This window comes from Bradyrhizobium sp. LB14.3, from assembly GCF_040547985.1.
GTDB lineage: Bacteria > Pseudomonadota > Alphaproteobacteria > Rhizobiales > Xanthobacteraceae > Bradyrhizobium.
On the sequence record NZ_JBEPQT010000035.1, the window covers coordinates 1 to 51,429 of the forward strand.

At 61.8% G+C, this 51,429-nt stretch carries 67 protein-coding genes and 2 pseudogenes (1 of these 69 only partly in view); 31 read left to right on the plus strand and 38 right to left on the minus strand.

Translation table 11 applies throughout. The features are described from left to right. Window positions 1-394 precede the first annotated feature (394 nt). Window positions 395-553: a hypothetical protein gene (locus tag ABIB00_RS34520; RefSeq protein WP_354107444.1), complete on the minus strand. Its 159-nt coding sequence runs from the start codon at window positions 551-553 to the stop codon at window positions 395-397. 309 nt (window positions 554-862) lie between these two features. On the opposite strand from ABIB00_RS34520, the gene ABIB00_RS34525 reads away from it, so the two are divergent. Beyond that, a complete protein-coding gene (locus tag ABIB00_RS34525) occupies window positions 863-1,057 on the plus strand; it encodes a hypothetical protein (protein WP_354107445.1) in 195 nt (64 codons plus the stop codon). Window positions 1,058-1,098: 41 nt separating this feature from the next. Here the strand turns inward: ABIB00_RS34525 and ABIB00_RS34530 are convergent, their stop codons facing one another. Continuing rightward, complete coding sequence (locus ABIB00_RS34530; RefSeq protein ID WP_354107446.1) at window positions 1,099-2,274, minus strand: OpgC domain-containing protein; 1,176 nt, start codon at window positions 2,272-2,274, stop codon at window positions 1,099-1,101. Window positions 2,275-2,534: 260 nt separating this feature from the next. On the opposite strand from ABIB00_RS34530, the gene ABIB00_RS34535 reads away from it, so the two are divergent. Further along, window positions 2,535-2,840, plus strand: coding sequence for an ETC complex I subunit (locus ABIB00_RS34535; protein ID WP_354107447.1), 306 nt, complete (start codon window positions 2,535-2,537; stop codon window positions 2,838-2,840). Window positions 2,841-3,074: 234 nt separating this feature from the next. After that, on the plus strand, window positions 3,075-3,560 hold the full coding sequence (locus ABIB00_RS34540) for an Lrp/AsnC family transcriptional regulator (protein ID WP_354107448.1): 486 nt from the start codon (window positions 3,075-3,077) through the stop codon (window positions 3,558-3,560). Window positions 3,561-3,864: 304 nt separating this feature from the next. Here the strand turns inward: ABIB00_RS34540 and ABIB00_RS34545 are convergent, their stop codons facing one another. Beyond that, window positions 3,865-4,893: an AraC family transcriptional regulator gene (locus ABIB00_RS34545; protein WP_354107449.1), complete on the minus strand. Its 1,029-nt coding sequence runs from the start codon at window positions 4,891-4,893 to the stop codon at window positions 3,865-3,867. A gap of 157 nt (window positions 4,894-5,050) precedes the next feature. Between ABIB00_RS34545 and ABIB00_RS34550 the strand changes: the two genes are divergently transcribed. Genes ABIB00_RS34550 through ABIB00_RS34565 form a run of 4 tightly spaced genes read left to right on the plus strand, consistent with a single transcriptional unit; the run spans window position 5,051 to window position 10,740 of the window. Further along, window positions 5,051-6,178 carry an isovaleryl-CoA dehydrogenase gene (locus tag ABIB00_RS34550; RefSeq protein WP_276001465.1) on the plus strand — a complete coding sequence of 376 codons (1,128 nt, stop codon included), beginning with the start codon at window positions 5,051-5,053 and terminating at the stop codon, window positions 6,176-6,178. A gap of 24 nt (window positions 6,179-6,202) precedes the next feature. Next, window positions 6,203-7,807, plus strand: a complete 1,605-nt coding sequence (locus ABIB00_RS34555; RefSeq protein ID WP_354107450.1) for a carboxyl transferase domain-containing protein — start codon at window positions 6,203-6,205, stop codon at window positions 7,805-7,807. 4 nt (window positions 7,808-7,811) lie between these two features. After that, entirely contained in the window at window positions 7,812-9,827 is a 2,016-nt protein-coding gene (locus ABIB00_RS34560; protein ID WP_354107451.1) for an acetyl/propionyl/methylcrotonyl-CoA carboxylase subunit alpha, read from the plus strand. 1 nt (window position 9,828) lies between these two features. Continuing rightward, complete coding sequence (locus tag ABIB00_RS34565) at window positions 9,829-10,740, plus strand: hydroxymethylglutaryl-CoA lyase (protein ID WP_354107452.1); 912 nt, start codon at window positions 9,829-9,831, stop codon at window positions 10,738-10,740. A gap of 98 nt (window positions 10,741-10,838) precedes the next feature. Here ABIB00_RS34565 and ABIB00_RS34570 read toward each other — a convergent pair whose 3' ends face one another. The 3 genes from ABIB00_RS34570 to ABIB00_RS34580 are packed head-to-tail and all read right to left on the minus strand — an operon-like array spanning window position 10,839 to window position 13,767. Next, on the minus strand, window positions 10,839-12,197 hold the full coding sequence (locus ABIB00_RS34570) for a TRAP transporter large permease (protein ID WP_247349081.1): 1,359 nt from the start codon (window positions 12,195-12,197) through the stop codon (window positions 10,839-10,841). Continuing rightward, entirely contained in the window at window positions 12,194-12,748 is a 555-nt protein-coding gene (locus ABIB00_RS34575) for a TRAP transporter small permease (RefSeq protein ID WP_354107453.1), read from the minus strand. Before ABIB00_RS34575 ends, ABIB00_RS34570 begins: the two co-directional genes overlap by 4 nt. Further along, window positions 12,745-13,767, minus strand: a complete 1,023-nt coding sequence (locus ABIB00_RS34580) for a TRAP transporter substrate-binding protein (protein WP_354107454.1) — start codon at window positions 13,765-13,767, stop codon at window positions 12,745-12,747. Before ABIB00_RS34580 ends, ABIB00_RS34575 begins: the two co-directional genes overlap by 4 nt. A gap of 320 nt (window positions 13,768-14,087) precedes the next feature. Between ABIB00_RS34580 and ABIB00_RS34585 the strand changes: the two genes are divergently transcribed. Then, window positions 14,088-14,324, plus strand: coding sequence for a pentapeptide MXKDX repeat protein (locus tag ABIB00_RS34585; protein ID WP_354107455.1), 237 nt, complete (start codon window positions 14,088-14,090; stop codon window positions 14,322-14,324). Window positions 14,325-14,461: 137 nt separating this feature from the next. Here the strand turns inward: ABIB00_RS34585 and ABIB00_RS34590 are convergent, their stop codons facing one another. Continuing rightward, on the minus strand, window positions 14,462-14,809 hold the full coding sequence (locus ABIB00_RS34590; RefSeq protein ID WP_247349077.1) for a DUF6481 family protein: 348 nt from the start codon (window positions 14,807-14,809) through the stop codon (window positions 14,462-14,464). A 268-nt stretch (window positions 14,810-15,077) separates the two neighbouring features. On the opposite strand from ABIB00_RS34590, the gene ABIB00_RS34595 reads away from it, so the two are divergent. From ABIB00_RS34595 to ABIB00_RS34605, 3 genes are all read left to right on the plus strand, one after another. Then, window positions 15,078-15,311 (plus strand): hypothetical protein, encoded by a 234-nt coding sequence (locus tag ABIB00_RS34595; RefSeq protein ID WP_354107456.1) that lies wholly within the window; start codon window positions 15,078-15,080, stop codon window positions 15,309-15,311. 97 nt (window positions 15,312-15,408) lie between these two features. Continuing rightward, window positions 15,409-15,657 (plus strand): hypothetical protein, encoded by a 249-nt coding sequence (locus tag ABIB00_RS34600; RefSeq protein ID WP_354107457.1) that lies wholly within the window; start codon window positions 15,409-15,411, stop codon window positions 15,655-15,657. 184 nt (window positions 15,658-15,841) lie between these two features. Further along, window positions 15,842-16,639 (plus strand): hypothetical protein, encoded by a 798-nt coding sequence (locus tag ABIB00_RS34605; protein ID WP_354107458.1) that lies wholly within the window; start codon window positions 15,842-15,844, stop codon window positions 16,637-16,639. A gap of 100 nt (window positions 16,640-16,739) precedes the next feature. On the opposite strand, the gene ABIB00_RS34610 is transcribed toward ABIB00_RS34605, so the two are convergent. Further along, window positions 16,740-16,901: a hypothetical protein gene (locus ABIB00_RS34610; RefSeq protein ID WP_354107459.1), complete on the minus strand. Its 162-nt coding sequence runs from the start codon at window positions 16,899-16,901 to the stop codon at window positions 16,740-16,742. Window positions 16,902-17,119: 218 nt separating this feature from the next. On the opposite strand from ABIB00_RS34610, the gene ABIB00_RS34615 reads away from it, so the two are divergent. Together ABIB00_RS34615 and ABIB00_RS34620 are read left to right on the plus strand one after the other, a co-directional pair. Further along, window positions 17,120-17,269: a hypothetical protein gene (locus ABIB00_RS34615; RefSeq protein WP_354107460.1), complete on the plus strand. Its 150-nt coding sequence runs from the start codon at window positions 17,120-17,122 to the stop codon at window positions 17,267-17,269. A 256-nt stretch (window positions 17,270-17,525) separates the two neighbouring features. After that, window positions 17,526-17,744, plus strand: a complete 219-nt coding sequence (locus ABIB00_RS34620) for a hypothetical protein (protein WP_247349068.1) — start codon at window positions 17,526-17,528, stop codon at window positions 17,742-17,744. 126 nt (window positions 17,745-17,870) lie between these two features. Here the strand turns inward: ABIB00_RS34620 and ABIB00_RS34625 are convergent, their stop codons facing one another. After that, window positions 17,871-18,098 carry a DUF2171 domain-containing protein gene (locus ABIB00_RS34625; RefSeq protein WP_247349066.1) on the minus strand — a complete coding sequence of 76 codons (228 nt, stop codon included), beginning with the start codon at window positions 18,096-18,098 and terminating at the stop codon, window positions 17,871-17,873. A gap of 118 nt (window positions 18,099-18,216) precedes the next feature. On the opposite strand from ABIB00_RS34625, the gene ABIB00_RS34630 reads away from it, so the two are divergent. The 3 genes from ABIB00_RS34630 (at window position 18,217) to ABIB00_RS34640 (ending at window position 21,744) form a co-directional block, all read left to right on the plus strand. After that, window positions 18,217-19,470 carry a hypothetical protein gene (locus ABIB00_RS34630; RefSeq protein WP_354107475.1) on the plus strand — a complete coding sequence of 418 codons (1,254 nt, stop codon included), beginning with the start codon at window positions 18,217-18,219 and terminating at the stop codon, window positions 19,468-19,470. 205 nt (window positions 19,471-19,675) lie between these two features. Next, window positions 19,676-19,849: a hypothetical protein gene (locus ABIB00_RS34635; RefSeq protein WP_354107461.1), complete on the plus strand. Its 174-nt coding sequence runs from the start codon at window positions 19,676-19,678 to the stop codon at window positions 19,847-19,849. Between the two features lie 473 nt (window positions 19,850-20,322). Beyond that, complete coding sequence (locus tag ABIB00_RS34640) at window positions 20,323-21,744, plus strand: DUF6056 family protein (protein WP_354107462.1); 1,422 nt, start codon at window positions 20,323-20,325, stop codon at window positions 21,742-21,744. Between the two features lie 3 nt (window positions 21,745-21,747). Here the strand turns inward: ABIB00_RS34640 and ABIB00_RS34645 are convergent, their stop codons facing one another. From ABIB00_RS34645 to ABIB00_RS34655, 3 genes are read right to left on the minus strand one after another with little or no spacing between them, the layout of a single operon-like run. Next, window positions 21,748-23,055 carry a hypothetical protein gene (locus ABIB00_RS34645; RefSeq protein WP_354107464.1) on the minus strand — a complete coding sequence of 436 codons (1,308 nt, stop codon included), beginning with the start codon at window positions 23,053-23,055 and terminating at the stop codon, window positions 21,748-21,750. Next, window positions 23,043-23,438, minus strand: a complete 396-nt coding sequence (locus ABIB00_RS34650) for a hypothetical protein (protein WP_354107465.1) — start codon at window positions 23,436-23,438, stop codon at window positions 23,043-23,045. Before ABIB00_RS34650 ends, ABIB00_RS34645 begins: the two co-directional genes overlap by 13 nt. A 12-nt stretch (window positions 23,439-23,450) precedes the next feature. After that, the gene (locus tag ABIB00_RS34655; protein WP_247349058.1) at window positions 23,451-23,843 is read right to left on the minus strand and encodes a hypothetical protein; all 393 of its coding nucleotides are present in this window, start codon (window positions 23,841-23,843) and stop codon (window positions 23,451-23,453) included. Window positions 23,844-23,893: 50 nt separating this feature from the next. Here ABIB00_RS34655 and ABIB00_RS34660 point away from each other — a divergent pair, with 50 nt between their 5' ends. Then, on the plus strand, window positions 23,894-24,871 hold the full coding sequence (locus ABIB00_RS34660; RefSeq protein ID WP_354107476.1) for a glycoside hydrolase family 25 protein: 978 nt from the start codon (window positions 23,894-23,896) through the stop codon (window positions 24,869-24,871). A 15-nt stretch (window positions 24,872-24,886) separates the two neighbouring features. Here the strand turns inward: ABIB00_RS34660 and ABIB00_RS34665 are convergent, their stop codons facing one another. From ABIB00_RS34665 to ABIB00_RS34680, 4 genes are all read right to left on the minus strand, one after another. Next, the gene (locus ABIB00_RS34665) at window positions 24,887-25,342 is read right to left on the minus strand and encodes a hypothetical protein (RefSeq protein ID WP_247349053.1); all 456 of its coding nucleotides are present in this window, start codon (window positions 25,340-25,342) and stop codon (window positions 24,887-24,889) included. 82 nt (window positions 25,343-25,424) lie between these two features. Beyond that, window positions 25,425-25,895 (minus strand): hypothetical protein, encoded by a 471-nt coding sequence (locus ABIB00_RS34670; protein ID WP_354107466.1) that lies wholly within the window; start codon window positions 25,893-25,895, stop codon window positions 25,425-25,427. A gap of 23 nt (window positions 25,896-25,918) precedes the next feature. After that, a complete protein-coding gene (locus ABIB00_RS34675; RefSeq protein ID WP_247349048.1) occupies window positions 25,919-26,092 on the minus strand; it encodes a hypothetical protein in 174 nt (57 codons plus the stop codon). 125 nt (window positions 26,093-26,217) lie between these two features. Next, window positions 26,218-26,472 carry a hypothetical protein gene (locus tag ABIB00_RS34680; RefSeq protein ID WP_247349047.1) on the minus strand — a complete coding sequence of 85 codons (255 nt, stop codon included), beginning with the start codon at window positions 26,470-26,472 and terminating at the stop codon, window positions 26,218-26,220. A gap of 699 nt (window positions 26,473-27,171) precedes the next feature. Between ABIB00_RS34680 and ABIB00_RS34685 the strand changes: the two genes are divergently transcribed. The 7 genes from ABIB00_RS34685 to ABIB00_RS34715 all read left to right on the plus strand — a co-directional run bounded on the left by ABIB00_RS34685 (window position 27,172) and on the right by ABIB00_RS34715 (window position 32,118). Beyond that, the gene (locus tag ABIB00_RS34685; RefSeq protein ID WP_354107467.1) at window positions 27,172-27,474 is read left to right on the plus strand and encodes a hypothetical protein; all 303 of its coding nucleotides are present in this window, start codon (window positions 27,172-27,174) and stop codon (window positions 27,472-27,474) included. Further along, window positions 27,475-28,608: an AAA family ATPase gene (locus ABIB00_RS34690; protein WP_354107468.1), complete on the plus strand. Its 1,134-nt coding sequence runs from the start codon at window positions 27,475-27,477 to the stop codon at window positions 28,606-28,608. Between the two features lie 153 nt (window positions 28,609-28,761). Beyond that, complete coding sequence (locus ABIB00_RS34695) at window positions 28,762-29,604, plus strand: bifunctional DNA primase/polymerase (protein ID WP_354107469.1); 843 nt, start codon at window positions 28,762-28,764, stop codon at window positions 29,602-29,604. A gap of 408 nt (window positions 29,605-30,012) precedes the next feature. Continuing rightward, complete coding sequence (locus tag ABIB00_RS34700; RefSeq protein ID WP_247341016.1) at window positions 30,013-30,180, plus strand: DUF2934 domain-containing protein; 168 nt, start codon at window positions 30,013-30,015, stop codon at window positions 30,178-30,180. A 468-nt stretch (window positions 30,181-30,648) separates the two neighbouring features. Continuing rightward, window positions 30,649-30,831, plus strand: coding sequence for a hypothetical protein (locus ABIB00_RS34705; protein WP_247341018.1), 183 nt, complete (start codon window positions 30,649-30,651; stop codon window positions 30,829-30,831). A gap of 301 nt (window positions 30,832-31,132) precedes the next feature. After that, window positions 31,133-31,864 carry a Crp/Fnr family transcriptional regulator gene (locus ABIB00_RS34710; protein ID WP_354107470.1) on the plus strand — a complete coding sequence of 244 codons (732 nt, stop codon included), beginning with the start codon at window positions 31,133-31,135 and terminating at the stop codon, window positions 31,862-31,864. Window positions 31,865-31,881: 17 nt separating this feature from the next. Continuing rightward, window positions 31,882-32,118: a DUF6894 family protein gene (locus ABIB00_RS34715; protein WP_247341023.1), complete on the plus strand. Its 237-nt coding sequence runs from the start codon at window positions 31,882-31,884 to the stop codon at window positions 32,116-32,118. Between the two features lie 467 nt (window positions 32,119-32,585). Here the strand turns inward: ABIB00_RS34715 and ABIB00_RS34720 are convergent, their stop codons facing one another. From ABIB00_RS34720 to ligD, 4 genes are read right to left on the minus strand one after another with little or no spacing between them, the layout of a single operon-like run. Further along, window positions 32,586-32,750 carry a hypothetical protein gene (locus ABIB00_RS34720; protein WP_247341025.1) on the minus strand — a complete coding sequence of 55 codons (165 nt, stop codon included), beginning with the start codon at window positions 32,748-32,750 and terminating at the stop codon, window positions 32,586-32,588. Further along, complete coding sequence (locus tag ABIB00_RS34725) at window positions 32,747-33,307, minus strand: PIN domain-containing protein (RefSeq protein ID WP_247341027.1); 561 nt, start codon at window positions 33,305-33,307, stop codon at window positions 32,747-32,749. The genes ABIB00_RS34720 and ABIB00_RS34725 overlap by 4 nt, the downstream gene beginning before the upstream one ends. Window positions 33,308-33,312: 5 nt before the next feature. After that, the gene (locus ABIB00_RS34730) at window positions 33,313-33,810 is read right to left on the minus strand and encodes a hypothetical protein (protein WP_247341029.1); all 498 of its coding nucleotides are present in this window, start codon (window positions 33,808-33,810) and stop codon (window positions 33,313-33,315) included. Window positions 33,811-33,815: 5 nt separating this feature from the next. Beyond that, entirely contained in the window at window positions 33,816-35,633 is a 1,818-nt protein-coding gene (ligD, locus tag ABIB00_RS34735) for a DNA ligase D (RefSeq protein WP_247341031.1), read from the minus strand. A gap of 496 nt (window positions 35,634-36,129) precedes the next feature. Here ligD and ABIB00_RS34740 point away from each other — a divergent pair, with 496 nt between their 5' ends. From ABIB00_RS34740 to ABIB00_RS34750, 3 genes are all read left to right on the plus strand, one after another. Continuing rightward, complete coding sequence (locus ABIB00_RS34740) at window positions 36,130-36,597, plus strand: hypothetical protein (protein WP_247341033.1); 468 nt, start codon at window positions 36,130-36,132, stop codon at window positions 36,595-36,597. A 204-nt stretch (window positions 36,598-36,801) separates the two neighbouring features. Next, window positions 36,802-37,590 carry a GGDEF domain-containing protein gene (locus ABIB00_RS34745; RefSeq protein WP_247341035.1) on the plus strand — a complete coding sequence of 263 codons (789 nt, stop codon included), beginning with the start codon at window positions 36,802-36,804 and terminating at the stop codon, window positions 37,588-37,590. Window positions 37,591-37,827: 237 nt separating this feature from the next. Beyond that, complete coding sequence (locus ABIB00_RS34750; RefSeq protein ID WP_247341037.1) at window positions 37,828-38,046, plus strand: hypothetical protein; 219 nt, start codon at window positions 37,828-37,830, stop codon at window positions 38,044-38,046. Window positions 38,047-38,071: 25 nt separating this feature from the next. Here the strand turns inward: ABIB00_RS34750 and ABIB00_RS34755 are convergent, their stop codons facing one another. The 4 genes from ABIB00_RS34755 to ABIB00_RS34770 all read right to left on the minus strand — a co-directional run bounded on the left by ABIB00_RS34755 (window position 38,072) and on the right by ABIB00_RS34770 (window position 40,073). Continuing rightward, complete coding sequence (locus ABIB00_RS34755; RefSeq protein ID WP_247341039.1) at window positions 38,072-38,341, minus strand: hypothetical protein; 270 nt, start codon at window positions 38,339-38,341, stop codon at window positions 38,072-38,074. A 124-nt stretch (window positions 38,342-38,465) separates the two neighbouring features. After that, complete coding sequence (locus ABIB00_RS34760) at window positions 38,466-39,194, minus strand: SOS response-associated peptidase (RefSeq protein ID WP_247341041.1); 729 nt, start codon at window positions 39,192-39,194, stop codon at window positions 38,466-38,468. Between the two features lie 4 nt (window positions 39,195-39,198). After that, window positions 39,199-39,648, minus strand: a complete 450-nt coding sequence (locus ABIB00_RS34765; protein ID WP_247341044.1) for a hypothetical protein — start codon at window positions 39,646-39,648, stop codon at window positions 39,199-39,201. A 14-nt stretch (window positions 39,649-39,662) separates the two neighbouring features. Further along, window positions 39,663-40,073, minus strand: a complete 411-nt coding sequence (locus ABIB00_RS34770; protein ID WP_247341046.1) for a hypothetical protein — start codon at window positions 40,071-40,073, stop codon at window positions 39,663-39,665. 141 nt (window positions 40,074-40,214) lie between these two features. On the opposite strand from ABIB00_RS34770, the gene ku reads away from it, so the two are divergent. Beyond that, on the plus strand, window positions 40,215-41,141 hold the full coding sequence (gene ku / locus ABIB00_RS34775; protein ID WP_247341048.1) for a non-homologous end joining protein Ku: 927 nt from the start codon (window positions 40,215-40,217) through the stop codon (window positions 41,139-41,141). A 20-nt stretch (window positions 41,142-41,161) separates the two neighbouring features. Beyond that, on the plus strand, window positions 41,162-41,383 hold the full coding sequence (locus ABIB00_RS34780; protein ID WP_354107471.1) for a hypothetical protein: 222 nt from the start codon (window positions 41,162-41,164) through the stop codon (window positions 41,381-41,383). A 109-nt stretch (window positions 41,384-41,492) separates the two neighbouring features. On the opposite strand, the gene ABIB00_RS34785 is transcribed toward ABIB00_RS34780, so the two are convergent. The 4 genes from ABIB00_RS34785 to ABIB00_RS34800 form a co-directional block, all read right to left on the minus strand. Then, a complete protein-coding gene (locus tag ABIB00_RS34785; RefSeq protein WP_247341052.1) occupies window positions 41,493-41,765 on the minus strand; it encodes a hypothetical protein in 273 nt (90 codons plus the stop codon). Window positions 41,766-41,898: 133 nt separating this feature from the next. After that, window positions 41,899-42,120, minus strand: coding sequence for a hypothetical protein (locus ABIB00_RS34790; protein WP_247341054.1), 222 nt, complete (start codon window positions 42,118-42,120; stop codon window positions 41,899-41,901). Window positions 42,121-42,308: 188 nt separating this feature from the next. Continuing rightward, on the minus strand, window positions 42,309-42,641 hold the full coding sequence (locus ABIB00_RS34795) for a hypothetical protein (protein ID WP_247341056.1): 333 nt from the start codon (window positions 42,639-42,641) through the stop codon (window positions 42,309-42,311). Window positions 42,642-42,725: 84 nt separating this feature from the next. Further along, window positions 42,726-43,238, minus strand: coding sequence for a septal ring lytic transglycosylase RlpA family protein (locus ABIB00_RS34800; protein WP_247341058.1), 513 nt, complete (start codon window positions 43,236-43,238; stop codon window positions 42,726-42,728). A 790-nt stretch (window positions 43,239-44,028) separates the two neighbouring features. On the opposite strand from ABIB00_RS34800, the gene ABIB00_RS34805 reads away from it, so the two are divergent. Further along, window positions 44,029-44,421, plus strand: coding sequence for a hypothetical protein (locus ABIB00_RS34805; protein ID WP_247341060.1), 393 nt, complete (start codon window positions 44,029-44,031; stop codon window positions 44,419-44,421). A 345-nt stretch (window positions 44,422-44,766) separates the two neighbouring features. Here the strand turns inward: ABIB00_RS34805 and ABIB00_RS34810 are convergent, their stop codons facing one another. The 3 genes from ABIB00_RS34810 to ABIB00_RS34820 form a co-directional block, all read right to left on the minus strand. After that, window positions 44,767-45,042 carry a hypothetical protein gene (locus tag ABIB00_RS34810; RefSeq protein WP_247341063.1) on the minus strand — a complete coding sequence of 92 codons (276 nt, stop codon included), beginning with the start codon at window positions 45,040-45,042 and terminating at the stop codon, window positions 44,767-44,769. Between the two features lie 69 nt (window positions 45,043-45,111). Beyond that, window positions 45,112-45,288, minus strand: coding sequence for a hypothetical protein (locus ABIB00_RS34815; protein ID WP_247341065.1), 177 nt, complete (start codon window positions 45,286-45,288; stop codon window positions 45,112-45,114). 494 nt (window positions 45,289-45,782) lie between these two features. Then, complete coding sequence (locus tag ABIB00_RS34820) at window positions 45,783-46,673, minus strand: exonuclease domain-containing protein (RefSeq protein WP_354107472.1); 891 nt, start codon at window positions 46,671-46,673, stop codon at window positions 45,783-45,785. Window positions 46,674-48,368: 1,695 nt separating this feature from the next. Here ABIB00_RS34820 and ABIB00_RS34825 point away from each other — a divergent pair. Beyond that, the gene (locus tag ABIB00_RS34825; protein ID WP_256467605.1) at window positions 48,369-48,494 is read left to right on the plus strand and encodes a hypothetical protein; all 126 of its coding nucleotides are present in this window, start codon (window positions 48,369-48,371) and stop codon (window positions 48,492-48,494) included. 24 nt (window positions 48,495-48,518) lie between these two features. Here ABIB00_RS34825 and ABIB00_RS34830 read toward each other — a convergent pair whose 3' ends face one another. From ABIB00_RS34830 to ABIB00_RS34860, 7 genes and pseudogenes are all read right to left on the minus strand, one after another. After that, on the minus strand, window positions 48,519-48,812 hold the full coding sequence (locus tag ABIB00_RS34830; protein ID WP_247341071.1) for a hypothetical protein: 294 nt from the start codon (window positions 48,810-48,812) through the stop codon (window positions 48,519-48,521). Further along, complete coding sequence (locus tag ABIB00_RS34835; RefSeq protein WP_247341073.1) at window positions 48,809-48,988, minus strand: hypothetical protein; 180 nt, start codon at window positions 48,986-48,988, stop codon at window positions 48,809-48,811. Before ABIB00_RS34835 ends, ABIB00_RS34830 begins: the two co-directional genes overlap by 4 nt. A 560-nt stretch (window positions 48,989-49,548) precedes the next feature. Then, a pseudogene (locus ABIB00_RS34840) lies at window positions 49,549-49,903 on the minus strand (hypothetical protein); the annotation flags it as partial. Between the two features lie 127 nt (window positions 49,904-50,030). After that, window positions 50,031-50,297: a hypothetical protein gene (locus ABIB00_RS34845; RefSeq protein WP_247341075.1), complete on the minus strand. Its 267-nt coding sequence runs from the start codon at window positions 50,295-50,297 to the stop codon at window positions 50,031-50,033. A gap of 8 nt (window positions 50,298-50,305) precedes the next feature. Further along, window positions 50,306-50,731 (minus strand): hypothetical protein, encoded by a 426-nt coding sequence (locus ABIB00_RS34850; RefSeq protein ID WP_247341077.1) that lies wholly within the window; start codon window positions 50,729-50,731, stop codon window positions 50,306-50,308. Between the two features lie 38 nt (window positions 50,732-50,769). Further along, window positions 50,770-50,868 (minus strand): DUF3606 domain-containing protein, encoded by a 99-nt coding sequence (locus ABIB00_RS34855; protein WP_354107473.1) that lies wholly within the window; start codon window positions 50,866-50,868, stop codon window positions 50,770-50,772. Between the two features lie 174 nt (window positions 50,869-51,042). Further along, window positions 51,043-51,429 (minus strand): annotated as a pseudogene (locus ABIB00_RS34860) (NUDIX hydrolase) (it continues 74 nt past the right edge of the window).

Below are 51,429 nucleotides of genomic sequence, written 5' to 3' on the forward strand. Positions count from 1 at the left end.
CAATGCGCGCCGACAAGACCGACCAGAGCTTCACTTCAATGATCTATCTGGCCGCGGCCGCGATAAACTCCAGATGAATCCCAACAGACCCTAGACAAGCTCGGCAACGGCGACAAAGCAAAATAGGCTAATGCGGCGGGCGCTGACGCCCTGCGCTTGCGGAGGCTTTTGAGCTCCCTCCAAACCCTTGGCGCTCATTCTCTGCGCAAGGCGACTTCTGCGCGATTTTTCAAGGCATTGGGGCGAAGTGGCCGCGCAGAAATTCGCAAGATTTCGTCGAACCTTTGAGCGTCGCGATAGACATACGAGTGTTGGGGGATTTCAGCGCCCAATGCCTAACGGACGCCGCCAAGCGATGATATTCCGCTTGCGCGGCGTTGCGCTTTTCGAAGGTTCAGTTCGTGGCGTACCAGCCGAGCGGAAACGGCAGGAACGGCCAGACCAATTGATTGTCGTTGGCAGCCTTCCGCGGCTCTTGCTCCGGCGTCTTCGCGAACAGCGGAAGCAGCGTCGATTGCAGCGCCAGGCGCAGGCATGCACATTGCAAATTCATCGTGGTCGCCCCAGCCCATCTATGTTTCTCAAAATTTATGTCGGCTTAAAATCACTGCGCGCTCTCAAAACGGCGCGCTCATTCTCAAATCGTTCGTTCATTCTAGAAAAATTGGCGCCGGCTTTCAACCTGTCTTGCTGCTCCGTCCCGAGAAGTAAGGTTGATCGGTTAGGTTAAGGGCGAGCGGTTGTTGCAGCGGGCTTGGCGATCGTTATCAGATCGGTCCCGGCGCGCGACGGACTGCCCGAAATTCGTGTTCACACGAGATCACAGTTCGTCGCGGCGCTCGTATCCTGTGAGTTCTGCATCATGTCTTTCGATCGCAACCTCCGAACCGTCGGTCCGCAGGCGAGCTGGACGGAGATCTGGCACCTCTGGACCGTGCTTGTGCCGCGCCGCTCGATCAACGGGCAGTTCGTTTACGGCAGGGTCTGGCGCCGCCATGACGGCCGCGACTGGATCTACAAGAGATTCACCGAGTTCGACAGCGAAGCGGCGGCCTGAACGGCATTGCTGCTGACCGGCGCGGTATCGCTGCCGCCCCTTCAGGTAGCCTTTGCCGCTGCGGCTGCCGGCTTGGGCGGCGGCGGCTTCAGCGGCTTGTCCTGCTTCTTCGACCACGAGATGTAATAGGCCACCGTCGTCATGATCGCGATGCCGGCGACGCTGACGAAGATCTGCGCGAACAGCGAGCCCGAGCTCATCGACAGCTCGAAATGGCCGACGAAGGACAGGAACACGCCGACGCAGAACACGGCGAGCGATTGCTGGCCGCAGACGATGATCGGATCGAACCCTTTCCATTCCAGGCCCGGCCAGTCCTTCGGCACGAAGCGGATCACCAGGATCACGATCACGACGAAGTGGATGAAGCGGTAGGGCGCGAGGTTGGTCTTGTCGTTCGGGTTGAACGCCGAGAACAGCCATTCCGGGAACATGCCGGCGAGGGTCGGGAAGCGGCCGGCCATGGTCATGACCAGCGCGAACAGCATGTAACCAAGACACAGCCACAACGTGATCGGCGCGTTGATCAGCGTCATCGAGCGCCGCGCGCCGCCCATGGCGCACCAGGCGCCGAACACGAACAGCACCTGCCAGCAATAGGGGTTGAAGTACCACTGGCCGGCCGGATAGGCGTTCAAGTTCAAGCCGAAATGGCGCGCGGTCAGCCACAGCGCGATGGACAGCACCATCGTCAGGTCCGGCTTGCGCAGCATGAACCAGAGCACCGGCGGAAACAGGCCCATCAGCACGATGTAGAGTGGCAGCACGTCGAGATTGAGCGGCTTGAAGCGCAGGAACAGGCCCTGGCGCAGCGTCTCGGTGGCGTTGTCGACGAGACCGGCGACGTTGAACTCGTTGATCATCTCGGAATCGCCGAAGCGCAGCGCCAGATAGCTGATCGAGGCGATGTAGATCACGAACAGGATGATGTGGGCGACGTAGAGCTGCCAGACCCGCTTGGTCAGCCTCGTGGCGCCGACGAGGAAGCCACGCTCGAGCATCATCCGGGCATAGACGAAGGAGGCGGTGTAGCCGGAGATGAAGACGAACAGGTCGGCGGCGTCGGAAAAGCCGTAATTGCGGGTGGTGATCCAGTTCACCACATTGTCGGGGATATGGTCGAGAAAGATCGCCCAGTTCGCGATGCCGCGAAACAGGTCGAGCCTGAGGTCACGGCCCTTTTCGGGGAGCGTGGCGTTGATGTTCAGGAAGGCCATGCGACGGGAGCTTTCGGAGGGGACAGACAGGCTGATGTCAGCGAGGCAGTAGCGCCGGGCGGGATCCCGGCGCGGAACGCGGGTACGCAATTGTCACGGTGCAGCATAATGACTATACCCGTCGGCGAGCCACCCCGGGGGCCGGAATCACCGATTCAGTTCCCAAAAGGCGTCTCTATACTATGCCCGCGGTTTCCACCAACTGCTACCGTGACGCATCGAAATCGAACGAAAAGACGAACAAGAGGCCCGGACCATCCATGACCGCACGCATTTTCAAGCCCGCCAAGAACGCGATGCAATCCGGCCGGTCGAAGACCATGGAATGGCAGCTCGACTACGAGCCCGAGCAGCCGCGCGCGGTCGAGCCGTTGATGGGCTGGACCTCGTCCGGCGACATGAAGCAGCAGATCACGCTGCACTTCCACAGCAAGGAAGAGGCCGTGGCCTATTGTGAGCGCAAGGGCGTCGCATACCAGGTGATCGAGCCCAAGGAGTCGGTGCGCCGGCCGGTTGCTTATTCCGACAATTTCTCGTTCCGCCGCGGCGAGCCCTGGACGCATTGAGGGGCGGTCGACGCGCCCAAGACTCTCGTCGTGCCCGGGCTTGTCCCGGGCATCCACGTTTTAGCACCCGCGCAAAAGCTTGGATGCCCGGGGCATAGGCGAGCGGAAGCGACGGCGTCCTTCGGACAGCTGTGCCCGGCCACGACGCGGATTCTTCCCACCGTGCGGCCTCTTGGCACCAATTTCGCCGCGTGCTTCGCTGACGTGCATGATGGGCTCATGGCGAGGTGGGGTATGGCGGGGCGTGATCAGCTCGACGGCGTCGACTTGAAGATACTAGCCGAGTTGCAGCAGGACGGGCGGGTTCGCAACAACGAGCTGGCGCTGCGCGTCGGCGTGTCCGCGCCGAATTGCCTGCGGCGGCTGAAATCGCTGTTCAGCCGCGGCGTGATCCGGGCGGTGCGCGCCGTCATCGACGAGCGGCTGCTCGGCTACGAGGTGGCGTCGTTCGTCTCGATCCAGCTCGGTAGCCAGGCGCAGCCGGTGCTGGCGGCGTTCGAGAGCTCGATAGCAGCGATCCCGCGCATCCAGCAGTGCTGGCGGATTTCGGGCGACACCGACTATCTTCTCAAATGCGTGGCGCCGAGCGTCGAGAGCATGCGCCAGCAGCTGCTGCATTTCGCCGCGATGCCCAACGTGAAGAACGTCCGCAGCTTCCCCGTGCTGGGCGTCGCGAAGGACGTGCCGTTGCCGCTGCAGGGGATCGCGGCGGCAGGATAGGCGGCAGCGTCGCCGAAGCAAACGCAGTCGCGCACCAAGCTCCGTTGGGCGGGCAGACCAACTCGAACTGATCGAGACCGGTTCGAAACGTTGCGGCCGCCGGGTTTTATCCCGGGGACCGCAACAGCATGACAGTCCGCGGTTCTGCGCACTGAAGCGTGGCGAATAAATACCTCGTGGCGCATCCTTCGAGACGCCCGCTTTGGGCGGGCTCCTCGGGATGAGGCCTTGTTTGGCGGCGAAATGTCAGAACCTGGTGAGGAGCGCCGCCTCGCGGCGCGTCTCGAACCATAACGCCCGCGTCTCACCGGTACCGGCCGCGAAACTCGCGTGGGGACGCGCCGGTCCACGTGCGGAAGGCGCGGGAAAAGCTCTTTTCGTTGCGGAAGCCGGCGATCTCCGCGATCCGCTTGATCGGGGTGCGCCCGCGCATCAGCTCTTGCTTGGCGAGCTCTAACTTTGCCTCTTCCTTGAGATCGCGCAGCGAGGTTGCCTCCTCGCGCAGGCGCCGATGCATGGTGCGGGTGGAGAGCGCGAGTTCTCTCGCAACATCCTCGGCGCCGAGACTGCGTCCGCGCGCATTGCGAAGCACGCGGCGGACGCGCTCGACCAGCAGCCGGTCGCGCCGATAGGGCAGCACGGTCAGCCGCAGCGCACCCTTGAGCATGTTGTCGAGATCACTGGCGCTGCGCGTGAGCGGCAGCGAGAGATAATGCTTGTCGAAGATGATGCAGGCGTGGTCCGCATCGAAGCGGATGGTCCGGCAAAAGATGGTCGGATAGACCGAGACATGGCCCGGCTCCGAGTAAGGGAATTCCGCGGCGCGGAGCGCAATTCTGGAATCGACCGCCCAGCAGGAGAAACCCAGGACATAGCGGAGCAGGGTGACCAGGCAGAATTCGCGCAACGGTCCGAGGTCGCGCAGTTCGCGGATGGAGACGACCGCGGTTTCCTCGCCGACCGCGAGATCGAGCAGCACGTCCTCGGTGAGGAGGCGATGATGCCGGCACCAGCGCTTGAGCGCGACCTCCAGCGTCGGGGCCGTGATCGAAGCGCGGCAGAGCATGCCATAGGTGCCGAAGGGCAGGCGCCGCGAGAACCAGCCGAGCGCCTCGTCATCGAGCTCGCGCATCGCATGGCCCGCCATGGCCTCGAATTGGCCGGCTGTGACCCGGCCACCCGGAGAATTGACCAGGTCTGGCGCTACCTGACCCCGGCTCAGCGCCTCGGTCGGATCACGGCCGTAGCGTTCGTAAGCGGCAACGACGCCGCGGACGAAGGCGGCAGGGGTCACGGCGCGGCGCGGGATCGCGGTTGCGACTTGAAAGGGCATCGGAAATCCTTCGGGAAAATCCTCGCCAAGTTTGGCGGAAAATGCAACCTTTTCGACCGCAGAAGGGCCCTGATGCCGCTAGGTTCGGTCCCCAAAACACGGAGGAATCGCCTTGTACATCCCGAGCATCGATTTCGATCTGGGCGAAGACATCGGCATGCTGCGCGACACGCTGCGCGCTTTCGTGGAGGCGGAGATCGCCCCGCGCGCCGCCGACATCGAGAAAGCCAATCTGTTCCCCGCGGACCTCTGGAAGCGCCTCGGCGACCTCGGCCTGCTCGGCATGACCGCGCCGGAGCAATATGGCGGCTCCAACATGGGCTATCTCGCCCATATCGTCGCCATGGAGGAGATTTCGCGCGGCTCGGCTGCCGTGGGGCTGTCCTACGGCGCCCATTCCAACCTTTGCGTCAACCAGATCCGCCGCAATGGCACCGACGCGCAGCGGCAGCGCTACCTGCCGAAGCTGATCTCCGGTGAGTACGTCGGCGCACTCGCGATGTCCGAGCCCGGCGCCGGCTCCGACGTCGTCTCGATGAAGCTGCGCGCCGACAAGCGCGGCGACCGTTACGTGCTCAACGGCTCAAAAATGTGGATTACCAATGGCGGCGATGCCGACGTGCTGGTGGTGTATGCCAAGACCGATCCGGAGGCCGGCCCGCGCGGCATGACCGCGTTCCTCATCGAGAAGGGCTTCAAGGGTTTCACCCACGGCCCGCATCTCGACAAGCTGGGCATGCGCGGCTCCAACACCTATCCGCTGTTCTTCGACGAGTGCGAGGTGCCGGCAGAGAATGTGCTGGGTGAGGTCGGTGGAGGTGTCAAGGTTCTGATGTCCGGCCTCGACTACGAGCGCGCGGTGCTCTCCGGTGGCCCGCTCGGCATCATGGCAGCCTGCATGGACGCAGTGGTGCCCTACATGCATGAGCGCAAGCAGTTCGGGCAGCCGATCGGCGACTTCCAGCTGATGCAGGGCAAGCTCGCCGACATGTATTCGACCTGGCAGGCCACGCGCGCCTATGTCTACGCCGTCGGTCGCGCCTGCGACCGCACCGATCATGCGCGCACCCTGCGCAAGGATTCCGCTGCCGCAATCCTCTATTCGGCCGAAAAGGCGACGTGGATGGCGGGCGAGGCGATCCAGGCGCTGGGCGGCGTCGGCTACACCAGCGAATTTCCGGTCGGCCGTCTGTGGCGCGACGCCAAGCTCTACGAGATCGGCGCGGGCACCTCGGAAGTGCGCCGCATGCTGATCGGTCGAGAACTGATGGCCGAGACGGCTTAAAACCTTCACGAAATTGGAATCAACATGCCGCTCCATTCCAACATCGATACGTCTTCTTCGGACTTTGCGCGCAATTCCGAGGCCATGCGCACCCTCGTCGCCGACTTGCGCGAAAAGCTGAGCCAGGTCGCCGGCGGCGGCGGCGAGGTCTCGCGCAACCGCCACACGTCGCGCGGCAAGATGCTGGCGCGCGAGCGCGTCGACCTCTTGGTCGATCCCGGCACCGCGTTCATGGAGCTATCGCCGCTTGCGGCCTATGGCCTCTATGGCGGCGACGTGCATTCCGCGAGCGTCGTGACGGGGGTGGGGCGCATCTCGGGCCGCGAATGCGTGATCGTCGCCAACGACGCAACTATCAAGGGCGGCACTTATTACCCCATGACAGTGAAGAAGCATCTGCGCGCGCAGGACGTGGCGCGGCAGAATAATCTTCCCTGCGTCTACATGGTCGATTCCGGCGGTGCCTTCCTGCCGCTGCAGGACGAGATCTTTCCGGACGAGCGGCATTTCGGCCGCATCTTCTACAACCAGGCGCAGATGTCCTCGCAAGGCATCCCGCAGATCGCGATCGTGATGGGCTCCTGCACCGCCGGCGGCGCTTATGTGCCGGCGATGTCGGACGAGAGCATCATCGTGCGCAATCAAGGCACCATCTTCCTAGGCGGGCCGCCGCTGGTGAAGGCCGCGACCGGCGAAGTCGTGAGCGCCGAGGAGCTCGGCGGCGCCGACGTGCATTCGCGGCAGTCCGGGGTGACCGATCATTACGCCCAGAACGATGCGCACGCGATCGGCATTGCCCGCCGCATCGTCGACACGTTCAAGCCATCCGTGCGGCCGAACCTTAACATGCATCCGCCGCGCGATCCGCTGTTTGCGGCGGAGGAGATCTACGGCGTGGTGCCCGTCGACGGACGCAAGCCCTTCGACGTGCGCGACATCATCGCGCGCGTCGTCGATGGTTCCGAGTTCGACGAGTTCAAGAAGCTCTATGGCACGACGCTGGTGTGCGGCTTTGCCCACATCTGGGGTTTTCCGGTGGGCATCATCGCCAATAACGGCATTCTCTTCAGTGAAAGTTCGCTGAAGGGCGCGCATTTCATCGAGCTGTGCTGCCAGCGCGGCATTCCCCTGGTGTTCCTGCAGAACATCACCGGCTTCATGGTCGGCAAGAAATACGAGGCTGGCGGTATCGCGCGTGATGGTGCGAAACTCGTGACCGCGGTCGCGACCGCGTCGGTGCCGAAATTCACCGTCGTGATCGGCGGCTCCTACGGCGCCGGCAATTACGGCATGTGCGGCCGCGCCTATAGCCCGCGCTTCCTGTGGATGTGGCCGAACGCGCGCATCTCGGTGATGGGCGGCGAGCAGGCCTCGATGGTGCTGAGCCAGGTCCGCCGCGACAATATCGAGGCCAAGGGCGATAGTTGGTCCAAAGAAGACGAAGAGACATTCCGCAACCCGATCCGCGCGCAATACGAGAGCCAGGGGCATCCATATTATGCGACCGCGCGGCTCTGGGACGACGGCGTGATTGATCCGGCCGACACGCGCCTCGTGCTCGGCCTTGGCCTCTCGGCGGCGTCGAACGCGCCGATCGAACCGACGAAATTCGGCCTGTTCAGGATGTAATGCGATGGACCGCTCAAAGCTCTACCGCCGTTTTCGCACGCTCCTGATCGCCAACCGCGGCGAGATCGCCTGCCGCGTCATCCGTACCGCGCGCGCTATGGGCCTGCGCACGGTCGCCGTCTATTCCGAGGCCGACCGGGGCGCGATGCATGTCGCGCCCGCGGACGAGGCCGTGCTGCTCGGGCCCGCACGTGCCCGCGACAGCTATCTCAATGTCGAGCGGCTGATCGAGGCCGCGCGGAAGACCGGCGCGGAGGCGATACATCCCGGCTACGGCTTCCTGTCGGAGAATGCCGAGTTCGCGCGGGCTTGCTTCGATGCGGGCCTGGTCTTCGTCGGCCCGACTGCCGGGATGATGACGGCGATGGGCTCGAAATCCGGCTCCAAGGCGCTGATGGAGAAGGCCGGCGTGCCGCTGGTGCCCGGCTATCACGGCGAGGCGCAGGACGATGCAACGCTGGCGAAGGCCGCGGACAAGGTCGGTTTTCCCATCCTGGTGAAAGCCTCCGCCGGCGGCGGCGGCCGCGGCATGCGCATCGTGCGCTCGGCGGACGAGTTCGCGCCTGCGATCGTCAGCGCCAAGCGGGAAGCGAAAGCCGCGTTCGGCGACGATCGCATGCTGATCGAGAAATATGTCGATAACCCGCGGCACATCGAGGTGCAGGTGATCGGCGACAGCCACGGCAATCTGCTGTCGCTGTTCGAGCGCGAATGCACGTTGCAGCGCCGGCACCAGAAGGTGATCGAGGAGGCGCCGTCGCCGACGCTCAACGCCGCCCAGCGCGAGACAGTCTGTGCCGCCGCGCGAAAGGCGGCGGGGGCCGTCAACTATGTCGGCGCCGGCACCATCGAGTTCGTCTCCGACGGCAAGGACGTGTTCTTCATCGAGATGAACACCCGTCTCCAGGTCGAGCATCCCGTGACCGAGCTGATCACCGGGATCGATCTGGTCGAATGGCAGCTGCGGGTCGCCTTCGGCGAGGCGCTCCCCTTGAAGCAGGACGAGATCCGCTTCAACGGCCATGCGGTCGAGGCACGCGTCTACGCGGAAAACCCGACCAAGAATTTCATGCCGTCGGTCGGAAAGCTCTCGACATGGCGGATGCCCGCCGAGACCGGCGGCTTGCGCATCGACGCCGGCTATCGCGAGGGCGATACGGTGTCGCCGTATTACGATGCCATGCTGGTAAAAATGATCGCCTGGGCGCCGACGCGGGATGTCGCGATCGAGCGGCTGAACCGCGGTCTGGAAGAGTCCGACGTCCGCGGCATCGTCACCAACATCCCGTTCCTCTCGGCCCTGATAACGCATCCGAAGGTGCGGGCGAATGCGATCGACACCGGCTTCATCGAACGCGAGCTGGCGGTTCTGACGCAAGCCTCGCCGGCACCCGGAGAGCTCGAGCTCTGCGCCGCCGTCGCCGCTGTGATCAACGACGAGCGGCAGGCTGCGCAAGGCGACGCAAATTCGCCGTGGCAGACCTTTGGCTGGATGCCGGTCGGCCGCCGCCAGCGCAACTTTGCGTTTCGCGCCGGTCATGGTGTCAGTCATGGGCCCGAGCAGAAGATCACGCTGAATTATGGCAGCGGACCATCGACGCTGGTGATCGGCGGACGCGAGCTGGCGTTTGCGATCGCGCCCCGGGACGGCGGCTTCGACCTGACGCTTGACGGCGTCAAAACGTCGGTCGCGGCCGTGATCGACGGCCACGAGCTGTATTTGCGCACGCGCAATGGCCGCTTCGACCTGCATTTGGTCGATCCGTTCGGCGGCGAGACCGAGGAGCAGGCCGGCGCGGACAAGATCGCGGCGCCATTGCCGGGCACGGTCGTCGCCGTGCTGGCGGAGGTGGGTGCCAAGCTCGAGAAGGGCGCACCGATCCTGACGCTGGAAGTGATGAAGATGGAGCAGACGCTGCGGGCGCCCTATGCCGGCGTGCTGAAGTCCGTCAAATGCAAGGTCGGCGATATCGTCCAGGAAGGCGTCGAGCTGGCCGTGGTCGAGCCTTTGGAAGAGTGACATGAGCGACCAGGTCCGCATCATCGAAATGGGGCCGCGCGACGGCCTCCAGAACGAGAAGACCGCGGTCAGCGTCGAGGCGCGCATCGCCTTCATCGAGGCGTTGGTCGCGGCCGGGCTGACCACGGTCGAAATCGGTGCCTTCGTCTCGCCCAAGGCGATCCCGCAGATGGCAAGCTCGGATGCCGTGCTGCGCGGCGTGAGCCATTTGCTGGGTGCCGAATTCCACGTGCTGGTGCCGAACGAGAAGGGCTATGACGCCGCGCGCGCGGCCGGCGCGAAAGTTATCTCGGTGTTCGCGGCGGCCTCCGAGGGCTTTTCGCGGGCCAACATCAACTGCACGGTCGCGGAATCGATCGAGCGGTTCAAGCCGGTGCTGGCGCGCGCCAAGACTGATGGTGTGAAGGTGCGCGGCTATATTTCCTGCGTGCTGGGCTGTCCGTTCGACGGCGAGATCAAGCCGAAGGCTGTCGCCGATCTCGCCAACGCGCTGTGGGCGCTCGGTTGCTACGAAATCTCGCTCGGCGACACCATCGGGGTCGGCACGCCTGATAAGGCCAGGGAGATGTTGCGCGCGGTCGGCGCCAACATTCCTGCCGACAAGCTGGCGATGCATTTCCACGACACCTACGGCCAGGCGCTCGCCAATCTCTACGCCGGCCTGGAGCAGGGCGTCCGCGTCATCGACGCCGCCGCCGGCGGCCTCGGCGGCTGTCCCTACGCGCCGGGCGCGACCGGTAACGTCGCGACTGAGGATGTCGTCTACATGCTCGAAGGCATGGGGATCAGGACTGGCGTGGACATGGACAAGCTGCTGGCGGCCACGAACGCGATGAGCGGCGTGCTGGGCAAGCCGCCCGTGAGCCGCGTGGCGTCCGCGCTGAACGCGAAGAAGAGGCGCGTCGCTTGCTAGTTCTCCGTCATTGCGAGCGGAGCGAAGCAATCCAGAGTCTTTCCCCGGCGCGATTCTGGATTGCTTCGCTCCACTCGCAATGACGGGGGGAGAGAGCGTCACCTGCTCCCGTCCGGCCCCATCACCAGATCCGGCAGTGCGGTCGAGATCCCCGGCACGAAGCACAACAGCAGCACTGCAAGCATCATCAGCAGCACGAAGGGCAGGGTGCCCCAGATCACCTCGCGGAGCGGGATGTCGGGCGCGACGTTGCGGATGACGAAGATGTTGAGGCCGACCGGTGGATGGATCAGCCCCATCTCCATCACGATGGTCATGACCACGCCGAACCAGATGATATCGAAATTTGCGGCGCGGAGCGGCGGCAGGATGATCGGCGCGGTCATCAGGATGATCGAGACCGGCGGCAGGAAGAAGCCGAGCACGACGACCATGACGAGGATCGCGAACAGGAGGCCCCAGCGCGGCAGGTGCATCGCGACGACGGATTCGGCAGCCGATTGCGAGATGTGCAGATAACTCATCACGTAGGAATAAAGCAGCGACATGCCGATGATCATCATCAGCATGGTCGATTCCCGGATCGTCGACTTCAGGATGGGCGCAAGGTCGCTCGGCCGCCACACACTGTAGATCGCCGCGATCAGCGCCAGTGCCAGGAGGCCGCCGAGGCCGGCGGTCTCTGACGGCGTGGCATAGCCGCCATAGAGCGCGATCATGACGCCGGTGAGGAGCAGCACGAAGGGAATCACGCGCGGCAGCACGCTGAAACGTTCGGCGAGCGTGTACTCGTCGCGGGCGAGGATCGCGGCCTCCGGTCCGCCGTTCTTGTAGATCGCTTCAGCCGCGGCATATTCCTGGCGGAAGCGGATCACGGCGTAGGTGCCGAACAGCGAGACCAGCAGCAGGCCGGGCCCGATGCCGGCGAGGAACAGCCGTCCCAGCGATTTTTCGGCGGCGACTGCAAACAGGATCATGGTGATCGAAGGCGGCAGCAGGATGCCGAGCGTGCCGCCGGCGGCGATGATGCCCGCGGCAAAACCGCCGGAATAGCCGCGCTTGCGCATCTCGGGGATGCCGGCCGAGCCGATCGCCGAGCAGGTCGCGGGCGAGGAGCCCGCCATCGCCGCGAACAGGGCGCAGGCGAACACGTTGGCGACGCCGAGGCCGCCGGGCACGCGGTGCAGCCAGGCGTGTAGGGCCGAGTAGAGATCCTGGCCGGCGCGCGACTTGCCGATCGCGGCGCCCTTCAGGATGAAGAGCGGGATCGACAGCAGCGTGATCGAGGCCATTTCCTCGTAGACGTTCTGCGTCACCGTATCGAGAGAGGCGGCGGGCATGTAGATGCCCATGAACACGACCGCGACTGCGCCGAGCGCGAACGCAATGGGCATGCCCGAGAACATCACGACAAGCGTCGCAATGCCGTAGGCGAGGCCGATACCGAAAACGCTCATGGACGCCTGGCTCCTGCGAAGGGCAGCGCAAGCTGCACGATGATCTGGACGCAGAGCAGACTCATGCCGAACGCCATCAGCGTATAGGGGATGGCCAGCGGCGGCGACCACATCGAGTTCGAGACCTGGCCGTCGACATAGGCTTCATGCGCCAGCGTCCAGGACTTCCAGGCGAAGAAGGCGCAGAACAGGAACGTCACGGCATCGACCAGCCAGAGCCTGATCCTGTTCGCCAGCGGTGAGAGCAGGCCGACGAAGGCCTCGATGCCGATGTGACCGCGGTTCTGCTGCACATAGGCGGCCGTCATGAAGGTGGCGCCGACCAGCAGGAACACCGCAGCCTCGTCCTGCCAGTAATTGGCGGCCTTGAACAGAGCGCGGCTGAGCACGCTGTAGCTCAGGATGGCGCAGGCCGCGATCAGTGCGACCGCGGCGAACACGACGATGATGTTGTTGAGGACGGCGAGACCGCGATCGATCGCCGCCGCAAGGCCGGTCCTTGCGGCAGCGTTTGCCTGGTCGTCACGATCCGGAAGCGGACCGTGGCTCATGCCGCGACGTCGGTAGCGAGCTTGAGCAGGTTGGCAGCGGTCGCGGTCTTGGCGCCGTAGTCCTTCCAGGCGGTATCGCGGGCGATGTCGCGCCACTTGCCGACGGTCGCGGCATCGAGCACCGAGACCTTGGCGCCGGCCTTCTCGTAGACCTTGGCGACCTCGACGTCGTCGTCCTGCGCGCCCTTGCGGCCGAAGGCTTCGAGCTCGGTGCCGACCGCGAGCAGGACGTCCTGCTGGTTCTTCGGCAGCTTGTCGAAGATCGCCTTCGACATCATCAGCGGCTCAAGCATGAACCAGTAGGACGCGCCTGCGCCCGAGGTCAGCGACTTCGCGACCTCTTCGAGGCGGAACGAGATCAGGCTGGTGGATGAGGTGATGCCGGCATCGCAGGCGCCGGTCTGCATCGCCGCGTAAATTTCGTTCGAAGGCACCGACAGCACCGAGGCGCCGGCGGTCTGCAGCACCATGTCCATCTCGCGTGAGCCGCCGCGCACCTTCAGGCCCTTGGCGTCCTCAGGCGACACGATCGGCCTGGAGCGGCTGGCAACGCCGCCGGCCTGCCAGACCCAGCTGAGCAGGATGATGCCCTTGTCGGCGAGGAAGTCGGTCAGCGCCTTGCCGACTGGCTCCTTCTTCCAGCGCATGCCCTGGTCGTAGGTGGTGACGAGGCCCGGCATCAGGCCGATATTGGTCTCCGGCAATTCGCCGCCGGCGTAGGGCATCGGATAGAGGCTGATGTCGAGCGCGCCCTTGCGCATCGCGGAGAACTGCGCGTTGGTCTTGATCAGCGAGGAGTTCGGATAGATTTCAGCAGCGATGTCGCCATTGCTGCGCTTGGCGACTTCGGCGGCGAACATGCGGCAGAGGCGGTCGCGGAAATCGCCCTTGTCGACTGTGCCGCCCGGGAATTGATGCGAGATCTTCAGCGTAGTCGCGGCATGCGCGGTACCGGTGCCGAAACGGAGAATGGCGGGTGCGGCGACGGCGGTCGCGATCAGGTGGCGGCGCGTGAGCATGGTGTTATCCCCTTGAACTGTTTCTTGATGGTTCTTGTTTGCTGTGATTTTCAGTTGGTCTTTGAGACTGCGCTGAGGCCCATCCTAGCCGGTCTTTCAGGCAATGTTCTCTCATCTGATAGTTCGAGACCCAATGCCGCGGCAAGTGCCGGGTATGTTGCGTTGCACACTTTCAATCCTCGTGTGTACGCCGAACGAAGGGCGGCGACGGGCGCGCAGAAATTTATCAGCGTCCGCGTAACAACGCCCCGTGGCAATCCGTCGAGATCAGATAGCGGCGTCCGTCGCTGACAAACATCATCTCGAAGGGAAGACCAGTCATGACCATTCGTACCCGCATCGCGCTCGGCGTCTCGGCGGCCGTTCTCTCGCTCGGCCTCGCGATGTCGCCGGCCGCCTTTGCTCAAGACAAGATGGGCAAGGATGACGGTATGATGAAGAAGGACACGATGTCCAAGGACGGCATGAAGAAGGACACCATGTCCAAGGACGGAATGAAGAAGGATACGATGTCGAAGGACGGGATGAAAAAAGACGACGGGATGAAGAAAAACTGATCTTCGGTCGTCATCGGGCGTTTGCGGAAAGGCAAACGCGCGCCCAAAAACTCCGGGGCGGTCACGTGGACCGCCCCGGATTATACTTCAGCTCAAATTCAAATGAACGTGACTTTGCGAAACGTGGCCTGCGAACGTTACTTGCGCTTGGCCTTGCGGGCGGCGTAGCGAGCGTCGCGCCTGGCCTTTTGCTCGGCCTCGGCTTCAGCCGCCTTCGCGACGGCTTCTTCGGCTTCGCGGGCGATCCGCGCGGCTTCGAGCACCGAGGCTTCTTCCTCGTGACGCTTCTGCTCGGCCTTCTCCGCCTCGCGCGCAGCCTTCGCCTCGGCCCGCTTGGCCGCGAGGGCCTCGCGCTCGGCACGCTTCGCCGCGACCGCGGGATCGTCGATCCCTGGCTGCGACTTGAATTTGTTCAAAAGATTTTTGCGTGCTTCCTGCGCGGCCTTTTGCCGGTCGGAGAAGCCTGGTTCCCTGAATCCACTCATCGACGAGCCTTGTCTTCCTCGCTTCCGATCCTACATCACTTCGGTTGGTACGTCGGCTGGGCATAGCAGGCGCCACGCGACGCAGAAGCGTTTACATCGCCACGCGTCGCGACGCCACCCATAAATTGCAGCCGATCAGGCAGACGAAATATCGCCACCCCCCGACGATGCCTCGTAGCCCGGAAAAACTGCCGAATTGTGATGTCCCTCATAGGGGGCCACGCGGAGCGACGCCTAGCGTCCGCCCGATACGCGACGGAGCACGGGTATGAGGATCTTCCGACTGAGCCTGAAGGCGCTCGCGATTGCCGTGACGGTGGCAGCCCTGGTCGGTGCAACGCTACTCCTCGGCCGTCCGCAGCCGATCGAAAGTGCTGTTCTAGGCGCGGATTGGGAATGCACCCAGACCGCGTTTGTGCTCACGACCTGCGCGCGGGTCCAGCACGCGATCCCGGCGGTCGAAACCTCGCGCAAGGATGCGATCCGGCCGACCCGGGGCTGAACCGGCGAGGCTGAACTGAGAAGACCGAGCCGGAGGCGGGATGTGACGCCCCGTCGCAGAGCTGATAAAGCCCGCGTGCCCGAGCGACCAGGTAGCCATGTCCAGCCCCGAGCCCAAGCCCGAACTTAAGCCTGAACTCCAGCCCGAACCGGGTGGGAAGCCCAAAACCCGGCCCAAGCCTCAATCCGGTGACAGCCGCCGCGGCGCCGTCGCCGGCTTGATCATCGCGATTGTGATCCTCGGAATCGGCTGGTGGCTTGCCCGCGATCTCACCTCCGCCAGCAAGATGCAGGATTGCCTGATGTCCGGGCGAAGCAACTGCAATGTGATCGAGCCGGCGCGTTAGAAGCACTCCAGCGCAACCCGCGCGAACGAAAAATGCCGTGATCTTAATCATTTGTAACGGGACTTAGCCGACCGAAGCAGGTCAGTTATGTCAGCCGGCATCAGCTCAGCGCGAGGCGAATCGTCTATCGCGCCAGGCACCACGGCCGTTAACGGCAATCGAGAGAGTAGGGGGTCAAGCACGCATGAGTGCGTCCAGCCGCATGAAGATCATCATTCCCTTGGTTTCGGCCATGTCGTTGCTCGCCGTCTCGGCGCAGGCTCAAGACGCCCGGCCGCCAAGAGACTCCGCCCAGCCATCGGCCGGGCCGGGCGCCGGTGCGCCGCCGCAGAACTCGCGCAAGGGTCCGCCGCCGCAGCAGGCGGCACGGCCCGGGCCACAGCCTGGTGGCCAGCCTCACGCTGGCGGTCCTGGTCCTGGTTCTGGTCATGCAGGTCCAGGCCTTCCAGGTCCTGGCCCGCGCAATGCCGGCGGTCCGCCGCCCGGACGCAATTACGCCAGGGGTCCCGCACCGGCGCGCGATTGGGGCGGACACGCCTATCGCGGCAATGTCGCCTGGGATGGCGGACGCTGGCGCCATGAAGTCCATAACGGCCGCTCCGGCTGGTGGTGGGATGTCGGCGGCGTCTGGTACTATTATCCGCAGCGGATGGCCGGCCCGCCGGGCTACATTTCGGAGGACTATTACGACGACGTGCCGGTAGCCTATGCCCCGCCGCCCGTCGCCTATGAACCGCCTCCGCCACCGGCCGATCCCGGCGCAAGTGCGCTTGGCGGCGCCATCGTCGGCGGCGTGCTGGGCGGCCTGATCTCGGGCAACGCCTCGGGTGCGGCCGCAGGCGCCGTGATTGGCGGCGCCACCGGCGCGATCGCCGGCGCCACGGCTGCCTCGCGTCCCGGCTACTATCTGGCCCAGGGCAACTGCTATTACCGCTATCCGAGCGGCCAGTATGTGCAGGCCGATCCCCGCGCCTGTTACTGAGACCCCAAGCGAGACCTGAAACGAAGAGGCGGGCAAAAAGCCCGCCTCTTTTTCGTTTTGGCGTTGGCCGAGAATTGAGAGAGACTGATCCTCCCCCGGGTCAGGATACCAGCCAGTTGAAGAACGCGATCGCGGCCCAGACCAGACCTGCGATCCAGGCCAGCATCACGATGCCGATGGTCGCAAGATATGCGATGCCGAGCGGGTCGGATCTTTCGCGCTGCGTCGGGACGGCAACTTCGGCTGCGGCTTCTTGTGTCATGACGGGAAACACCTCCCATGCCTTCTCGCTCTCCTGGGAGCGATGAAGGCTGTTTAGCGGAGACGCCGGGCGCAGGCTGTGACGTACTTCACAGTTCGGTCTGTGTGGAGCGGCCTCTCGGCTTCGCGCGGCATATCCCTGGGGTGGGTGGTAACCCCGCAATCATCCGGACGAAATTGCCATGCGTTTGTCCAGATCGTCCGGCTAGTCTGAGCCCCATGTGTACCACGTACGATCCACAGCACGAAGCCGAGGCGGCGATGAAGCGCGCCGTGGCAGCCGACGGCCCCGACCGGCAGCGCCTCATCGAGCTGGCCCTGGCCTGGCATCAACTCGCCCGCGACCGGCGCGAGGATGGGGCGGCCTGAGCGGACGCTCTCACGAGAAAAGCCCGTGTGCATACGAAAAACCCCGCGCTCGGGGGGACAAGCACGGGGCTCTCCAGGGCCGATCGGGGCTGGCAGATCGGCACCATTCAATATTCAACACACTATTCAACACGCTGATCGCAGGTTCGTTCCGCGTCCCTCAATTCCATCCTCTCGGGATCATGAAGGGCGGCCGGGAGGGAGCCGATTGCGATTTGCCGTAGGAACGTCCGTTCCCCGCCGACGTTGAGCGGCCATGACCGACCCCGAATTACGCGCACAGTCCTTCGAGATTGCCTGGAAATATCTCGACCACTCCGGCCTGCTCACCGGTGAGCACAGGGAGGCGGCCCAGTTCATCCTGAACAGGATCGACCGCATGATGCTCCGCGGAGAACGGCGAAGATTGCTACTGTCAAACGCCGCGATCGATGCCTACCGGTTGCGGCCCGTGCTCGTGACGTTCGACGCCTGAGGCGAGCCGACGAAACGCGGCGTTAAGACTCGTTCCGAAGGCGATTTCCTGATCGCGATTCGTTTCGGAGAACGAAGCAGAGCGAGACCGTGAACAAACAAGAAGCCCCCGAAGGGGTTCATTGTGTCAGGCCGCTTCCGACTTCGGCACCGCGTCGGCATTCACCGAAAGCTTGACGACATCGCCTTCAACGGCACCGACATATTTCGTGTCGATGTAATGATGATGGTCCTTGTGACCCTCCGGGCTGTCCTTCCGCGTCAGCTTGATGCGGTTGCCCTCGACGCGATCGACGGTGCCGACATGGGCGCCGTCCTTGCCGATGATTTTCATGTGCTCTCTGATTTCGCTCATGTTGTTCTCCTTATGCAGCATTAACAGCGAAGACCGGTCTTCGTTGCAAAGCGGCAGTCGTGGTAGGACCCAGCGCGCCTCCGAAACGTTGAACGGCAGTTGCACTTTTCGGGTCCGCATGGAGAGCATTGAGGCCTATCTGGAACGGAAGCACAGGGAGATCAGGCTGTTGAACGATTGCCTGAGTCATCCAGTGCATCTCGCATGTCCGCGATCTGTCGACGACGTCATCAAGTCCAAATTCCGGGTCACGGCGGCGTTGCGGGCAGAGCACGAGTTGCATCAGTGGAAGGCCACGGAGACGGCCTGGTCGCACGCGGCGCCTCCCACCAGCGGCCCATTCACGTTCAGCTACGACTACCAGCGCGCCGACCTGAAAGTACGCGGCCCGTCATTTTATCAATGCGGCCGCACCGAACAGGCGATCTACACTGCCTCGGGCATGGCCGCGATCTCGGCTCTACTGCTGGCCTCGACGCGGGTCATTGGCAAGGCCGACATTCTGGTGATGCCGGGCTGCTACGGCGAGACGATCGAGTTGATCGAACGCTTCGTTCCGCATTTGCGGCTTGTCAGCTTGAAGCTGCCGCTCGGCGATGCGTTGGCGCGGGCGGGCTCGCGGCGGATTCTGCTGCTGGATTCATGCGTCCCGGCCGGCGCGTTCGAAGCGGCGCTTCGCGTTGATCCATCCGCGCTCGATCTGCTGGTTTTCGATACGACATGTTTTGCCGGCGGATCGGGCCGCATCCGGCGTGTGCTCGGTTGGGCCCGGCGATACGGAATCCCCGTCGTGATGGTGCGAAGCCATACCAAGCTGGATTCGCTCGGGGCGGAATATGGCCGGCTCGGTTCTGCGGTTTTCGTCACACCAGGCGAGGGCGCGAACGCGTCGCTCTGCGAGCGCCTGGCGCGGGAAACGAGCGAGGCCGTGCGCCTGCTCGGCGGCGCGGCGCTCCCGGCGCACTTTCCGCCCTATGTGGGCACCGCCGCTTATTGGAGGCTGACAAGACAACGCATCGCCGCGATGCTGCGCAACGGCCGACGCATGCGCCGATACTTTGCCTCCGAATTGGCGCAGCTTTCAGCGGAGCTCCACTTCACCCACGGCCTCTATGTCACGCTGCGCGGCCAGCGTCCGCTCGACCAGGCCAGCGCGCAGCAAGCCGCCGAAGACATGAGCCGGGACCTGAGCGGGAAGGGATTTCCGATCCGCCACGCCGGCAGCTTCGGTTTTGATTTCGCCGCGACGGAGTGGTTTCACAACGCGACCACGGGTGAGTACAGCGTGCGGGTGGCGGTGCCCGATTTGCCGACGGAGCTGTGGGATGAGCTTAGCGTGGCTATCGCCGCGTGGTGGGCGTCGAGTCAATGACGGCTTGAAGATGAGTGAAAGAAGGGTGTCAGGTACGGCTGAGTTTGTTACTCTGGATAAAATGACCGACCGGTCGGCCGATTTATTGCCGCGCCTGAATCAATCGGTCGCCAAGCATGCTTCCAAGGCCGGTTTCTGGTGGCCGCGACCCGCCCATGCCTGGACGGCGAAGGCGAGCTGATACTGACTCACCGCCGTGCCCGCAATGGATGCCCGCGCCGTCTCGATTCGTTTTGTGATACCGCTGGAGCTCACGACGCCTGCGTCGATTGCCAAATACGACATTGCGATTACAGCCACCGCAGATGCGATCGCCATTCTCGTCCACTCGGATAGCGGCATCGGAGTCCTTATCGAGCTCAATTCGCCCGGCGCGTAGATAGGGCTGATCTGGCCGGTTGAAAGTTCGGGGCGACGATTCCCACGCATTCGTGAAGGACGATGGATCGGCAGCTGCGCCGCATTGCGCTGCTTGGCGGGCGCTGTCGCCGATGTCCCGGGTCTTGGAGACTGGCGATCCCGGCAGGGGCTCCAGAAAACTGGAAATCAATGAGTTACGAGGAAGTGGGTCACATGGGCCCTCCATAGAATTCGAAGCGGTTTTTTGCGCGTGTGCCCCACTTTCACGCATCGTTCTGCCCTCCCGGCGTGAAGGCGAGGAGGTTCGTGGCGCCGCCGGCCATCGCCGCCCATGGCTGGCTCCGATGGCGGGAATGGACTGGGGCTCTACCCCCAGACAGCAAAAAGCCGCCCAGGCGGGCGGCTGCCTGATTGAACGCGTAGTGGTTGTGGTGATAGAAACCCGGCCGACGACACATCCATCAGATCGATGCATGGCGCCCGGGGAAACACATGTTCAAGGACCGCGCGCTGCGCCTGCTGCCATTCCTGGCTGCCGTGGCGCCTATCGTCATCCTGTTTTGCCTGGCCACCATCGCACTCTACGGGGCACCGGAAACGGATGACTTCTGCCTGGCAAACCACTTCAACGCCGACGGCCTGATCGGCACGCTCGAAATCTACTATCGGACATTGATGGGACGGCTTGTTCCGCTCGCCCTCATCACCGTTCCGGCGATGCTCGCAAAGGCATTCAACCTCGACTACTTCGTCATGTATCCTTCGATCCTGATCGCCGGCATCGTTACTTTTATCGCGTCTATCACGCTTGCGATCGGGCGCCTGTGGCCTGGCATTGCCGTCCCGGAGAGGGTCCTTGTCGGGACGACGCTTGCGGCAACGATCGCGGTCCTCGCCATAAGCCTGCGGGAGATGTTCTATTGGGTCTCCGGCAGCGCTCCGTATATGGTCCCCGCAGTCATCGTCACGATCGTCCTCGTCGAGATGTTGAGATCGGCAGCGAACGAAACCCTGCTATCGCCGGCCGCGATTGCCCTGCTCAGCCTGCTCTGCTTTCTTGGCGCCCTCTGCAACGAGTTCACGCCGCTGTGGCTCATCGCCTTCATCACGGCGTCACTGCTGTTTCGAAAAGCCTGCCATCATCCCACCCCACAGGCCAGAAGCCACCTTGCGATGGTGGCCGCCACTGTGGCCGGCCTTGCAATCCTGCTGCTCTCGCCCGGTAACGCGCTGCGGATGGAAGCCTATCCAGCCGGTCAAAAGCTCGCCGAGTCCTTCATGATGGCGGCCTATTACCTCTGGCTTGATCTGTGGTGGCTATACGACGAAGCCGCGGCGCGGGCGTGGGTCCTGTTCCTTGTTATCTTCTCGCTCCTCGTCGTGCCTGCGCGCCGCGCGCCGACGAAACCAACACTGCTACTTGCCGCGGGGCTCATCGTCCTGATCCTCGGTTGCGCCTATGCTGCTTACTTTGTCGCATATTTCGCCACCGGCGAGGATCTGGCGACGCGCGGGCGCAACGAGGTGATTGTCCTTCTCCTGGTCGGGCTCGGCTGCGTCGTTGCGACATCTGCCCGGCTTCTCCCCCGAGGCGCAGCGCCTGGCAAGCGGAACGGCACCGTCCAGGTTATCGCGTTGCTAGCCTGCGCCGCGGCTTCCACGCTTCTCTTCCGAGGTCGCGCACTGGTCGCCGTCAACGCGGAGAGCTCGCAATTCGCGACGTTCCAACAGGAGACCATGGAGCGGCACACGCTGCTCCGGACAACAGCAGAAAAATCCGTCGTCGTCCCCGAGCGCTCCGTCAAGCCCCTCGTCCTGATGTCTGCTGATCTCACCGCTGACCCGAGCCGCATGCCAAACGATTGCATTGCCGCTTTTTACGGGAAGAGAGCCGTCGTCGTTCGCGCCCGTTAAACCCTACGAGCAGACACCTGCGTTGGGACAAGTGAGAGCCTTGAGAACATTGACGGTGGTATTGTTGGTCCCGCCTTGGAGATTGCTAATTGTGTTGGTGCAGCCGCCTATGGGTATCTGGCTCATGAGAGCGTTCAACGGGTTGTTGCCGTTGTCGATCTGAACCACCGAAGTGCAAGCAGGAGCTGGTGCTCCGGTGGATGCATTGTTTGCATTGGTGATGGTGATCAGGTCGCCATTGCCCGTACCGGATGGCGTATTGATCTCGATACAAACGGCCATGTTCTCGCAGCGGCTATTCTCGATCCTTGGGAAGCCGCCATTGAGAAGAAATCCGGGGCCGGTTTGGTATGTGCCGCCGCTCGATGGGCCACCGAGAACGATGTCACGAAGCGCCAGAATGGTGCTGCCGAAGTTGACCCCGGAGCCCGTCGTGTTCCCCATCCAAACCATTGGCAATGTCGATAGCGCCGTGCAGCTTAGCTTATCGATAGAGGCGCGGCTCGCGCCGCCATAGCCTTTTTCGAAATGCACACAGCCTCGGGTGCCGGCGTAAATGTAAACGTTGTCTATGCCGCCGGAGTCCTGTGTGTTGTTGGAATAGACCATATAGGCGCTGCTCGATGCGACGGAGGTTCGAGCGGCAAGCTGAAGATTGCGGAGGACTGTGCCGAAGCACGCGGTATGCCAGTTGACGTCGCACAGGGCGAAGAAGTGAGACGTGCTGGTGAACGTGTCGCACATCCGAATAGCCGAGCGTGGTGATCGAGGTGAACGCCGACGGATTGAGCGTCGCGGCGATCGCGCGTGATGGCAGCACCGGATTGATGCCGCACTGCCAGCCAGTGCCTGACACCCACTGAGTAAATTGTAGAGCGCCGAGCAGGAGGCAATTGCGAGATCGCTGGTCGTGATGCCGTCGAGCGACCCCTTGAGCGTGTTCGCCGCGCCGGGCGCCAGCTTGGTGTTGGTGACGTTGCCGTTAAGAATCTTGCTGGTGGTGACGGCGTTCGGCTGGATCGTGGCGACGCCGGTCGACGTGTTGACCGTGACGTCGCCGCTCTGGGTGAAACCGCCGAACGTGGCCGCCCCGGCCTTGTACTGCTGCTGGCCAACACTGCCACCGGGCGCCGCGGTCGTGACCGCACCTTGCACGAACGCCGTCGACGCGGCCTGGTTGGTGCTGGTGCCGGGCGGTGCCGTCGGCACGATGCAGTTCGGGTTCGGTGATCCGCAGCCCTGTGCCTGGGCGGCGGACGGGATTGCCAGCGCAAGCAGGGCTGCGACCAGCAGCGATTTCAATTTCGACATTCAGACGACTCCAAAAATGCGAAGTCGTCGCGCGAGAGCCGGCGTGAGGTCAGAGCAGTTCGAGAATTTCCAGCGGGGTGTTGGCCGGAGGAAATCACGTTCCAGCCGGCGTTGAAGTTGATCAGCTTGCCGTCGCCGATAAAGGGCTGCTGTCCCTGTGACAGGATCGGAATGCCGCGCCCGACGATGGCGGCCTGGTTCGCTGGCACGACGTAGAGCGTGTCCACGGCGCTGCCGTCGATGAAGATGATGCCGCGGCGCGCGGCGTTGGCGCCGATCGCGATGATTGACGCACCACTGACCAGGACGCTCGTTCCCTGCGGCGAGGCGATCTGCACGCTGAGGTTCTGCTGGATGGTCGGCAGGATTCCGTTGGCACTCATCTGTTGTCTTTCCTAGATGTTGTCGGTCCAGCCGTAGCAGGCCGTCGTGGTCGAGCCGAACGAGCCCTGAGTCTCGACGAAAATCTGGCCACTCTCCAACGTCAGTTCCGCGGACTGATTGATGGTCGAGGTCGTGGTGGCGTTCGTGTTGCCCATCGCCACGTTCTTGGCATAGGCGATGATCTCCTCGAAGTTCTCCTTCGGCTTCGATCCGAACACCTTCATCAGCGCGTAATGATCGGCCGACTTGTTGACCGAGTTGAGCCATGCGTCGGTCGGGTTGTGACGGCCGAACTCCTTGTTGTAGGCTAGCCAGTCGTCGGCGCTCTTCCAGTGCAGCGTGCGTTCCTGCGAGACATGGCGGGCGACGTTGGTGAACATCGGCTCGCCGGAGACGGTCTCCATCTCGAGGTGATCGCCCGTGACGAAGCCGCCAGACCCCGCGCGTCGTCGACATCTCGCATCACAACATCGTCAAGGATTTCGGCCTAGTCGCCGCGGCCGGCGTCTGGGGTGTGATCCACAAGGCCACCCAGGGCCGCGCCTACCGCGACCCCGATTATGCCACCCGGCGCAAGGCGGCGACCAACGCCGGGCTGCTGTGGGGCGCCTATCACTTCGCTACGGGCGATGCGGTCGAGCTCCAGATCGAGAACTTCATCAAGACCGCGCAGCCCGACGAGCGCACGCTGATGGTGCTCGACTTCGAGGACAACAGGCCCTCGAACATGAGCCCGCAGCAGGCGGTCGAATTCCTGCGCCAGCTCGAGGCCCGGCTGGGTCGCCGTGGAGCGATCTATTCCGGCAACCGGCTCAAGGAGAGCCTGGCCGCGCTCGGCCCCCAGGACCGCGCCTACGTGACTTCGCACAGGCTCTGGCTGTGCCAGTACGGCCCGACCCCGCGGCTGCCGACGGGCTTCGAGAACTGGTGGCTGTGGCAGTACACGGGCGACGGCATCGGCCCCTTGCCTCACAACGTTCCCGGCATCGTCGCCGGCAAGGCGGCATCGACCTCAACGCCTTCGACGGCACGGTCGACGAGCTCGCCGCGAGCTGGGCGTGAGCGAGGTGCTCTTCCTGCCGCCGAACGATGCACTGATCGCATCGTTCTGCGGCATGATCTATCACCCGCTGGCGCTGGTGAAGTTCGATCATTTCGACGCCGGCGAGGACGACGGCGTGTGCTGGGCGCTGAAGCGGCTGCCCGGCTTCGACGTCGTGGTGCTGCGCGGCTCGGTGAGGCGCGCAACGACCGCACGCTCATCGTGTCGGTGATTGGTTGTGGATTGCTGGGCGCGGCGTTCGGAGCATTGACAGCCTCAGGCCCGATCATGATGATTGTCGCTGCGGCCTTCTACGGCCTGATCGGATTGCTGCTTGGCGCCCCGATCAGCTTCGTCATCAATATGACCCGTCACGTCGGCCGACGCTGAGACACCGGTCGCCAATCATTTCGGCGGCAAGCACCTGTTCAGCCGCGCATCCTGATTTGAGTGTACGAACCTGCAGATTCCGAGAATTTTCTCTTCGAAGACCTGATCGGAAGTTGGGGCGACATTGCTCTCTAACATCAGGCCTAGCGGCGTACCTCGGCTACATTCCGCTGAATGTCGTTCGCGATAGACGAAGTCGCTACATAGCTGCGCGCTGGCGGCAACCTCTTTGAAAGCCTTTTCGCGCATGTCCTGGTCCATCGCCTTGTACCGAATTGCATCCGTGACGGCCTGTGCGTGGATCGCTCGAATTTCCTCATCCGTCATGAGCGATACTCGATGCGCTCGCATACTTCTCAAATCCGGCTCGGCCCGGTCATCGCGTTTGACCCAATAGAAGGTGCCGCCGCAGATTGTAGCTGCGAGCACGACCGCTACGAGGATGGCGAGTGTGTTGCCTGTAAGTCTCATGTGTTGGACCGCTTCGCTTCAATGCAAGTCTGTCCCTTGGTCCTTGCTGGCGCGAGACGACGCGCGCTCGCGGACGACCCCGCTACAGGTCTACCCACCAGTCCTCTTCCAAGCCTAAGGTATTGGCGATGCGCTGGCCAAGTTGGCGGGCAACTGCTTCGTCATAGGCTGGTCTCGGCAAAGGGCTTTTTCTAATCGGGTTGGATATCCAGTTTCCAAGGTTGATCTGTCCGTCTTTTATGAATTTTGCAAACGATCGGATTTGGCAAAGCTCCAGCATCAGCCGATTGAGAGAGACGCCGTAGATTTCACGCGACGACAGGTAAACTCGCATGCAATCCGCGAGAGTTGCCTTTCCATCGCTCGGCCCAAAGCCAGTCCACGCGCAATCGTCAGATCCGATCTCCCGACGGGCGCGCGCCCAGAGCGTGCGTTTACCGCTCGCGATGACAAAACGGTCGTCTGACCGCTCGAACGCCTCTGGATCGGAAACACGCCCGCTATCTGCTGCCCAGTACCACTGCGGCGCGTCATCGAAAGTTGGATCACTCATTTCGCAATGCCCTTCTTGCTGCCCTAGGAGATGCCCAACAACCGCTTCAGCGTGGCGCGGTCTTTCTCAGTGGGCGACACCTCGAGGGCGTTGTGGCCGCCGAATCTGATGAAGACTTGGAGGTCGCTCCCAGCAAGATCGAGTTCGCGAGCGATCTCGTCATAGACGTGTAGTTGGTGGTCGGTCGGATCGTCCAAGATACGACGATGCACGTGCTGGATGATCCGCCGTGCCGTCTCGTTGTGTTCGATGACCTTTCGGCTTTTTTTGGATCGGAGCCTCGGTAGTCCTTCAGCCGTGGTTGCAGAGGAAGGCCGGGCATTTAGAAGGCCGTGCCGCGGGCGTTCATCTGCCGGCAGTAGTTTCCGATCTCGGCTTCGAACCAACCCTCGGCTTCCGTTTGCGCGCCGATCTCAGAGCGGAAGTTCAAATACAAGCTGCGGTGGTTGGCTTCGAGCCATTGTTTGAAATCAGAAAAGCTCGGATACCATCCCGGCTTGGGTCGGTAGTCGGTTTCGCGCATCCACTCTAACGCGAGCCGCCGAATCCCGTCCTCGGCTTCCTTCCTCTTCAACATGTTTCGCAGCCTTGAGCCGCGGGCGGCAAGTCGCGCCCCGATCTGACTATCAGCTGCCGGCTTGTCCGGCTTCCAAGCCAGGCCTTTTCAAAAAAACGGCGCACATCGCTCTGCATCAGGGGCTTCTCCTTTCCGCGTGATTCGGTCCCGCGAATGGGATGCCAGTCTCGCGCTGTGTAGTGGAGCGCTGGTTCGTTTATCCCGGTTGTTCACAGGTCCGGCGCAGAGGCTGTATTCCACCTGATTGCGAACGAAACAAGAAGGCCTGTGTTGCGTCCGTGTTGCGCGGAGCGATTTGTAAGAATGCGTAAGCCGTTGATTTCCATGAAAGCGATTGGCACTGCCTCGCAACACGAAAATCGGCTCAGAACGAAAGCGGTTCAGGTCGAAGCCATTGAGTTGTAAGGCTAAAAGCTGGCGATCCCGGCAGGAATGATTGAATTCAACGATCTCAATAGCTTAAGGGCGAGGTTAGGCAATTTTACTGCCATTGTTTCCCATAGAGAAATTTGGCGATTGCCTAACCAGCGGGCAAGAACCTGGAGGCCATAGCCGCCGCCGTCCCGGCATATTTCCTTTGCCGCCTTTAGCGTCCCTCTCGCAGGTTAATGTCGGATGCAGCGCCGTGCGCGTTGGCACTCCCATGCGCGCCGACTGCACACTTTGCGATCTCGGCCGCCATATTACTCATGGGCGGAAATGAACTGCCGCGAAAAACAATCTGCGGCACCTTTAGTGTTTCAGCGGCAAACTCGTACTGATGAGATAGCAAACCATTCGGAGGTCAGGATGCAAGTTCAGACGCTATCCGACAACGGCTCGACCGGCATGGCGCATTCAAGACCGAAAGTCCCAGAGGGATGGATTGACGACGGCGCCAGAGCGATTGCGCGTCGGCAGGAGAAAGAGACTGACGCAATGCTGGAGCAATTCGGCGAGGCGGCAGCGAAGGTTTACAATCTCGCGAGCTACCGGGTGGCGCGCATTGAGGGCTGGTTCTAAGTGAGCATTAAAGCGAAGGCCCAAGCGGGCGAGCAGACAATCGTTCACGCCAACGATAACGAGCCAGATAAGGCAGCCAAGTTCAAGAAGGACTTCACCTTCACGCGCTACTGCGAACTGGGGCAGACGACGAAGGCCAAGGAATTTGTAATCGATGGCGTCATGGCTGCCGGTGAGTCATCGTACACGGTGGCGAAGCCTGACAGCGGTAAATCCGTCATCACGCTTGACATGGACTTCCATATCGCGGCCGGCCTGGATTGGCACGGCTATCGCGTGACGAAGGGACTCGCCGTCAATTTCGCCTTTGAGCGATACGATTTGCAGCTCCGTCGCGGCATGGCACTACGTCAACATCATTCCGACGCCGAGCCGAACATCCCGCTAGTGGTTGTTGGCGGTAAGTTTGACCTGCATGGCAACACGCTTTCGGTCGGGCGGATGGTCGACCTGATTAATTATCTACAGGACGACTACCAGACCGTGCTGCGAAGCGCGACGCTGGACACTCTCACCAAGTCCTTCGGCCGCGGGAAGCAGAACGTTGCCGAAGACATGAAGGCGTACTTCGATAGCGTTGCGCATCTGCTTGAAAAGTTCCCGACCGCCCACTGCACCATAGTTCACCACGAGGGGCACGACACCGGGCGGGCTAAGGGCGCCATCGACCTGGATGGCCTCGTCGACGTCAGCCGCAGGGTGGTTCGCAAGGGTGATTTTTTCCGACTTGAATGCGATGGCGCCAATGACGGCGGCGCATCTGGAACGCTGCTCACCTACGGCATGAAGTCCGTCGAGGTGACGGATGCCGACGGTAACACGTTCACGGCCCCTGTCGTGTTTAAGGCGGCTGATACCGAGAAGTTCGCGGCTGCACTTAGCGTCCGAGCCGCGGAGACCGTGAAGGCAAAGACCAAGGCCGAGTTGATGGACATCCTGACCGAGCTATCTGCCGGCGGGCATCCTGTCGGCGGTGGCATGTGGCAAGCGAGATATCATGAGCAATATCCCGAAGTGAACAAAAACACCGTCGATTCGAGGTTTAAGCGGGCCATCGCAGAGCTTGAGGAAGACGGGACAGTTACGCCTTCCGGCAGGCCCAAGGTCTATGTGCCGGCTCAGGTGCAAACCTAGGTGCAGCACCCAGGTGCACTTGCACCTGCACTAAGCGACCATTCTTACGCGGGGTGCAAGGTGCGCATGCATATCCCCCTTTAGGGGATGCGTGCACCTGCACCCCCGCGTGGTTTGAGATTTGAGGGAATTAGAAGATGAAACCTTCCGACCGTGCTTAGTCTCGCCCTCACGCTGGCCGCGGCAGGCACACCCGTATTTCCATGCCGGGCAGACAACAAGCGCCCGCTGACTTCAAATGGATTTAAGGCGGCCTCGGTCTTCCCGCATGTGCTGCGCCGCTGGTGGCGTGACTGGCCAGACGCGCTTGTCGGCATGCCGACCGGCGAGCGGACGAGCGTTTGGGTGCTGGACATGGACTCGTATAAGGGCGCCACCGAAGCCGACCTGCCGCACTGCCTGCCGCCAACCCGCACGGTCACGACGCGCAGCGGCGGGAAGCATTTTTACTTCAATCACGTTGGACTTGGTAATTCGCCTGGCCGCTTGCCGGCGAGCTGGGACGTTCGAGGCCAGGGCGGGTTTGTCCTCGTGCCGGGCAATCCCGGCTACGTGCTGGACCCAGACCTGCCGCTCGCGGAGGCGCCCGAGTGGCTATTGGCCATGATCCGGCCCAAGCCCTATACCCCGCGGCCGAGCCAGCCGTATCAGCCGCATAGCCACGACCACTACGTAGACGCCGCTGTGCTGGCAGAGCTTGCGGCGCTGTCTGGCGCCGCGGCAGGCAGCAGAGGCACGCTGCTGAACCGCGTCAGCTTCACGCTTGGCACGTTCATTGGCGCCGGTGCATTGGACCGAAGCGAGGCAGAGCATGGCCTGCTGGCCGCCGCACAAGGTTGTGGCCTGATAGCTGTCGACGGTGAGCGTCCTGTGCGGGCGACTATCAGGCGCGGCCTGGACGCGGGCAGCAGGCACCCACGCGCACTGCCCGAACGGGATAATACGCCGCTAATCGACGTCACCAAGCTGCTGCGGAAGAGCAGAGCGTCAGCCTAGGCGGACAGGGATAGGGGGGGGGTGGGTGAAATCTCTTGGGCGTTTGCCCGTGGAAACCGGCCGTATAGTCGCGCACTACCTTCCGCAGATATCGAGATTATTTTTCAGGCTGCGCAGACGGCCAACAGCAGCACGTAGAGGTTTCCATGAATCACGCAAACGATACCAGCCGCTATCGGCCGCCGACTGGACGACCGACCTGCCGCCCGCCGTGCTGGTTGGAAAAACACCATGCCTGACCTCCCCATCGTCCAGGTATGCAGCTGCGCGCGAAGCCGCTGAATCGTTCCCGGCGGACGCAGGAACGGGCAGTTGCTCTCATGAATTGAACGATCCGCGTGGGGCCGCATGGTGCTGCAATCGCATCCAAACGGCTCAAGCAGCCGAGGGTGCTTCGGAGGACACTTGATGCCATTCCCCAGTGACGAGCAGATCAAGCGGAGAGCGCACGAGCTCTGGGACGAGGCGGGCCGGCCGGAAGGCCGCGAGCTCGAGTTCTGGCATCGGGCTGAACGCGAGCTGCAGGGTACGTCGGAGCGGGGCGACGCTGCGAAGGGTACGCCCGACGCCATTTAGTCTCCAGCAGAAGCACGCTGGCTCCTGGCAGAGGAGCTGACGGTCTCGATTTCGCCCCGGCTCGATCTCGCTTGAGGCTTCGCCAATCTCCCGCATGCATTCGCGTAGAGCATGTGCGTCGATCGTCAGCATCGGCGGCCATCACCTTTGACCATCCGCGCGAGCGCTCGCCGTCAATCACAGCGCGGCTAAACCACGGTAGTTGGCGCCCGTCCTCCAGCACAAATCGCCGATAAGAGCCTTATTCCGAATAGTAGCGGCGAAGGCGACCTGTACCTCGGTTCGACCGACCGATCATGCCGGCTACCCCCAAACCGGAAGCCGCGAGCAGCGATTGCCGTGTCCTGACTCAGTGAGCATGGATCCCGGTCCTCGTCGAATTCCTCGGTCTTGTGCGAAAGCATTAACCTATGTGCGCGCTGACCAACGCGCCCCGTCCTAGCGTCCGCCTGCAACCAAGGAGTGCCGATGAAAAAAAGACGACGTTTCAAGCAGACCACCACGCTTCAAGAGCGCATCGCAGAATTCACCGACAGCGTTAGAAGACAGGCTGACGCTACCGTGGATCGTGCCCAAAAGGAGGCCCTGTTAAAGAAGGTTCATGCGGCCGAGACGGCCGCGGCGCTGGATCAGCAACTTTCCGCGAGTTGATCCGCTCTCCTGCAATCCCGCATCGAAGCAGGCGCGCACGGCACGCTTGCGTGCGCCTACAAAGCAGACACGCTCTCAACTGTGCTGGTTTCTGTTTCGCGCAACCGGGCCGAGCACAACGACCAAGGCGTCCCGATGGTGAGAAGTATCTATGCTGCGCTGCCGGCTTTTCTGCCGCGGACATTAGAACATGTCCCCAGGCACCGCTTCGGCCTGTGCCAGCCGTCGCCCGCAGGCTCGGTGCTGTAATGATGGGCCACCCTGAAGCGCTATGGGGCAAATGTGCCGATCGGAGCGAATGATGAATAGGGCGTATATTGCCGAGCCAATCCTGAGACGGTTGCGCGTCAGCACTGAGATTGATGCCGACGACGAGCGCGCTATCACCGGTCTTCCGATTACAGTAAAACAAATGACGGACGGAGATCCGGTCGTTGCTGTCGGAGACCGGCCATCGGCATGCTGTCTCGTGATCGACGGCTTTATTTTGCGGTCGAAGATCGTCGGTGGCGGCCATCGTCAGATTGTCGCCTTTCACCAGCCCGGCGACATTCCCGATCTGCAGAGCTTGTTTCTCCATGTCATGGATCATGACGTGAGCGCGCTCGGAAATTGCGTGCTCGGATTCATCCCGCATGGCGCGTTGCGCGAGCTGATCAGAAATCGGCCCAATGTCGCCCAGGCACTTTGGCGTGACACTTTGACCGAGGCCTTGATATTTCGCGAGTGGATATGCAATGTCGGCCAGCGCGATGCAACCAGCCGTGTGGCGCACATCGTGCTCGAGCTTTACACCAGGATGAGGGCAATCGGACGCGCGGATGATATGTCGTTCAATTTTCCGGCGACCCAAGCGCTGCTCGCCGATGCAATCGGAACGAGCGTGGTTCACATGAACAGAGTGGTTCAGGAGTTGCGGAGTCGGGGACTCTTGCAGTTCGAGAGGGGAAGGATATCGATCCTTGATGAGGTTGGACTGAGGCAGCTAACCGAATTTGATCCCCTTTATCTCCACCTGAACCCATCCCTCTGAAAGGGGTCCCCTGAGCCATGCGGTTCTACTTTGATATAAAGGACGACTTTTTCGCTGCGGCTGACGATGAAGGGGCGGACCATCCCGACGCTCGAGCCGCGGAGAAAGAGGCGATCGCAACTGCAGCCTCCGTCGCCAGGGACGTTTTCACATCGGGCGGATCGCACGTGATCGTCACCTTGAGAAATGATGAGCAGTCAGTTCTGGAACTGGCCATCACGCTCGCACGCAAGCCCTTGAATGGTCACTCCTGAAATTGCTTGGCGCAGGTAATGGCCGCTCCAATAGGCGGAGAGATCAGCACCAGCGCCTTGGGTCGGGCCTCATCATTTGCTGCAGGCGAATAGCGTTGATGCAGCGCCACAAAGTGAAAACCCCGCTTGGGGGAGCGGGGCTTTCTGGTGGGGGTGAAGCTTAGGGAGGCTTCGGCTATATGACGCGCCATCGCGGAAAAGGTTCAAAGCCCTAAAAAGCGAACCACGCCAATACCGCAATGATGGGGATGATCGCCACGCCCAAGAGCACCAAGGGTGCAGGTTCATTGCCCGTCCGGTCGCTCAATGCTGATCTCCTTAAAGATGAAGGTCCCGCAGCAGCGTCGACGCCACGCGGCTTTCTGGCGGCAGGCGATGCCGACAGCTCAGAGCGGCAATTCCGACCGGGTTGAAGTTGTTCCTCATCGGTCTTGGGGCGCGGCCCAGACGCCGCTGCCTGGAGAGCCTCAGTATGGCGGCCAGCCCATCGGCGCGCTGGGGTCCGCGCTGTTGAGCTGCTCTAGGTATTCCCCGGCGGCCTTGAGAAGAGTCTCGCGAAGCTCGTCGTCCGCCGTCTGGGCGGCGAGGGCTTCGGCCCGATCGGCGTGGTGCTGGAGAGATTCTTTCGTCATACGCCCTTCTTCTTTTTCTTCTTCAGAACTTTGGCCTGCGCTCTAAATCCTGAGGCCAGGGCCTTCATCTGCCGAGAAACGAATTCGTCGGCCGTCTCCTGAGCGGCCTTCTCGGCTACACGAGCTTGCTGTTTGAATGTTTTCGCCGGTTTCATGGCCGACAACTTTCGCCAAAAAGTCAGGTTCCTCAAGAATCCGGCTTGAGTCTTCGTTCCCTTTTTCGGTTGATCCCCATGCGCTCCGTCAGGGCAAAATTCGTCCGGTCGACGAAGGAAAAGCTCTCGTCCGCGAAGCGCGCCCCTATCTCCGAAGCCGCATCCAGATCGGCGCGGGTGATGGGGTTCGCTCCGAGCTCCGCTGTCGCGCAGCCGCTCCCAGAAGACTTCCGCCACGCCGCGGTCAAATTGGGCTTTTAAAAGCTGGCACGTCTCGACCAGCACCAAGTCCGTCGTGAGGCGTTGGTCGATGCTCTGAAGGATCGACTTGGCGCGCTCATTCTGAGCATCCCGCTTGGCGGCCGCAGCGGACCAGACGGAGCTGTCAACGAACGCACTCATGCGCGTCACTCCTGAATCGGGTACTGCCAAATGTCGCGCTTTGGCTCGTTGTCCTCAAGCCATTTTTGCGCGCGCTCTTTCGAGGCAAAGAGCTTGATCCAATCGGGCTCACCGATGGCTCTGGACGCCGGATCGGGCAAGCAGAACCACACCGATCCCTCGACTGGTCCGCCTTCCACTTGGTATTCCCAGGCCACGCCTTCGAGGTCGTTGTCCTGGAGCCAGGCGTCGGCGGCACCGCCAGATGCAAACACCTTTACCCAGCCGGGATCGCCGATCGTGCGCGACTCGCCCTTCTGGTAGTCATCAAGGTAGAGCCATACGGCTCTGCCCTCGCGGCGAACTTCATCATGGCTGCGTACTACCTCGTTGACCCTCTGCCGGTCCGATCGATCGGTTTCAGGCAGCGACGTCACCGCCGCGTAGAGTTCGGCGGGAATGCTGCGCCTGTCGCCCAGAGACTTGTAGCGCCATTCCATCCACTGATCGAATGCATCCGACATATCGCTCACCTCCTCGACTTCGCGCGGAATGGACTGTCCATGGTGAAGGCATCCGGCGCGATCCCGCTCTCGATGCGCTTCCAGGTCACGGGTGCGGCAATCGGAAATCCCTCTCGGGCTCGCGGGGAATAGGTGCCGATCGCGGTGGTGCCGCGGCCATTGCGCAGATAGTCGAGGAAGATGCGATCGCGACGCTTCGCCTGGGCAGAAAGGAGGTAGCGGTCTGGAAAGCGCGCTGCGAGGTCGGAGACCAGTTGATGCGCGACCCGATGCGCCTTGTCGTGCAGCACCGGCTGATCCAGTGGCGCCATCAGATGAATTCCTTTGCCGCCGGTGAGCTTGGGCCAGGTCTCAAAGCCCTCGCGCTTCATCAGCGTGCGCAAATCGAGCGCGGTCTCCACGACGGCATTCCAGTCGACGCCCTCGCCGGGATCGAGGTCGATCACGATGCGGTCGGCATGTTCGAAGTCCTCGGCGGTCGCATTCCACGGGTGCAGCTCGACAGCCCCGATCTCGACGAGGCCAAGGAAACCATCCAGGCTATCGACCCACAGGCGCGTTCCCTGGCCGCCCTCGCGCTTCTGAATACGGAGCTGGTGCACGGCGGCCGGAATGTCCTTCGGCAGCGGCCCCTTGTGATAGAAGGTCGTGCCGTGCACGTGACGCACCAACTTCAGCGGACGGTGCCCGAGGTGCGGCAGCGCCTTCTTCCAGACCCGGGTCCAATAGTCGGCGAGGTCTTCTTTGGACGGAGCAACGGCTTCGGGCAGAAGCTGCAGGATGTTCTCTCGGGGGACGCCCAGCTTCGGCCGGCCGGCGACGGACGGCACCAGCCGCGGCGCCTTGACCTTGCGCACCGCGAGATCGTCTCGAAACCCCTTGAACACAGCTTCGCGCAGCAGGCCATCATCGGTCAGCGCGCCATATTCGACCTCGATCTCAAGGGTCGGCTCGACCCAGGTCGCCTTCGGCTTTTTGACGGCCGCATCGAGGGGAGAAGTGTTGCGGATCAACGGATCAAGCCGCTCGCGTAATTCGCGCGCGGTCGTCTCGGTGTAACCGGTACGCACCTTGCCGGCGTAGAGCAGCTTGCCATTCTGGCGTCGGCCGACGTAGAGCGAGGCGACCTTGCGCGGGCGCGCCCCAAGCTTCTCCACGAAGGCGACGATCGGAAAGGTCTCGCTCTTCTTGCACTTGAGCTTGGCCCAGCTCTCCTGCCGCCCGGACCGGTAAGGTTGGCCTAGCCGCTTGGCGACGATACCTTCCAGCCCCAGCTTGCACCCCTTGTCGAAGATCACGTTGCCGTCGGCCGCAAGCGCCTCGACGTAAATGAAGGTTTCCGGTGCGTCCTTCAGAAGCCGCTGCAGCAGGCGCTTGCGATCCTCATACGCGACGCCACGCAGGTCATAGCCGTCAAGGTACAGGAGATCGAACGCGTGGTAGCGCACACGCTCGCTGCGCTTGCGGCCGAGCTCCCGCCTGAGCTGCTGGAAGTCCGGCAGGCCGCCACTGCCGTACACCACGGCTTCGCCGTCGATGATTGCGCTGTTTGCCTTGAGCAGATCGGCGCTCGCTGCAATCGAGGAGAATTGTTCCGTCCAGTCCAGGCCTGTGCGTGAATAGACTCTGGCGTCCCCATCTCGCAGATGCAGCTGGGCGCGATAGCCGTCGGCCTTGATCTCGTAGACCCAGTCTTCGCCGCGCGGCGGCTTCTCGCGCAGCGTGGGATCACACGGCTCGATGTAACCAGGAATAGCAGCTTTGACGGCGCCGTGGACACGCGATACTCCCGACCGAGACTGACGCAACGCCACAGCACACATGGCGATTCAACGTCGTCACGCTGATTCGTTCCGTGTCTCGTCTCTGGATCGCCCGGAACGTGGGTCGCCTCCGAGCGTTGGCGAGCGGTGGTATAGGGGGAGGAGCGAGTGCGATGATAGAAACGGAGACCCTACTCGAGAAATGTCCCCGATGCGGCGCATGGCCCATGGCAGCGAACATCCCAAAGTCGGCTTCCGTGCAACGCGAAATCCAGTTCAGGTGTCCGAGGTGCCGGGCGGAAGAGGTCGGCTGGCTCCGTCGTCCGCAGTCCCCGCTGCGCGCTGCCTGACACCACGCGATCCAAGAGCCTGGAGGAACTGTCGCGGTCGCGTTCTCCAAGGGCGGCAGATGCTCGCCGAGATTCTCAAGATGGCTTGATGCTAATGATCCCGTCGAGGAAGGCGAGTAGCTCGCGTGTTTTCAATCGGCAGCAGCAGGCGTCTTGGAACGTAGTTGACCTTCTCCGCTTTTCTCTGTGATCGCCGGAGGAATGCGATGAAAGCAACGTGGGCAGCTCTTGTATTGACACTTGCCGCCTCGACGTTGGCGGCCTCGGCCCAGCCCGTTAGATGGACCAGATACAACATCCCCGAGAGCGGCACCTCCGTGGACTTTCCGTCCTCGATCTTCACCGAGGCAGCGGGTCGACCCGACGGTTACGGTCAACGGTTCCGCACCGCCGACGGACGCGCAGACCTCACGATCCAGGCCGCGCCCAACGTCCAGAACGATTCTCCCGCTGCTTTTCTGGCAAAGAAGCATCCGCCTCCACGCATTCAGTACAAGCGAGTGACACCACGGTTCTTTGCGGTCTCCAGCTACAAGGGCGACAAGGTTTGGTACAACCGCTGCAACTTCTCCGGGCGGCTGGTCCATTGCGTCCTGATCAACTATCCCGCGGACGAAGAGCGCGACTGGGACAAGATCGTCACTCGCATCAGCCTGTCGCTCAGCGGCAAGTAGCGCTCCATAGGCTCAAGCGAGGTAAAATCGGCCCTGAAGCACGGCTGAGAGCGAGGACTCCGCGCCGCTGCGCTTTCATGGCCGACCACCGCAAATTGAGCTTCGTCGTTAGATCGGCGTTAACGGCGTCTGCGGAGCGGAGCGTGCCTTAACCTGCCGTGAAGGTGAGGGGACGGATGCTGGCCGCTTTACGGCGGCAAAGCCATGGCCAAAGTCATCATTACGCACCAGGACGCGCTGCGCCACACGATGGGGCGCTCCGCCGTGAGCGTCGGCCTGACCGTGGTCTTGACGTTGTCCCTGTGCCTCCTGCAGTTCGGGTCCGATCCGGATGCGTTGGTGCGCGTCGGCTTCGTGACAAAATCGTCCATCCTGATCAGCATGATGATTTCCGGGCTGCTGACGGCGGCCCTGAGCTACCGGTCCGCGCTGACCATGCGCGAGCTGGCGCTGACGCGCGCCGAACTGCAGCGCATCTCTGGCACCGATCAGCTGACCGGACTGCTCAACCGACGGGGCTTCGACCAGGCTGCCGAATCGGCCTTGACCAAGGCGCGCGATGCGAACCTGGCAACCACTGTGCTGATGTGCGACATCGACCGCTTCAAGGCGATCAACGACCAGTTCGGGCATGAGTTCGGCGACAAAGTGCTCGTCGCGGTCGCGCAGGTGTTGTGCTCCTTCGCCGAGCGAAGGCAGATGCTGGTGGCAAGGCATGGCGGCGAGGAATTTGCCGTTGTGATGACCGGGCTGTCCAAGGAGCGCGCTGCCCAGTACGCCGAAGATCTGCGGCGGGCCTGCGCCGCACATGCAGTCGTCGCCGAAGGTGCCTCGACCAACGTGACGATCAGCATCGGGCTCGCCCAATCCCATGGCGAAATGGATCTGAGCAAGGTCATGCGCATGGCCGATCAGGCGCTCTATGCCGCCAAGCACCAAGGCCGCAATCGCGTAGTCCGGGCGGACGTCCTGGCGGATTCGATCGCCGCGTAACCCAACGGGGTGCCGGACCGAAAGGGTCTTGGTTCAGGCGCATCACGGCCGCCCTCCATACGCTTCGATCTTAAAATGCTCTATCGGCGACGCCTGGCGTCGAGTGCGAGCGCAAGTGCGTACTCCAAACACATCCAAACGGAAACGCGTCTATTTTGAAAAACCGAAATATCTCTTGCGCCGTCGGGCAAAACAGTGGTTGATAGGGTGCTGGTAATCGACATGGGAGCCAGCGTCGTGGCTGACGAAACCTCTTCGGAGCTATCCAAGATAGCTAAACTCAATGGAGACTTCAGGAGGAATTATGGAACGTTGCTCGGAGCCTTCCTGTATCTGCGCTCGATCAATGCCGCACGCGGACGTTCTTGGTTCTGGGCCAGCTTGATTTCGCTCGCTTGTTCAGCGGCGATGGCTTGGCTTGGGAGGCACGGCCTGCCTTGGCTGGTCGGCGGATAGTCGCTACAATGAGCAGCGCTCGGTGTCAGCCGGCCTCGGGAGAGCAATCCGGGCAGGTGTCTCCGATTGACTCCAGCACGTCCCAAATCTCGGCCACGGCTTGATCCGGAGACAGTCCGGCCGCCGGATCCTGGCTTGCGATTTCTAAGGCTTTGTCGCGCGCGTGCGGGTCGGCACGTTCCTGCATCCAGCCGTGCTCCTCGCACTCACGGATGGCGCCAGCATCTTGCAACACCGAGATCGCCCACCCACGCACGGTCCGGATCATTGGCCGTCTTTGCCGTGTCATCAGCATAAGAGATGGCTCCTGCCCGGACGAATCCCTCCGTCCCCCGGTCGTTCCGCGCGGTTAGCACGGGACAGGGATTTCGAATCGTTGGGGCTCGGCCTTGCCCCGTGTTCCGCAGGCCTGTGCAGAACTACGTCGTGGTCGCTGGGTCTTCCTTCTCGCCGGTCGCGACGATTTTGAGAGCGCCGTCCGGAAGCGGTCGCTGCAGCGCCTTGGCCTCATCCCAGGGTGCGCGCATCCAGACGTCGTACTCCTCGGCGGTCGTCAGGATTACGGGCATGGCTTTCGGATGAACGCGGCCGACCTCTGCATTCGGCTCGCAGGTGAGGAAGCCGAATACGTCGGCGGTGATTTCGCCCTCCTTCGCCTTGCGGACGCTGGTCCAGGTGGTCCAGAGGCCAGCGAAGGCGAGCAGCGGCCGGTTCTCGTCGGGCGAGAACCACACGGGCACCTTCTTGCCTCCGATGGTGTCGTATTCGGAAAAGCTGGTGAAGGGCACCAGACAGCGGTTCTCTGGAGCGAGCCAGCGCTTCCAGTGCGAGCTGTTGACGTTGCGAATGTTCGTGGTGCCGCTGTCCGGCTCCATCCGGAGGAGCTCCTTGAAGTCGACCGGCTTTCCTTTCGCCTCGAGCTTTTCGGCCCGCTTCTTCGTGGCGTCCATCAGCGCCTTCGAAGAGGACGGCATGCCCCAGCGCGCCATGCCGATTTCCCGTCCCGGCTCGCCGTTGCGGACAATCGGGGCGGGGTAATCCGGAAAGATGCCGGGCATCGACGGCAGATTGCCGACGCGGCTGTCAAGCGCTCCGAACAGCCGCCGGATCGCGTCGACATTCTTCGTCATGGAGTAGAGGTTGCACATGGCGTCAGGTCTCCGGTGCGGCCTGGCGGGGGCGCTGCGCCAACTGTAGCAGCGTCGCTGCAGGCCGGCGATTGGCGTGGGCGCACTTGCTACAACAGAGCCTGCTCGCCAGGTCGTGCACAAAGGTGGTCTGCGGATGGCGCAAGGTGGCCAGGTCGACCTCGCGCTTGGTCCTGCAGCGCGAGCACTCGATCTCGAGCCACGAGTAGCCGCCGTTGATGCCCTGGTCGACGGTCGGCGACGGATCGATCGGCCCGCCGTCGGCCCACATCTTCTCGTTCCAGGATTCGCACAAGAGCTTGTCGGCCGTCCGGATCAGGGCCTCGCCTTTGGCCCTGGCGTCAGCCGACTGCGAGGCGAGGATCGAGGTCACCGCACGGGCCCGCCCGAGCTCCTTGGCGAGAGCCTTGCGGTCTACGCCGGAGAGGGGCGTGGGGTGGTGCTTGGGAGCCATGGGCCGCGTCGGGCCTAGGTCGGGTCGTAGGACGGCCAACAGCCGTCTTCCTCATGGCGACCGGTTCGCTGTGTGCAGGTTTTGTCGAGCAGCCGCTGACCGACATCCCGCCAGACCGCATCGGGACCATAGAGCCGGGTGGCATCCGCCTTCTGAATCTCGACCGTCCTGGCGCAGCGCCGGCAGCCCACCCTGAGCAAGTGCCGGGGAATTTGGCTCAGCCGCAGCAGGCGACCGGAAGCGCCGATCCCTTGGCTGGCCGCATCTACCCGAGGATCCTCGAGAAGCGCCCACCAGTATTCCGACGGCAGGTCGTCCTCGGGAGCCAGTCCGTGGGGGGCAGGGGCGTTCCCGCCGACTAGGCGGGCCATCTTTTCCATCTGCTTGGGTGTCGGCATGCGCCAGCTCGCGGGGCGGTCAGTCATGCCCACATTAGAACATATCAAGAACGTTAGAGTCGAGTCCCGCTCTCCATAAATCACGATTCCGACGACCGGTGATGTCGGAACCATGATCGGCCGATCGTCTTGAATCCACCCGCCGCCCTGTTTCGGAGTACCGCGTTGATGGCCCCTCGCGCCAACTGGAAAGGCTTCCTGCGACTTTCGCTCGTCACCTGCCCGGTGGCGCTCTATCCGGCCACGTCGGAGAGCGAGAAGATCTCGTTCAACCAGCTGAACCGCCAGACTGGCCACCGTATCAAGTACCTGAAGGTTGATGCCGATACCGGCGACGAGGTGCCCAACGAGGACATCGTCAAGGGCTACCAGCTCGAGAAGGATCAGTTCATCGAGGTCTCCAAGGAAGAGCTGGAGGAGATCGCGCTGGAGTCCACAAGGACCATCGAGATCGACGAGTTCGTCGACAAGTCCGACATCGATCCTCGCTATCTGATCCGGCCCTACTACATCAGACCGGACGGCAAGGTCGGCCACGATGCCTTCGCGGTGATCCGCGAGACCATCAGGGAGATGGACAAGGTCGCGATAGGGCGCGTGGTGCTGACCAACCGCGAGCACATCATCGCGCTCGAGCCGATGGATAAGGGACTCGTCGGCACTCTGCTGCGATATCCGTACGAGGTGCGCAGCGAGCACGAGTATTTCGACGAGATACAGGACGTGAAGGTCACAAAGGACATGCTCGATCTCGCCAGGCACATCGTGAACCAGAAGGCCGGCAACTTCGAGCCGGAAAAGTTCGAGGACCATTATGAGACCGCGCTAATCGAGCTCATCAACCAGAAGCGGGCCGGAAAGCCGATCACGCCGAAAGAAAAGCCGGCAGCGACCAACGTGGTCAACCTGATGGAGGCGCTTCGCCGATCAGTAGGCAAGGAGGCCGCGCTGGCGAAGGCAGACGAGCCTGCCAAGAAGCCACGCAAGGCGGCGGCCGGACAGAAGGAGATGCTGATGTCGATTGCCGGCAAGGCGCCGGCGAAGGAAACATCGGCAAAGAAGCGGTCGGCAAAGCCGCAACGGAAGTCGGCCTGAAGCCAGAGTAGGAGAACCCTATGGACATGAACGAAGCCTCGGCAATGACTGAAGCCTCCGGGCTCGTGAAGGACGGTGAGGGTGCCGAGACGTCTGGAGTGCGCAAGCAGCCGCTTCGGTCGTCTTCGGAGGAGTCTACGATGCGCTGGGCAGATAATGTGCGCGAGATCACGATGAAGGCACCTTTGCAGTCGCTTTTCGTTGCGTTCCTGCTCGGTATCTGGGTCGCGCGCCGGCGATAGGAAGCTTCGAAGCTCGCACGCGCTTCACGAGATGCCGCAAGGGCGCGCTCCTCGGGATTGTCGAGGTCATGAGCCGATTGTGGCGGCCTGACACTAAATGGTCGCCAGCTCAGCGGCCGTCTTCGGGCAGGCATTCGGGGCAAGTGTCGCCGATCCCGTCCAGGACCTCCGCTACTGCGACGGCAGCCGCATCCGGCGAGACCCCGATCGGAGGGTTCTGCCGAGCAACCTTGAAAGCGCGATCGCGGGCGTGAGGATCGGCACGATCTTGCATCCAACCGTGCTCTTCGCATTCCCGGATTGCACCAGCTTCCAACAACACCGACCGAGCCCAACCTTCGACCGTGCAATAAGCGGAGCCTCGCTCCCGGAACATCAACATCGCGAACTCCATTAACGCGGAAGGAATTGCCATCCAACCCCGTCGTTCCGACGCATAACACAGAGCTGGGATTCGCAAATCGCAGGCTTGACCTTGTCCACCTGTTCCAGTGATGGGTGTGGACAGCTATCGTTCAGATTTTCATGAGTTGCCGCGGGAGAACTAGCATTACATTGATCTGGCGATCGAGGATCTTCGAGGCGATGATCGAGATATGTAGCGCGAACTCGTCCTCCATCTCTGCCGCGGCATCCTCGTCTCGTGCGTAGACGTAGAGGATATCGCCGTCCACTTCGTCAAACCGAACGGCACGGAAGAGCCGGTCAAGCTTATCTGCGCCGACGATTAGCGCCATTCGTGCGGCTATATGCTTGGTCTTGCACTGCAGTCACAATCATCGCAGTGGGGCCTAATTACCTCGGCCGTAATCGACTGCGAGGACCTTGTAGTCCCCAGCGCCGTCCGCGTGAACACGATCTCCGGTCGAGCGAGCTTGCGAGTAGTATTCTCACATTGCTCACCTTACATTGCAACGTTGCGAAGTTAGACGTGCAGCCGAAGCCAGACGTCTTTACTGGACAGCGTTCCGGTCGGCGTCACAATTTCCATGTCGACGACGCGAAACGAGCCATGATTTTCGTAAACGTAGTGAAGGTGCCAGACCGGGCCGAGTTCCGGCGAAATGGCAAAGTCGTCCAACGCGCTTGTGATGTTGTGAACGGCATCGCGTCTGCCGATCGGTGCGGAGAACATCGCGTCTATCAGCGCGGCCAGGCTCATGCCGCCGACCAGCATGGCTCGTGCAGCTTCGTCGCCGTGAGTAAGCCGGAGGGCGGTCACGATGACCGCAATAGCGTCGGGGTTCTTCAGAGCCACGGCACGTTCTCGGACCCAAAAACCGGACCGTTAATGTAAGGGCCCGGGGCGGCGGTGCGTATTTTGGCAGGCGATGGACGACTGCTACAACACCTCAGCACGAACCTGAGCCACGCCACGATCCGTAATCCCCAAGGTGCGCGCGGCGGCGAGCGAGAGGTCGAGGACGCGGCCACGAACCCATGGTCCGCGGTCGGTGATCCGAACCACCACCGAATTATTCGTCTCAAGATCAAGGACTCGGACTCTCGTGCCGAACGGCAGACGGCGGTGCGCCGCGGTTAGTTGATTCCGATCAAACGATGAACCGCTCGCTGTCTTGCCTTTGGAATACGAATAGTAGGAGGCTTTTCCGGAAAAGACCCGGTTGAGAGATTGAGTGCCTAAACGGTCTTGCAAGCGCTCTTGTCTGTTCGGAGGTTGCGCTTGCGGCTCATCCGTCTTTATCTGATCGAGTCCTTCAGGAGCGGGCTCCGCGTGAGCCTTTGGTATGATGGACCACCGCTCATTGAAATCCTCTGCTGCAGCGGTGTTCGCATTCAATCCAATCCACGCAGGGACTGTCGCAATCGCAACCATTCTGAGGAGAAGACGCATCGTTCGGCCTCATCAAACAATGGAAGCACAAGTCAACAATGCAACCCATCAGCCAGCGTTCCTGAACATGCATTCGCGTCTCGCAAATAGGTGATTGCATACCGACGTTGCGAGGATGTGCGTAGGAGCACCGCAGCAAGTCAATTATCTCGCTGCAATGCATCACCCCATTTAGCGCAAACCGGCCGGGGCCAGGGGCGGCCAGTCTTCCCAGCGCGCTCCACATACGACCGGCCCATGGGAAACCTTGCGTATCCCCAAATGAGAAATTTCAACCCGCCTACTGACGAACGGGCAGAGGTTGTTGGTGGCCGTACGCCCGCCGACGCGAATGGCCCGGCGAGCGGTGCTACGCGCTGGTCTTAGTGGACGAGCAGCGGCCCGAGCTTGAGGGCAACCGCCAACGCCGAACACGACGACCATGCCGAGGCAGGTGCCGAACGCGCTATCGGGCAGCTTGATTGGAGGCAGAGGGGGTTATTCGAGGTACTTAGGAGGCTGCGGTTGGAGCTCGCTAAAGGACGCCGCAATCTTCTGCTCGGCGATTTCGAAGACCGGCGAAGCGTTGGCAATTGACCACAATACCTTCCCAAGACCTGCGATTTACTTGCTCGGCTTCCTCAGTCCGGTCAGCCGCCTCTTCCGTCAATGCCTCTCGCTCTGTACGCTTGTCTGCCGCAGACTTGCTCCTTTGAGCCCGCACGGGTTCGTGCCGGCAACACAGGGGCGGCGGTCGCAACTAAGTCCTATTCAAGGTGTTTGATGGAGTTACGTTCACCTAGGAGCCGTGATGGAACCAACAGAATCTGCCCGCACGCACCGTCAGGTGTTGCCTTGGCTCGTGGTCGCGCTGATTGTTGTGTTGGCTGGAGGCATGTTCGTTTGGATGAGCAACAGAATTGATGCTCTGCAGGCAGCGACTGCTATTCGTCAAGATTCTGGCGTCGAACAAACAAGGAGGGCGGTAGCAGCTCTTGAGCAAACGGTGAAAGACATTCAGTCAAGCCAGCAAAGCCTTGTGGACCGGATAGCGGAGGTCCAGCGCAAAATTGCCTCGGAAGGCAGTAATCGCAAGCTAATGTCAGATCAACTAGGCGCACTCGGCGCACGCGTTGATGGGCTGGCATCCGCGAATGCGGAGAGCGGTTCGAGTGCCCGTCAGAACTCACGCACAAAGCGATAGATGTTCGCGCTTAATTCAGTGCCGGAAACTTCTTTCCGAAAGTAGGAAAAACCTTCCGCGCATCTTCAACAGAGAGAACGAAACAACAGAGAGAACGAAGCCGCGACGCGTCAACTTTGGTGACCAATTCAATTTACCTGCCCTTGAGAGTGGTCCTCTCAACGCGATTTGGCATTCGCCTCCGATTCGACGGCCGGTTGATCAGTACTGCGGGTTCTCGCACCTTCTTCGGCCGCTTGCGGTTTCTTTGGAACGCCCATTCGATCAATCCCGCCAGTCCGAGGACAGCTCCTGCGACGATCAAGCAGTGGGGATATTTAATCCTGGAAAGCATCGCTGTTTCCGTTAGTGCCCAGCGCTCTCCTTCGTGCCGCACCGGCTGGGTACGCAACCGTTCTTGAGTGCGATGGTCTCGGCGACCGCTTGTTTTTTGGTCGGAACGTGCGTCGCCCCCAACGAAAGCACTCCAGCAATGCAGAGGGCCGTCAAAGCGGCGCCCGCAGCGCTTACCGCACCTCGCAATAGCAACTGCCCCACCGCTCCCAGCATGGCATCGGCATAACCGGAAATGCTTAACGAATGCCGCGCGCGATCAACAGCGCCCAGAAACGCGCGTCGCATCGGGCGGCATCCTATTAGATCGAAGTTCAGTGGAAAGCGCGCGCTGTGGATGACTTAGCAGGTGCCCGCCTATTGCGTGCTGAGCGACACGCCAAGAACGAATGCCTTAGCCGCCGTCGCGCCCGGCGTTCGCTTCAATTTCTTTGCGATCTTCCTGACACCAGTCTTTTGCTTCGCAAGTAACTTCAGCGTCTTCAGGTCGTCTTTCGTCCACTCGCGACGAACACTTTTTTTCTTCTTGGCCAACTTGGCGCTCCTTCATTGATAGGAGCGCGGTCTAACACGTGTCGCGCGGTTCGCAAATCCCTGGTGAATGGCGCTGCACGGACCACTGGCTTTTGTGACAGGTGCGCGCCGTCCCGAGGCGTGGGCATGATCGCGGCTTGAGGACGGAGGCATTGCTGTGCAGCGCCACTATTTTCCGATCATCCACAATGGTCAAATACAGGCGGACAATGCAGGGGAGCTATTTGGCTCTGCTGAACTAGGGGTCCAATACGGCGCCCGTGTCGCTCGGGATATCACCAGGGATCCCATTACCGTGGTGCGGGCACGGTCGTAATCGTGGTTGACGCCACCCGCGGCAGGTCGCGCGGCACACCGTTGGTAGCGTTGCCACTGCTGTCTAGCAGGGGCGTCGACCGGCGTGAGCCGTTTTTCGGTCCATTAGAACCTTAGGGTGGTATCTGAGGCTATGACGGGGACTGCCAATCCATGTTTCTCCAGCAGCAGCTCAGCAGCTAACCGACCATCATCATGAAATCACTTTCGCGGACGATCCTTATCGGCGCGCCTTCAGCAATCATCGCTTCCACCTTCCGATGCTTCGAACTTTTCTCTTGCCCCTCCGTGAGTCGCAAATCCTGATCGCCAACCACAAGGATGGTAATCTTTTTGCTCACGGAATCTGCCACCCTACATCCAGCGATTGCGGCCATCTGAACGGCTTCAGCACGTTCAATGGATAGTGCTCCGGTAAAGACGATGGTTTCGCCAAATAGCGGGCCATCTTGATTCCCGTCCTGTGAATGCCGCTTCCAATCGGTTTTCCGCTTGAATGGTCGCGGTGCGGCGCCATCAATGCTCTCATAACCAATATCGTCGATCCAGGATTGAAGGCTTACCTTTGTCTCGTCGATGGCCCGTAACATGATGAGACCGGCCGCGCGGGCATCCTCCGCGGCGTCATGATGATTGAATTGGATATCAAATGTCGACGCAAGGTTTTTTAGTCCGTACCCGCCATTCGTTCCAAAGCTATCCCATGCGCGGCGCGCTACCTGAAGGCTGTCAATCCATGTGCAAAGGAGTCCATCGGTGCCGTACTTGCTTGCAGCTTGCGCAAGCGAAGACCGGTCAAATGGACTGTGATGGACAATAGCAGCACCGCGGAGTGCGTTGCCTATGACTGGAAAGACCGTGGCCATCGTCGGCTTGCCGGCAACGTCCTCGGGTCGAATGCCATGAATGCCGATGTTCGCGCGTGAGAAATCGTCTTCCGGATCGACTAGAATCGTAAGCGACTTAAAAACCTCTCCACCGCGGAAGTGGACCAGGCCAATTGAGCAAATGCTCGCAAAATCAGAATTCGCAGTCTCGACGTCGAGCGCGATAAAATTAGTAATTGCCAATTGAGACTCCCCAGACCCGCCACCACCATAAGGGGAGCGAACCGGAGGGGCAACTCTACTTGCGGGCGAGACGAACGCCCGGCCCCGTCGATCGACTCGCCATCTGCTCGAAAGATGACGCCAGCGGATTCGAAAACGGCGCGGATATTGGCGACGGCAAGACGATTTCCGGCATCTGACAGCAAAAGGCCCGCCGGTTCACACTGGCGGGCCCGTGGCACTCCCGGCGCTCTGATCCGCAATTGAATCGGCTGCCGTGAGCATTGGGGGCTGGAGAGCGAGCGATGCCATGTCCGCCCTTTAACAACAATCGGTAGAACAGCGGAGTCCGGTAGTTACCGACTCCATTTTTGGAACGGGGTGTTCTACTGTGAGAACACCGGCGCGATTTAAGTACTCATCAATTTGCAGTTGTCCCGGATGGCCGCAGTGGGGGCTGGAACCACCCTGCGGCCTTTCCCCTTGGGCCGCCATAGAGCCGGTCGTGGCCAACGTACATTGAATCTCGTTGCGGCTATTTTGCATTGCCGAATTTAGTATCTATTCGAGCGGAACAAGCGCCTGATCATTTCATCACCGGCCCATCACGGTATCTAACGGTGACTGAGAGCTGCTCGTGCTCCCGCCATCACGCGGAGCCCCCCCCATGCTAACCAGAAAAAAACAAACCATTCCCATGACCGTTCGACTTGCCCAGTTGGCGGGCGAAGCCCGGCGGCGCGCAGAGGCAGCACCGCCCGGAGCGAAGCGCGAAGCTCTCCTGAGAGCGGCGCATATAAGCGAAACCTCGCTCCAGCTTCAGCAATGGATTGGCTCCCCAGGATTGAAAGCGCCGACCTAACTGCGGAGCCGGCCCGGAAAAAAAATTAAGGCCGCCTCACTTGGCGGTCTTTCATTCATCTCTCTTTAGCTTGCGCCGGCCCCAGTGTGGTTCCTTCCCTTTCGGGTTTAACTCGGGAACGTAGTGTCGGTTCAGCGCCCGCATTATGCTGAGGTTCACGCTGGCGGGTCTGTGTCTCTTCTAGTGAGGCGCAACCAGAGCTGCCATACTGAATGCGACAACGCAGGCAGCTGCCAAGGACCAGAGCGCTATAGCGATCTCTTTGGGCATGGTGGTGGCCTCCTGACGAAAGCCGCCTTCGCCATTACTGCCGGACGAGCTTATAGCGCATACCGATCAGCATTGTGTAGGCAAGCCGCCGCCAAATCAGGTTCATCAGGACTAGCATCTGCATCCCCATATCTGATGCCGCCAGCTTCGACCCGCTATGTTTCAAGAAGATTTCGCGGGATACGAAATTGGCTTCGTGCCGGTGATGGAGAGGCAGCCCGGCAGGTCACGCTGGCGGGCCTTGTTCTCCGTTGACAGAACGTTCTCATGCCAATTTGGGCGCTGGCCTGCTTTAACCCTAGTGGCCTAAGTTGATTTTCGTGGTGACCTGCTTTGGAACGAACCCATCAAATGTTAATTGATGCCCCGAAAACCGCGCAACGGGGCGGCCAATGTGTGAGAAGTGCATCGACCTAGACAAGAAGATTGAACGCTACAAAGGGATGCGGTCCCGGATCACAGACCAGATTGCGCTAGACGGTATGGACCAGCTTATTGCCGAGCTGATGGCAAAGAAGGCCCAGCTACACCCGGAGGAAAAAGAGTAAGGCCGCCTCAGTTGGCGTCGGCGGCAAGGGGCTCGCATGTTCGACTTCGATCTATTTTCCAAACGCGAATGGGTGGGGATGATTGTCGCCTTCGCGGCTGTAACTGCTCTCACCCTCTACGGGTTTTTCCGGTTTCTCGACTACCTGGCCCCAAGCATGTAAGGCCGCCTCAGTTGGCGGCCTCTGTCATTGATCCCTCTTCAGCTTGCGCCGGCCCCAATGCGGCTCTTTGCCCTTCGGGTTTGATTCCGGGACGTAGTGTCGGTTCAGAGCCCGCATGATGCCGATCCGGGCAAACATCGTCGGGCCGCCGCCTTCTGCCACCAGGATCAGCGCTTCCATCGCTGCTTGCCACTCCGGCGCGGCGTGCTCTTTTTTTGGGAGCGAGGCGATGTACTCGCCGGCGTCCAACAGTGTCGCCAGCTTGCGGCCGTTGACCTCGATCGGATCCTCGAAAGGCCGCCCCCAGCCCCTGGTCATCCCTTGCTCAAACCCTCCGCAACCGCACGCTCGACCTCGGCGGCGAGCACGCTCAGGTGCTCCGCCAGCCGGGCGAATAGTTCGCGCTTCTTTGGATCGGTCGCCAGATCCCGGATCAGCGCGCAGTCGGCCGCATCCGTGCGGAGCTTTTCCAACTGAGCCTGCATGTCTTTCATTGCAGCCACTCCGTTCCCGGAGGGAACAATATAGCCACCGTCCGAAAGCGAACAGAACAGATTGCCGATTTTTCCTAGGCTCAGGATGCTTGGATCTCCCAAGGTCTAAGCACCTCCAGCGGCCCCGGCTCCACACCTCAAAAGCCCCCCTGGCCGGGGCGTCTCTGCCCCGCTAGCGATACTTCCGCAGGTGGAGCAGACGAAGCGCCCCTCGACGTTGGACGGCAATTTTCGTTCCGAGCCGGAACTGAACTTACCTTTTTCGGTTTTTGGAGTCGTCGTTAATGGCACAAGGAATGGCTCCATGTCTCAGCGACGCCGCAGAGTGAAGCACAACCGGTCGCTTGAAGAACGATTGGGCGAGCACGCCACTCAGCTCAAAGAACAAGCTGCCCAGCTCCCCCCTGGTGCTGAGCGCGAGCGGCTTCTCAGGAAGGCGCGCTTAGCTGAGACGGGCGCGCATCTGAGCGATTGGCTGAACTCGCCTGGTCTGCAACCCCCGGAGTAAGCCGCCCGTAAATGGACAAGGCCGCCTCAGTTGGCGGCTCCTCAATTATCATGGCGCCGCGCAAGGGGAGGGCGAGCTGGGTCGAAGTGCCGGCTGGCGTTGGTGGCAATAAAGGCCTGCAGAGCAGGCGAGACCTCGGCGTCGGTATCTGCCGCCAGCTGGGCTACAGCGTCAGCAAACTCAGAGGTTGCGTCCCGCGTCCAGCCTTGGCTCGGATTGAAGCAAACGATCCTAACCGGATAGGTATATTGGCCGGACAGAAGATGCTGCAGGACGGTCGCCATGTCGGTGTCGGCTTCATCCGTCTCGCGCCAGGCGCATGCGGCGCCGGCTCCGAAGTCCTCGAGCACGAGGCAAATGTCGCGGTCCAAGCGATCGGCCGGCACGATCGAGGGCGAGGTACGCATACTCCGAAACTACCGACGGCGGAGACACGGCCCCGGCTTCAGGGGGGCTTTTGGGGTAGGGCCGAGGCCGCTCCGCCGGCCCGGGGGAGCCGGCCTAGAATCAATTCCCCTGAAGAAGGCGAAGTTCCTAGTTCAGGAGATTTTTGCTCGGCGTCAGCAGACGCACATAGGTCCCGCTTTCGTGCAGCTCAAGCCAGCCTTGCTGGACAGCATACTTGATGCCGGCGCCGAACTCGCTGCCGTTGCCGCCGAGCGTAGACATAAATGGCGCGTTGACCTTCTCGATGTGGATGCGCCCGTCCTGAACCGGCTCGATAGTCGCGGCGAGCTGGATCAACTGGCGAGCCGCGGCTTCGGGCTCCGCATAAGGACGTTCGGTCGCAAATTTCGCCATGCAACGCTCTACCGCTCTTCGCTTGGGTGAACCCATTTATAGGGCGTGATCTGCCTTGTCTCGGTTAGTTTGATCATGCGGGCAGGGGGCGCGTAGCGGGTGGTGCGGCAGGAGCGGCACTTCAGCGAAGCTTCGAGTTTCCAAACCGGCGTATCTCGGGGTCGGCGGATGGCGTCAAGTGGCAGACTGGCGCGCGTCTTACAGCGGGCGCACTCGAGCTCCAGCCATGCAAGCCCGCCGTTGAGGCATTGACCGATTGTGGGGGAGGGTTGGGCTGGGCCGCCGTAACCTTCCATCCGGACGGACCAAGCTTCAGCCTCGGCCCGGTCCGCTTCCCGCGCAGCCTCCTGAGCCCGTTGTCGGGCGCCCTGGGCCCGGATCTTCGCGCCCATGATCCGACCGCCCCAGATGACCTCTCTCGACTTAGTGCCCATCCCGGAGGATTCCTCCGGTAGCGGCCGGAGGCAAGCCGCTAGGATTTGTGGCGGGTGAGCCAGTAGTGCAGCTCGGTCCTGTCCTGCAGGTTTATCTTGCTGCGATCCGGCGGAAGCTTGTGCGTCAGGCTCGTCATCGGGGTGCCTCAGTGATGCATAAAAAGAGCGAGAAGAAGAATGATGGGAAGGGGAATGCCGATCAGCCAGAGAAGTGCACCTTTGCCGAAACCCATCGAGGCCTCCTGAGTGATGTTGTCATAGCTTGGAGTAACAACATCTGCGCGGAGCTCTCGTTCCCGCCCTGACGAAAGCTACTGCACTGCACTTGCCAGAAGACGGTCCAGAAATACAGCCTGGCCCTTCAGGATGCGCTCGCGCGCTTCTGCGATGTTGAACCACCCGGCGCGATCCAGCTCAGGAAAGCTCTGAACCCTGCCTGAATGCGGCGGCTATTCCATTTGAAACATGTTGCTTTTGAGCTCATCCGGATTCCAGCCATCCTCGACAGCCCAGACATGTGCGGTTTTGCCGCGCGGGTGGTTTGCCTCGCCAAGCGATGTGAACTCTCCGCGGGGTCTGTGGCCTGTCTCTTCCTCGAATTCCCGTTTAGCTGTGTCGAGCGGCGCCTCGCCGAATGAAATCAGCCCCTTCGGAATGCTCCAGGCACCGTGATCCTTTTCTTCCAGAATGGTCCGCCT

What these genes read in the sequence shown, in the direction of transcription:
- ABIB00_RS34520 (WP_354107444.1), bottom strand. Translation starts at nt 553, where the DNA reads ATGAATTTGCAATGTGCATGCCTGCGCCTGGCGCTGCAATCGACGCTG.
- ABIB00_RS34525 (WP_354107445.1), top strand. Translation starts at nt 863, where the DNA reads ATGTCTTTCGATCGCAACCTCCGAACCGTCGGTCCGCAGGCGAGCTGG.
- ABIB00_RS34530 (WP_354107446.1), bottom strand. Translation starts at nt 2,274, where the DNA reads ATGGCCTTCCTGAACATCAACGCCACGCTCCCCGAAAAGGGCCGTGAC.
- ABIB00_RS34535 (WP_354107447.1), top strand. Translation starts at nt 2,535, where the DNA reads ATGACCGCACGCATTTTCAAGCCCGCCAAGAACGCGATGCAATCCGGC.
- ABIB00_RS34540 (WP_354107448.1), top strand. Translation starts at nt 3,075, where the DNA reads ATGGCGGGGCGTGATCAGCTCGACGGCGTCGACTTGAAGATACTAGCC.
- ABIB00_RS34545 (WP_354107449.1), bottom strand. Translation starts at nt 4,893, where the DNA reads ATGCCCTTTCAAGTCGCAACCGCGATCCCGCGCCGCGCCGTGACCCCT.
- ABIB00_RS34550 (WP_276001465.1), top strand. Translation starts at nt 5,051, where the DNA reads ATGCTGCGCGACACGCTGCGCGCTTTCGTGGAGGCGGAGATCGCCCCG.
- ABIB00_RS34555 (WP_354107450.1), top strand. Translation starts at nt 6,203, where the DNA reads ATGCCGCTCCATTCCAACATCGATACGTCTTCTTCGGACTTTGCGCGC.
- ABIB00_RS34560 (WP_354107451.1), top strand. Translation starts at nt 7,812, where the DNA reads ATGGACCGCTCAAAGCTCTACCGCCGTTTTCGCACGCTCCTGATCGCC.
- ABIB00_RS34565 (WP_354107452.1), top strand. Translation starts at nt 9,829, where the DNA reads ATGAGCGACCAGGTCCGCATCATCGAAATGGGGCCGCGCGACGGCCTC.
- ABIB00_RS34570 (WP_247349081.1), bottom strand. Translation starts at nt 12,197, where the DNA reads ATGAGCGTTTTCGGTATCGGCCTCGCCTACGGCATTGCGACGCTTGTC.
- ABIB00_RS34575 (WP_354107453.1), bottom strand. Translation starts at nt 12,748, where the DNA reads ATGAGCCACGGTCCGCTTCCGGATCGTGACGACCAGGCAAACGCTGCC.
- ABIB00_RS34580 (WP_354107454.1), bottom strand. Translation starts at nt 13,767, where the DNA reads ATGCTCACGCGCCGCCACCTGATCGCGACCGCCGTCGCCGCACCCGCC.
- ABIB00_RS34585 (WP_354107455.1), top strand. Translation starts at nt 14,088, where the DNA reads ATGACCATTCGTACCCGCATCGCGCTCGGCGTCTCGGCGGCCGTTCTC.
- ABIB00_RS34590 (WP_247349077.1), bottom strand. Translation starts at nt 14,809, where the DNA reads ATGAGTGGATTCAGGGAACCAGGCTTCTCCGACCGGCAAAAGGCCGCG.
- ABIB00_RS34595 (WP_354107456.1), top strand. Translation starts at nt 15,078, where the DNA reads ATGAGGATCTTCCGACTGAGCCTGAAGGCGCTCGCGATTGCCGTGACG.
- ABIB00_RS34600 (WP_354107457.1), top strand. Translation starts at nt 15,409, where the DNA reads ATGTCCAGCCCCGAGCCCAAGCCCGAACTTAAGCCTGAACTCCAGCCC.
- ABIB00_RS34605 (WP_354107458.1), top strand. Translation starts at nt 15,842, where the DNA reads ATGAGTGCGTCCAGCCGCATGAAGATCATCATTCCCTTGGTTTCGGCC.
- ABIB00_RS34610 (WP_354107459.1), bottom strand. Translation starts at nt 16,901, where the DNA reads ATGACACAAGAAGCCGCAGCCGAAGTTGCCGTCCCGACGCAGCGCGAA.
- ABIB00_RS34615 (WP_354107460.1), top strand. Translation starts at nt 17,120, where the DNA reads ATGTGTACCACGTACGATCCACAGCACGAAGCCGAGGCGGCGATGAAG.
- ABIB00_RS34620 (WP_247349068.1), top strand. Translation starts at nt 17,526, where the DNA reads ATGACCGACCCCGAATTACGCGCACAGTCCTTCGAGATTGCCTGGAAA.
- ABIB00_RS34625 (WP_247349066.1), bottom strand. Translation starts at nt 18,098, where the DNA reads ATGAGCGAAATCAGAGAGCACATGAAAATCATCGGCAAGGACGGCGCC.
- ABIB00_RS34630 (WP_354107475.1), top strand. Translation starts at nt 18,217, where the DNA reads ATGGAGAGCATTGAGGCCTATCTGGAACGGAAGCACAGGGAGATCAGG.
- ABIB00_RS34635 (WP_354107461.1), top strand. Translation starts at nt 19,676, where the DNA reads ATGGATGCCCGCGCCGTCTCGATTCGTTTTGTGATACCGCTGGAGCTC.
- ABIB00_RS34640 (WP_354107462.1), top strand. Translation starts at nt 20,323, where the DNA reads ATGTTCAAGGACCGCGCGCTGCGCCTGCTGCCATTCCTGGCTGCCGTG.
- ABIB00_RS34645 (WP_354107464.1), bottom strand. Translation starts at nt 23,055, where the DNA reads ATGTCGAAATTGAAATCGCTGCTGGTCGCAGCCCTGCTTGCGCTGGCA.
- ABIB00_RS34650 (WP_354107465.1), bottom strand. Translation starts at nt 23,438, where the DNA reads ATGAGTGCCAACGGAATCCTGCCGACCATCCAGCAGAACCTCAGCGTG.
- ABIB00_RS34655 (WP_247349058.1), bottom strand. Translation starts at nt 23,843, where the DNA reads ATGGAGACCGTCTCCGGCGAGCCGATGTTCACCAACGTCGCCCGCCAT.
- ABIB00_RS34665 (WP_247349053.1), bottom strand. Translation starts at nt 25,342, where the DNA reads ATGAGACTTACAGGCAACACACTCGCCATCCTCGTAGCGGTCGTGCTC.
- ABIB00_RS34670 (WP_354107466.1), bottom strand. Translation starts at nt 25,895, where the DNA reads ATGAGTGATCCAACTTTCGATGACGCGCCGCAGTGGTACTGGGCAGCA.
- ABIB00_RS34680 (WP_247349047.1), bottom strand. Translation starts at nt 26,472, where the DNA reads ATGTTGAAGAGGAAGGAAGCCGAGGACGGGATTCGGCGGCTCGCGTTA.
- ABIB00_RS34685 (WP_354107467.1), top strand. Translation starts at nt 27,172, where the DNA reads ATGAACTGCCGCGAAAAACAATCTGCGGCACCTTTAGTGTTTCAGCGG.
- ABIB00_RS34700 (WP_247341016.1), top strand. Translation starts at nt 30,013, where the DNA reads ATGCCATTCCCCAGTGACGAGCAGATCAAGCGGAGAGCGCACGAGCTC.
- ABIB00_RS34705 (WP_247341018.1), top strand. Translation starts at nt 30,649, where the DNA reads ATGAAAAAAAGACGACGTTTCAAGCAGACCACCACGCTTCAAGAGCGC.
- ABIB00_RS34710 (WP_354107470.1), top strand. Translation starts at nt 31,133, where the DNA reads ATGAATAGGGCGTATATTGCCGAGCCAATCCTGAGACGGTTGCGCGTC.
- ABIB00_RS34715 (WP_247341023.1), top strand. Translation starts at nt 31,882, where the DNA reads ATGCGGTTCTACTTTGATATAAAGGACGACTTTTTCGCTGCGGCTGAC.
- ABIB00_RS34720 (WP_247341025.1), bottom strand. Translation starts at nt 32,750, where the DNA reads ATGACGAAAGAATCTCTCCAGCACCACGCCGATCGGGCCGAAGCCCTC.
- ABIB00_RS34725 (WP_247341027.1), bottom strand. Translation starts at nt 33,307, where the DNA reads ATGAGTGCGTTCGTTGACAGCTCCGTCTGGTCCGCTGCGGCCGCCAAG.
- ABIB00_RS34730 (WP_247341029.1), bottom strand. Translation starts at nt 33,810, where the DNA reads ATGTCGGATGCATTCGATCAGTGGATGGAATGGCGCTACAAGTCTCTG.
- ligD (WP_247341031.1), bottom strand. Translation starts at nt 35,633, where the DNA reads ATGTGTGCTGTGGCGTTGCGTCAGTCTCGGTCGGGAGTATCGCGTGTC.
- ABIB00_RS34740 (WP_247341033.1), top strand. Translation starts at nt 36,130, where the DNA reads ATGAAAGCAACGTGGGCAGCTCTTGTATTGACACTTGCCGCCTCGACG.
- ABIB00_RS34745 (WP_247341035.1), top strand. Translation starts at nt 36,802, where the DNA reads ATGGCCAAAGTCATCATTACGCACCAGGACGCGCTGCGCCACACGATG.
- ABIB00_RS34755 (WP_247341039.1), bottom strand. Translation starts at nt 38,341, where the DNA reads ATGCTGATGACACGGCAAAGACGGCCAATGATCCGGACCGTGCGTGGG.
- ABIB00_RS34760 (WP_247341041.1), bottom strand. Translation starts at nt 39,194, where the DNA reads ATGTGCAACCTCTACTCCATGACGAAGAATGTCGACGCGATCCGGCGG.
- ABIB00_RS34765 (WP_247341044.1), bottom strand. Translation starts at nt 39,648, where the DNA reads ATGGCTCCCAAGCACCACCCCACGCCCCTCTCCGGCGTAGACCGCAAG.
- ABIB00_RS34770 (WP_247341046.1), bottom strand. Translation starts at nt 40,073, where the DNA reads ATGACTGACCGCCCCGCGAGCTGGCGCATGCCGACACCCAAGCAGATG.
- ku (WP_247341048.1), top strand. Translation starts at nt 40,215, where the DNA reads ATGGCCCCTCGCGCCAACTGGAAAGGCTTCCTGCGACTTTCGCTCGTC.
- ABIB00_RS34780 (WP_354107471.1), top strand. Translation starts at nt 41,162, where the DNA reads ATGGACATGAACGAAGCCTCGGCAATGACTGAAGCCTCCGGGCTCGTG.
- ABIB00_RS34785 (WP_247341052.1), bottom strand. Translation starts at nt 41,765, where the DNA reads ATGTTGATGTTCCGGGAGCGAGGCTCCGCTTATTGCACGGTCGAAGGT.
- ABIB00_RS34790 (WP_247341054.1), bottom strand. Translation starts at nt 42,120, where the DNA reads ATGGCGCTAATCGTCGGCGCAGATAAGCTTGACCGGCTCTTCCGTGCC.
- ABIB00_RS34800 (WP_247341058.1), bottom strand. Translation starts at nt 43,238, where the DNA reads ATGCGTCTTCTCCTCAGAATGGTTGCGATTGCGACAGTCCCTGCGTGG.
- ABIB00_RS34805 (WP_247341060.1), top strand. Translation starts at nt 44,029, where the DNA reads ATGGAACCAACAGAATCTGCCCGCACGCACCGTCAGGTGTTGCCTTGG.
- ABIB00_RS34810 (WP_247341063.1), bottom strand. Translation starts at nt 45,042, where the DNA reads ATGCGACGCGCGTTTCTGGGCGCTGTTGATCGCGCGCGGCATTCGTTA.
- ABIB00_RS34825 (WP_256467605.1), top strand. Translation starts at nt 48,369, where the DNA reads ATGTTCGACTTCGATCTATTTTCCAAACGCGAATGGGTGGGGATGATT.
- ABIB00_RS34830 (WP_247341071.1), bottom strand. Translation starts at nt 48,812, where the DNA reads ATGACCAGGGGCTGGGGGCGGCCTTTCGAGGATCCGATCGAGGTCAAC.
- ABIB00_RS34835 (WP_247341073.1), bottom strand. Translation starts at nt 48,988, where the DNA reads ATGAAAGACATGCAGGCTCAGTTGGAAAAGCTCCGCACGGATGCGGCC.
- ABIB00_RS34845 (WP_247341075.1), bottom strand. Translation starts at nt 50,297, where the DNA reads ATGGCGAAATTTGCGACCGAACGTCCTTATGCGGAGCCCGAAGCCGCG.
- ABIB00_RS34850 (WP_247341077.1), bottom strand. Translation starts at nt 50,731, where the DNA reads ATGGGCACTAAGTCGAGAGAGGTCATCTGGGGCGGTCGGATCATGGGC.
- ABIB00_RS34855 (WP_354107473.1), bottom strand. Translation starts at nt 50,868, where the DNA reads ATGACGAGCCTGACGCACAAGCTTCCGCCGGATCGCAGCAAGATAAAC.